Source organism: Peribacillus faecalis (assembly GCF_014712675.1).
Lineage (GTDB): Bacteria > Bacillota > Bacilli > Bacillales > DSM-1321 > Bacillus_AD > Bacillus_AD faecalis.
Map to the genome: position 1 here is coordinate 1 of NZ_JACXSI010000013.1, position 57,671 is coordinate 57,671.

56 protein-coding genes (1 of these 56 running past the window's edge) are annotated in these 57,671 nt (G+C 40.4%); 9 read left to right on the forward strand and 47 right to left on the reverse strand.

Going from position 1 to position 57,671, the window contains the following annotated elements; translation table 11 throughout:
- Positions 1-111 precede the first annotated feature (111 nt).
- The 6 genes from gndA to mce all read right to left on the reverse strand — a co-directional run bounded on the left by gndA (position 112) and on the right by mce (position 8,193).
- Complete coding sequence (gene gndA, locus IEO70_RS06755) at positions 112-1,482, reverse strand: NADP-dependent phosphogluconate dehydrogenase (RefSeq protein ID WP_235973523.1); 1,371 nt, start codon at positions 1,480-1,482, stop codon at positions 112-114.
- Between the two features lie 443 nt (positions 1,483-1,925).
- A complete protein-coding gene (locus tag IEO70_RS06760) occupies positions 1,926-3,188 on the reverse strand; it encodes a DNA polymerase IV (RefSeq protein ID WP_190997610.1) in 1,263 nt (420 codons plus the stop codon).
- 179 nt (positions 3,189-3,367) lie between these two features.
- On the reverse strand, positions 3,368-4,003 hold the full coding sequence (locus IEO70_RS06765) for a hypothetical protein (RefSeq protein ID WP_190997611.1): 636 nt from the start codon (positions 4,001-4,003) through the stop codon (positions 3,368-3,370).
- A 704-nt stretch (positions 4,004-4,707) separates the two neighbouring features.
- Complete coding sequence (locus IEO70_RS06770; RefSeq protein WP_190997612.1) at positions 4,708-5,826, reverse strand: M20/M25/M40 family metallo-hydrolase; 1,119 nt, start codon at positions 5,824-5,826, stop codon at positions 4,708-4,710.
- 406 nt (positions 5,827-6,232) lie between these two features.
- A complete protein-coding gene (locus IEO70_RS06775; RefSeq protein ID WP_190997613.1) occupies positions 6,233-7,783 on the reverse strand; it encodes an acyl-CoA carboxylase subunit beta in 1,551 nt (516 codons plus the stop codon).
- Positions 7,780-8,193, reverse strand: a complete 414-nt coding sequence (gene mce, locus IEO70_RS06780; RefSeq protein ID WP_190997614.1) for a methylmalonyl-CoA epimerase — start codon at positions 8,191-8,193, stop codon at positions 7,780-7,782. Before mce ends, IEO70_RS06775 begins: the two co-directional genes overlap by 4 nt.
- A 304-nt stretch (positions 8,194-8,497) precedes the next feature.
- Here mce and prli42 point away from each other — a divergent pair, with 304 nt between their 5' ends.
- The gene (prli42, locus tag IEO70_RS06785; RefSeq protein WP_190997615.1) at positions 8,498-8,593 is read left to right on the forward strand and encodes a stressosome-associated protein Prli42; all 96 of its coding nucleotides are present in this window, start codon (positions 8,498-8,500) and stop codon (positions 8,591-8,593) included.
- A gap of 81 nt (positions 8,594-8,674) precedes the next feature.
- Here prli42 and IEO70_RS06790 read toward each other — a convergent pair whose 3' ends face one another.
- The 10 genes from IEO70_RS06790 to lpdA form a co-directional block, all read right to left on the reverse strand.
- On the reverse strand, positions 8,675-9,181 hold the full coding sequence (locus IEO70_RS06790) for a L,D-transpeptidase (protein ID WP_190997616.1): 507 nt from the start codon (positions 9,179-9,181) through the stop codon (positions 8,675-8,677).
- Positions 9,182-9,212: 31 nt separating this feature from the next.
- Positions 9,213-10,199 (reverse strand): aromatic acid exporter family protein, encoded by a 987-nt coding sequence (locus IEO70_RS06795; RefSeq protein ID WP_190997617.1) that lies wholly within the window; start codon positions 10,197-10,199, stop codon positions 9,213-9,215.
- A 148-nt stretch (positions 10,200-10,347) separates the two neighbouring features.
- Positions 10,348-10,788: a BrxA/BrxB family bacilliredoxin gene (locus IEO70_RS06800; RefSeq protein WP_190997618.1), complete on the reverse strand. Its 441-nt coding sequence runs from the start codon at positions 10,786-10,788 to the stop codon at positions 10,348-10,350.
- A 312-nt stretch (positions 10,789-11,100) separates the two neighbouring features.
- Positions 11,101-12,141 carry a methylmalonyl Co-A mutase-associated GTPase MeaB gene (gene meaB, locus IEO70_RS06805; RefSeq protein WP_190997619.1) on the reverse strand — a complete coding sequence of 347 codons (1,041 nt, stop codon included), beginning with the start codon at positions 12,139-12,141 and terminating at the stop codon, positions 11,101-11,103.
- Positions 12,141-14,315: a methylmalonyl-CoA mutase gene (scpA, locus tag IEO70_RS06810; RefSeq protein WP_190997620.1), complete on the reverse strand. Its 2,175-nt coding sequence runs from the start codon at positions 14,313-14,315 to the stop codon at positions 12,141-12,143. Before scpA ends, meaB begins: the two co-directional genes overlap by 1 nt.
- Positions 14,316-16,187 carry a methylmalonyl-CoA mutase family protein gene (locus IEO70_RS06815; protein WP_190997621.1) on the reverse strand — a complete coding sequence of 624 codons (1,872 nt, stop codon included), beginning with the start codon at positions 16,185-16,187 and terminating at the stop codon, positions 14,316-14,318.
- Positions 16,188-16,559: 372 nt separating this feature from the next.
- Entirely contained in the window at positions 16,560-17,822 is a 1,263-nt protein-coding gene (locus IEO70_RS06820; RefSeq protein ID WP_190997622.1) for a dihydrolipoamide acetyltransferase family protein, read from the reverse strand.
- A gap of 25 nt (positions 17,823-17,847) precedes the next feature.
- Positions 17,848-18,831 (reverse strand): alpha-ketoacid dehydrogenase subunit beta, encoded by a 984-nt coding sequence (locus IEO70_RS06825; protein ID WP_190997623.1) that lies wholly within the window; start codon positions 18,829-18,831, stop codon positions 17,848-17,850.
- Between the two features lie 12 nt (positions 18,832-18,843).
- Complete coding sequence (locus tag IEO70_RS06830; RefSeq protein WP_190997624.1) at positions 18,844-19,833, reverse strand: thiamine pyrophosphate-dependent dehydrogenase E1 component subunit alpha; 990 nt, start codon at positions 19,831-19,833, stop codon at positions 18,844-18,846.
- Between the two features lie 22 nt (positions 19,834-19,855).
- Positions 19,856-21,280: a dihydrolipoyl dehydrogenase gene (lpdA, locus tag IEO70_RS06835; protein WP_190997625.1), complete on the reverse strand. Its 1,425-nt coding sequence runs from the start codon at positions 21,278-21,280 to the stop codon at positions 19,856-19,858.
- 250 nt (positions 21,281-21,530) lie between these two features.
- Here lpdA and IEO70_RS06840 point away from each other — a divergent pair, with 250 nt between their 5' ends.
- Complete coding sequence (locus IEO70_RS06840) at positions 21,531-21,761, forward strand: DUF2627 domain-containing protein (protein ID WP_190997626.1); 231 nt, start codon at positions 21,531-21,533, stop codon at positions 21,759-21,761.
- A gap of 73 nt (positions 21,762-21,834) precedes the next feature.
- Here IEO70_RS06840 and IEO70_RS06845 read toward each other — a convergent pair whose 3' ends face one another.
- The 15 genes from IEO70_RS06845 to accB form a co-directional block, all read right to left on the reverse strand.
- Positions 21,835-22,584 carry a glycerophosphodiester phosphodiesterase gene (locus tag IEO70_RS06845; RefSeq protein ID WP_268938721.1) on the reverse strand — a complete coding sequence of 250 codons (750 nt, stop codon included), beginning with the start codon at positions 22,582-22,584 and terminating at the stop codon, positions 21,835-21,837.
- Positions 22,585-22,764: 180 nt separating this feature from the next.
- Entirely contained in the window at positions 22,765-23,574 is an 810-nt protein-coding gene (spo0A, locus tag IEO70_RS06850) for a sporulation transcription factor Spo0A (RefSeq protein WP_190997627.1), read from the reverse strand.
- Positions 23,575-23,900: 326 nt separating this feature from the next.
- On the reverse strand, positions 23,901-25,196 hold the full coding sequence (gene spoIVB, locus IEO70_RS06855; RefSeq protein WP_190997628.1) for a SpoIVB peptidase: 1,296 nt from the start codon (positions 25,194-25,196) through the stop codon (positions 23,901-23,903).
- A 138-nt stretch (positions 25,197-25,334) separates the two neighbouring features.
- Positions 25,335-27,047, reverse strand: a complete 1,713-nt coding sequence (recN, locus tag IEO70_RS06860; protein WP_190997629.1) for a DNA repair protein RecN — start codon at positions 27,045-27,047, stop codon at positions 25,335-25,337.
- 17 nt (positions 27,048-27,064) lie between these two features.
- Entirely contained in the window at positions 27,065-27,514 is a 450-nt protein-coding gene (ahrC, locus tag IEO70_RS06865; protein ID WP_190997630.1) for a transcriptional regulator AhrC/ArgR, read from the reverse strand.
- A 289-nt stretch (positions 27,515-27,803) separates the two neighbouring features.
- On the reverse strand, positions 27,804-28,628 hold the full coding sequence (locus IEO70_RS06870; protein ID WP_190997631.1) for a TlyA family RNA methyltransferase: 825 nt from the start codon (positions 28,626-28,628) through the stop codon (positions 27,804-27,806).
- A 3-nt stretch (positions 28,629-28,631) separates the two neighbouring features.
- Positions 28,632-30,524 carry a 1-deoxy-D-xylulose-5-phosphate synthase gene (dxs, locus tag IEO70_RS06875; protein ID WP_190997632.1) on the reverse strand — a complete coding sequence of 631 codons (1,893 nt, stop codon included), beginning with the start codon at positions 30,522-30,524 and terminating at the stop codon, positions 28,632-28,634.
- Positions 30,525-30,723: 199 nt separating this feature from the next.
- On the reverse strand, positions 30,724-31,617 hold the full coding sequence (locus IEO70_RS06880; RefSeq protein ID WP_190997633.1) for a polyprenyl synthetase family protein: 894 nt from the start codon (positions 31,615-31,617) through the stop codon (positions 30,724-30,726).
- Positions 31,618-31,620: 3 nt separating this feature from the next.
- Entirely contained in the window at positions 31,621-31,854 is a 234-nt protein-coding gene (locus IEO70_RS06885; protein WP_190997634.1) for an exodeoxyribonuclease VII small subunit, read from the reverse strand.
- Positions 31,851-33,203 (reverse strand): exodeoxyribonuclease VII large subunit, encoded by a 1,353-nt coding sequence (gene xseA / locus IEO70_RS06890; RefSeq protein WP_190997635.1) that lies wholly within the window; start codon positions 33,201-33,203, stop codon positions 31,851-31,853. The genes IEO70_RS06885 and xseA overlap by 4 nt, the downstream gene beginning before the upstream one ends.
- A 116-nt stretch (positions 33,204-33,319) precedes the next feature.
- Positions 33,320-34,177, reverse strand: coding sequence for a bifunctional methylenetetrahydrofolate dehydrogenase/methenyltetrahydrofolate cyclohydrolase FolD (folD, locus tag IEO70_RS06895; protein ID WP_190997636.1), 858 nt, complete (start codon positions 34,175-34,177; stop codon positions 33,320-33,322).
- A gap of 37 nt (positions 34,178-34,214) precedes the next feature.
- Positions 34,215-34,607, reverse strand: coding sequence for a transcription antitermination factor NusB (gene nusB / locus IEO70_RS06900; protein ID WP_190997637.1), 393 nt, complete (start codon positions 34,605-34,607; stop codon positions 34,215-34,217).
- Between the two features lie 309 nt (positions 34,608-34,916).
- The gene (locus IEO70_RS06905) at positions 34,917-35,324 is read right to left on the reverse strand and encodes an Asp23/Gls24 family envelope stress response protein (RefSeq protein WP_190997638.1); all 408 of its coding nucleotides are present in this window, start codon (positions 35,322-35,324) and stop codon (positions 34,917-34,919) included.
- A 27-nt stretch (positions 35,325-35,351) separates the two neighbouring features.
- A complete protein-coding gene (accC, locus tag IEO70_RS06910; RefSeq protein WP_190997639.1) occupies positions 35,352-36,704 on the reverse strand; it encodes an acetyl-CoA carboxylase biotin carboxylase subunit in 1,353 nt (450 codons plus the stop codon).
- A gap of 14 nt (positions 36,705-36,718) precedes the next feature.
- Positions 36,719-37,240 (reverse strand): acetyl-CoA carboxylase biotin carboxyl carrier protein, encoded by a 522-nt coding sequence (gene accB / locus IEO70_RS06915; protein ID WP_190997640.1) that lies wholly within the window; start codon positions 37,238-37,240, stop codon positions 36,719-36,721.
- Positions 37,241-37,473: 233 nt separating this feature from the next.
- Between accB and IEO70_RS20190 the strand changes: the two genes are divergently transcribed.
- From IEO70_RS20190 to IEO70_RS06925, 3 genes are all read left to right on the forward strand, one after another.
- Positions 37,474-37,608 (forward strand): hypothetical protein, encoded by a 135-nt coding sequence (locus IEO70_RS20190; RefSeq protein WP_268938722.1) that lies wholly within the window; start codon positions 37,474-37,476, stop codon positions 37,606-37,608.
- A 280-nt stretch (positions 37,609-37,888) separates the two neighbouring features.
- On the forward strand, positions 37,889-38,494 hold the full coding sequence (locus IEO70_RS06920; protein ID WP_206711515.1) for a methyl-accepting chemotaxis protein: 606 nt from the start codon (positions 37,889-37,891) through the stop codon (positions 38,492-38,494).
- A gap of 54 nt (positions 38,495-38,548) precedes the next feature.
- A complete protein-coding gene (locus tag IEO70_RS06925; protein WP_190997641.1) occupies positions 38,549-38,722 on the forward strand; it encodes a hypothetical protein in 174 nt (57 codons plus the stop codon).
- Positions 38,723-38,871: 149 nt separating this feature from the next.
- Here the strand turns inward: IEO70_RS06925 and IEO70_RS06930 are convergent, their stop codons facing one another.
- The 8 genes from IEO70_RS06930 to spoIIIAA all read right to left on the reverse strand — a co-directional run bounded on the left by IEO70_RS06930 (position 38,872) and on the right by spoIIIAA (position 44,242).
- Entirely contained in the window at positions 38,872-39,471 is a 600-nt protein-coding gene (locus IEO70_RS06930; protein WP_190997642.1) for a SpoIIIAH-like family protein, read from the reverse strand.
- A 12-nt stretch (positions 39,472-39,483) separates the two neighbouring features.
- Complete coding sequence (spoIIIAG, locus tag IEO70_RS06935) at positions 39,484-40,152, reverse strand: stage III sporulation protein AG (RefSeq protein ID WP_235973519.1); 669 nt, start codon at positions 40,150-40,152, stop codon at positions 39,484-39,486.
- Positions 40,153-40,311: 159 nt separating this feature from the next.
- The gene (gene spoIIIAF, locus IEO70_RS06940; RefSeq protein WP_190997644.1) at positions 40,312-40,923 is read right to left on the reverse strand and encodes a stage III sporulation protein AF; all 612 of its coding nucleotides are present in this window, start codon (positions 40,921-40,923) and stop codon (positions 40,312-40,314) included.
- A 10-nt stretch (positions 40,924-40,933) separates the two neighbouring features.
- On the reverse strand, positions 40,934-42,145 hold the full coding sequence (gene spoIIIAE / locus IEO70_RS06945) for a stage III sporulation protein AE (protein WP_190997645.1): 1,212 nt from the start codon (positions 42,143-42,145) through the stop codon (positions 40,934-40,936).
- 24 nt (positions 42,146-42,169) lie between these two features.
- Positions 42,170-42,550, reverse strand: a complete 381-nt coding sequence (gene spoIIIAD, locus IEO70_RS06950) for a stage III sporulation protein AD (protein WP_190997679.1) — start codon at positions 42,548-42,550, stop codon at positions 42,170-42,172.
- 27 nt (positions 42,551-42,577) lie between these two features.
- The gene (gene spoIIIAC / locus IEO70_RS06955; RefSeq protein ID WP_190997646.1) at positions 42,578-42,781 is read right to left on the reverse strand and encodes a stage III sporulation protein AC; all 204 of its coding nucleotides are present in this window, start codon (positions 42,779-42,781) and stop codon (positions 42,578-42,580) included.
- Between the two features lie 22 nt (positions 42,782-42,803).
- On the reverse strand, positions 42,804-43,319 hold the full coding sequence (gene spoIIIAB, locus IEO70_RS06960) for a stage III sporulation protein SpoIIIAB (protein ID WP_190997680.1): 516 nt from the start codon (positions 43,317-43,319) through the stop codon (positions 42,804-42,806).
- Positions 43,319-44,242 (reverse strand): stage III sporulation protein AA, encoded by a 924-nt coding sequence (gene spoIIIAA, locus IEO70_RS06965; protein WP_190997647.1) that lies wholly within the window; start codon positions 44,240-44,242, stop codon positions 43,319-43,321. Before spoIIIAA ends, spoIIIAB begins: the two co-directional genes overlap by 1 nt.
- Positions 44,243-44,554: 312 nt before the next feature.
- Here spoIIIAA and IEO70_RS06970 point away from each other — a divergent pair, with 312 nt between their 5' ends.
- Positions 44,555-45,379, forward strand: coding sequence for an MBL fold metallo-hydrolase (locus IEO70_RS06970; protein WP_235973520.1), 825 nt, complete (start codon positions 44,555-44,557; stop codon positions 45,377-45,379).
- A gap of 379 nt (positions 45,380-45,758) precedes the next feature.
- Here the strand turns inward: IEO70_RS06970 and efp are convergent, their stop codons facing one another.
- From efp to IEO70_RS06985, 3 genes are all read right to left on the reverse strand, one after another.
- Positions 45,759-46,316, reverse strand: coding sequence for an elongation factor P (efp, locus tag IEO70_RS06975; RefSeq protein ID WP_190997648.1), 558 nt, complete (start codon positions 46,314-46,316; stop codon positions 45,759-45,761).
- Positions 46,317-46,334: 18 nt separating this feature from the next.
- The gene (locus tag IEO70_RS06980) at positions 46,335-47,396 is read right to left on the reverse strand and encodes a M24 family metallopeptidase (RefSeq protein ID WP_190997649.1); all 1,062 of its coding nucleotides are present in this window, start codon (positions 47,394-47,396) and stop codon (positions 46,335-46,337) included.
- 113 nt (positions 47,397-47,509) lie between these two features.
- Complete coding sequence (locus IEO70_RS06985; RefSeq protein ID WP_190997650.1) at positions 47,510-48,043, reverse strand: YqhR family membrane protein; 534 nt, start codon at positions 48,041-48,043, stop codon at positions 47,510-47,512.
- Positions 48,044-48,228: 185 nt separating this feature from the next.
- Between IEO70_RS06985 and IEO70_RS06990 the strand changes: the two genes are divergently transcribed.
- The gene (locus IEO70_RS06990) at positions 48,229-49,191 is read left to right on the forward strand and encodes a DUF1385 domain-containing protein (RefSeq protein WP_190997651.1); all 963 of its coding nucleotides are present in this window, start codon (positions 48,229-48,231) and stop codon (positions 49,189-49,191) included.
- A 96-nt stretch (positions 49,192-49,287) separates the two neighbouring features.
- On the forward strand, positions 49,288-49,689 hold the full coding sequence (locus IEO70_RS06995; protein ID WP_190997652.1) for an SA1362 family protein: 402 nt from the start codon (positions 49,288-49,290) through the stop codon (positions 49,687-49,689).
- 28 nt (positions 49,690-49,717) lie between these two features.
- Here IEO70_RS06995 and IEO70_RS07000 read toward each other — a convergent pair whose 3' ends face one another.
- The 3 genes from IEO70_RS07000 to IEO70_RS07010 all read right to left on the reverse strand — a co-directional run bounded on the left by IEO70_RS07000 (position 49,718) and on the right by IEO70_RS07010 (position 54,432).
- Positions 49,718-50,599 carry a patatin-like phospholipase family protein gene (locus IEO70_RS07000; protein ID WP_190997653.1) on the reverse strand — a complete coding sequence of 294 codons (882 nt, stop codon included), beginning with the start codon at positions 50,597-50,599 and terminating at the stop codon, positions 49,718-49,720.
- A 75-nt stretch (positions 50,600-50,674) separates the two neighbouring features.
- Complete coding sequence (gene splB, locus IEO70_RS07005) at positions 50,675-51,700, reverse strand: spore photoproduct lyase (protein ID WP_190997682.1); 1,026 nt, start codon at positions 51,698-51,700, stop codon at positions 50,675-50,677.
- Between the two features lie 170 nt (positions 51,701-51,870).
- Complete coding sequence (locus IEO70_RS07010; RefSeq protein WP_190997654.1) at positions 51,871-54,432, reverse strand: vitamin B12-dependent ribonucleotide reductase; 2,562 nt, start codon at positions 54,430-54,432, stop codon at positions 51,871-51,873.
- Positions 54,433-54,899: 467 nt separating this feature from the next.
- Between IEO70_RS07010 and IEO70_RS07015 the strand changes: the two genes are divergently transcribed.
- Positions 54,900-55,268, forward strand: a complete 369-nt coding sequence (locus tag IEO70_RS07015) for a rhodanese-like domain-containing protein (RefSeq protein WP_407948775.1) — start codon at positions 54,900-54,902, stop codon at positions 55,266-55,268.
- Positions 55,269-55,324: 56 nt separating this feature from the next.
- On the opposite strand, the gene gcvPB is transcribed toward IEO70_RS07015, so the two are convergent.
- Positions 55,325-56,806, reverse strand: coding sequence for an aminomethyl-transferring glycine dehydrogenase subunit GcvPB (gene gcvPB / locus IEO70_RS07020; RefSeq protein ID WP_190997656.1), 1,482 nt, complete (start codon positions 56,804-56,806; stop codon positions 55,325-55,327).
- On the reverse strand, positions 56,799-57,671 hold the 3' portion of the coding sequence (gene gcvPA, locus IEO70_RS07025) for an aminomethyl-transferring glycine dehydrogenase subunit GcvPA (protein WP_190997683.1). Its footprint extends 474 nt past the window's final position; the window shows 873 of its 1,347 coding nt (coding positions 475-1,347); its start codon lies off the right edge, out of view; it ends in the stop codon at positions 56,799-56,801. The genes gcvPB and gcvPA overlap by 8 nt, the downstream gene beginning before the upstream one ends.

Here is a 57,671-nt window from a genome sequence, read left to right on the forward strand (position 1 = left end):
ATAAGTTACACACCATAGCATTACCATTATGGGTATCTTGGTGGAAAACAAAACCCCGGGAATATATTTTCATCCCCGGGGTGTGAGTGTAAAATCATGAATGTTTCTTATTTATTTCAGCCATTCCGTATGGAAGCTTCCTTCCTTATCGACACGTTCATACGTGTGAGCACCGAAATAATCACGCTGTGCCTGCAATAGGTTAGCCGGTAATGTTTCTGTACGGTAGCTATCATAATACGCTAATGCCGCAGAGAAGCACGGAACAGGAATCCCTTGCATAACAGCCAAGGCAATTACTTCTCGTAAAGATGTTTGATACGTTTCTACAATCTTCTTAAAGTATGGATCTAATAACAGATTCTTTAATTGCGGATTTTGGTCATAGGCTTCTTTAATATTTTGCAAGAACCCTGCACGGATGATGCAGCCTCCACGGAAAATCATTGCGATGTCCCCGTACTGTAAATCCCAATTAAATTCTTCAGATGCTGCGCGCATTTGCGCAAATCCTTGTGCATACGAACAAATTTTACTCATATATAAAGCTTGGCGGACAGCTTCTATTAAAGCTTTCTTATCTCCATTAAATGAACCATTTTTTGGCCCCGATAAAACCTTGCTCGCCAAGACACGTTCTTCTTTGATAGCTGACAAAAATCTCGCAAATACAGATTCGGTAATAATCGGCAATGGAACACCTAGATCAAGCGCGCTTTGGCTTGTCCATTTACCTGTACCTTTTTGTCCAGCACGATCCAGGATAACATCGACCATCGGTTTTCCTGTTTCATTATCATACTTCGTGAAAATTTCCGCTGTAATTTCCATCAAATAGCTATCCAGCTCACCATTGTTCCATTCTGTAAATACATCATGCAATTCTTCGGCACTTAGGCCAAGAATATTTTTCAGCAAGAAATACGATTCGCAAATTAGTTGCATATCGCCATACTCAATGCCATTATGAACCATTTTCACATAATGTCCTGCACCATCAGGACCGATATACGTTGTGCAAGCATCTCCGTTTACTTTAGCGGCGATATCTTGGAAAATCGGAGCCACCAGTTCATACGCTTCCTTTTGTCCGCCCGGCATAAGTGAAGGACCGTTCAAAGCTCCTTCTTCTCCACCTGACACGCCTGCGCCAATGAAGTTAATGCCTTTTTCATTCAGCTCTTTGTTTCGACGGATAGTATCTTGGTAAAATGAATTACCACCATCAATGATAATATCTCCTTGCTCCAAATACGGTAGTAAAGAAGCAATCGTATCATCCGTTACCTCTCCCGCTTTAACCATCATTAAAATGCGGCGAGGTTTTTCCAAGCTATTCACAAACTCGTTTATGTGAGACGTTGCACTGATCATATTATTAGTTTCTGTTTTGGTGAACTTGTCTACCACTTCTGCCCAAGCATCATACGTAGCAACAGAATACCCTTTGCTGACCATATTCAACGCTAAATTTTTACCCATTACGCCTAAACCAATAACACCGATTTGTTTCAAAACGAAACACTCCCTCGCAAGAATATTCAATTGTATCAATCAATTTAACTGTAGCAATCATTAGAATATTCTTCAACTGAAACTACTTATATTATTTTTGGAAAATAAGAAAAACCTGCACCGGTCCTTTTTCATCATGAATAGGCTACTCAGATTAACCTCGATGAAAAAGGAGTCATGCGGCAGGACTAAGACGGGGCGGCAAGAAACCCGCCTTTGGTTTCTTGTTCGAAACGGCTTAGGACCGAGCATGGCAGGTGTGAGGTTAGACATCTATCTTGTTGCAAAAATATACACTTATATTTTGAGAAAAACCGGCACCAGTCCTTTTTCGTTTATGATTTCGCTTCTTGAATTGACTTCAATGAGAAGCAGAGCTGTAAAATTCTCACTTAGGAATTTACAGCTCTTCAGTTTTGAAAATGATCATCAAGAAAATCTTTGCTGAAACTCGTCTTGCTTATATCTTTTTTACTTTTCTGTTTAACGGTTGATGCCGCATGCTGAATAATATCCTTGCCGAACTTCTGCTTCAGCTGCTCAACGGTCTTCATTAAAGGCTCTTGTTTCGCATCCTGCTCAAAAGAAAAGAGATCTAATTGCTTCGTTGCTTCTTCCTTTTCAACTACATCATGAGCCGTTACACCGAGAAGTCGGACGGCATTACCATTCCAATGCTTTTGAAACAGCGGTTTAACCAATTCAAACATCGTCTCACTATCATCAAACGGATTAAGGACAGTATGGCCTCTCGTAATCGTCTTACGATTATGATAACGAATCGTAATTCCGATTTTTGTCCCTAAAAGGCGCTTTTGTTTCAAGCGTACCGACACTTTGGCACAAAGCATTTTCAAAATATCCAGCAACTCGCGCTGATTGCTGATATCCCTAGGCAAGGTTGTGGAATTGCCTACACTCTTAAAATCAAAAACAGATGTCGGATCGACAGGAGAATTATGATTTCCATTTGCTTTTTCTTTTAGCCGTAATCCATTAATCCCTAATAGAGCTTTCAATTGAAGTTCATTCGCTTTCGCAAGATCGCCAATCGTTTCAATGCCGATCGTCTTCAATTTTTCTGCTGTCTTTTCTCCGATTCCATGCATATCAGCCGTTTTTTTAGGCCACAAAATTGATGGAACATCACGCTTACGCAACACTGTTATACCCATCGGTTTTTTCATATCAGATGCAGTTTTCGCCAAAAATTTATTTGGCGCTATCCCGATGCTGCATGGCAAGTCCATCGTTTCCATAATCCGTTTTTGAATGCTGTTGGCGATATCAAGCGGAGACCCTAAATGGCTGCAATCTGTAATATCCATATACCCTTCATCAATCGAAACCGGCTCAACCATGCTCGTGTATGTGCGCAGCAAATCAAAGATTCCTAAAGAAGCTTTTCGATATTTCTCGAAATCGGGCTTCATGATAATAAGATCAGGACAAAGCTTCTTCGCTTCCCATAAAGGCATCGTTGTCCGCACACCTTTTTCACGTGCCGCATAGCTGCATGTGACGATAATGCCGCGCCGTTCTTCCGGATTGCCGGCAATCGCGAGCGGCTTGCCTTTTAAGCTAGCATCATAAGCCATCTCAACAGAAGCATAGAAGCTATTCATATCCACATGTAAAATGACCCGCCCTTTTGCTGGATACATACTTTTCATATTCATCACCACAAAGTTTCACTTATTAATTCTATTGTAGCAAAAGAACGTCCGTTCCCCAACTTCAAACGTTAATAATTACAAAGGAAAAACAATCAGTTCGGGTTTTACAAAAATATCGCCGATTTTAATCAGCGATAACCATACAACTTTTTAACTCATATTCTAAATACATATATTCAAGACCTAGAAAATACACTTTTCAACATATTTAGACGTTCTTTCCGTTGCTCTTTCTTTATCATTTTCTGATAAACATCTAATGATATCATATTGACTTCCATTTCTAACGCAATTCTTTCAATGTCAGCTTTTGCTTTTTTAATTGAACCATATTTAAAAAGCGCATCATTTTTAAAGACCCCTTCAAAAACATATCCATTCAACCAAGAACAGTTTTCTGAAAAAAGACAAAAAATGAATTTCATCTTATTTGCATTTTGGTCGTCATAGCAATTAAAAATGATTGTATCTATGTCGTGAACCGGAATTTTATAAACTGCTTTATGACCCTTTATTTCCACTACACCTTTTTCTTTATCTAAAGCGAAAACACCTAGATAATGAATCAATTCTTTTGATAATTTTTTTACCTCATTACCGTTCTTAAAATATTCACTGCACTCTTGAATAGTCTTAAAACAACAATCTTTGTATCTAAAAGTATCTCGCGTTGAAAATTCTCGTTCTTCTAGAAATTTTGGCATTATATCAATCGTACAGTCATAGCATAAATCACCATCAAGCAGTTTTGTTCCCATTAGTCCCTTCTTACCCCCACAAAACATACACTCTTTCTTTACAAATAAAACCATGTTTCTTTCCTCCTATGATGCTGAAAATTTTCTGTCACAACTTCATAGTAGCAATTCCTCTTTTATTCTATTAATATCATCTATACAAGGCACCAAAAACAACGCACAAAGTATAACTCCATTTACAACCAGACTAACAGTTTCATTCGGCACCCAACTAGAAATTAATTCCGGAATACCGACCAGTACGATAATGGGTAAAACTACTGCCCCAATAACTCGTATTATTAGTCCATATCCCTCCATATATCGAAAAATTAAGAATACCCATGATAATATTACATAGAATAGGACTGCTATAACGATCTGTTCAAAATTAAATTCCAATGACTCTAATAGTTCACGAGCTAGGACTATGCTTAGACATACCCTAACCAAAATACTTATTATTATTCTAATCATGTCCCTATTCCCCTTTCCATTACATACTCCCATTCGCAAAACTTCATATTCTTAAATTATTTAATTTCAAATATCTTAAATTGACTGTATATTATTTTTTTCCCCTTGTTTTTTCCGTAAAACCTTGTAATATTTCATACTTCCCCCTTCTTTCTTCCCATATTTAAAAATAGAAAAGCACTCTTGTTGATATTTTCACATCAACAAGAGTGCTTATTAATTCCGATGATTAATCAACAAAAACAGTATGAACGAATAAAGAAAGCATCGGCACTTACCCGATGCTTTCTTGTATTTCGAGATTATTCAGCTACTGTTTGAATAACACTTACAACCATCTCAGCAACTTTTTCAAGTTCTTCGATCGGCATTTTTTCGTTTGTTGTGTGGATTTCTTCATAACCTACAGCAAGGTTAACAGTCGGAATACCGAAGCCTGCGATTACGTTTGCATCGCTTCCGCCGCCGCTTGTTGTGATTGAAGGAGTACGGCCGATTTTCTCAGCTGCTTTCTTCGCCACTTCAACAACGTGATCACCATGGCCATATTTGAAGCCAGGGTACATTACTTCGATATTAACGATTGCTTCTCCGCCCATTTCTTTCGCAACAGATTCGAAAGCTTCTTTCATAGTGTTTGCTTGAGCTTCCATTTTCTCTGCTACTAAAGAACGTGCTTCAGCAAGAATTTCTACGTGGTCACAAACGATGTTTGTTTGCTTACCGCCCTCGAAACGTCCAATATTGGCAGTTGTTTCTTCGTCAATACGGCCCAGCGGCATTTTAGCGATTGCTTTCGCTGCGATTGTAATTGCGCTGACACCTTTTTCAGGTGCAACACCAGCGTGAGCTGTTTTACCTTTAATTGTTGCTGTGATTTTCGCTTGTGTTGGAGCAGCTACTACGATTTCCCCAACTTTGCCATCACTATCTAATGCATAGCCGTATTTCGCTGTTACAAGTGATGAATCAAGCGCTTTTGCACCAACTAGACCAGATTCTTCCCCGACAGTAATAATGAATTCAATTTTACCGTGCGCAATGTTTTGTTCTTTTAACACACGGATTGCTTCAAACATAGCAGAAAGACCTGTTTTGTCGTCCGCTCCAAGAATTGTCGTGCCGTCTGTTACAACATAGCCGTCAACAATAGAAGGTTTAACACCTTTACCAGGAACAACTGTATCCATATGTGATGTGAAATAAATTGTGTCTACGCCATCTTTAGTGGCAGGCAATGTACAAATTAAGTTGCCGGCACCGAAGCCAGTTTTTGCCGCAGCATCATCCTCAATTACTTCTAAACCAAGTGCTGTGAATTTTTCTTTTAGCACTTTAGCAATTTCTGTTTCAAATCTAGATTCTGAATCGATTTGCACCAATTCTAAAAATTCATCAAGTAAACGTTGTTTATTGATCATTACATTTCCCTCCATATATGTACTGCCCTTATAGTATACCCACTAAAAAAGCAAGGTGGCAAATCCATTTTTAACTGGATAGCGCTTTACTCCATTAACCGCAACAAAATCTTTCTGATTTGTGTTACAAATAAAAGAGGCTGTCCCAAATTTCATTGAGACAGCCTACTTTATTATTATTATCCAGCTATAGCAGCCAGCCAGTTTTCCTCGTTGTTATGCTTCCATGAATTTGACAGCTCGAGGTCATAAGCCAATCCGTCCGGAAGGTGAAAAGCAACCTTCCAGCCGGCTCATCTTATGCAGGTCGGAGGCTCTTTCGGATGAGAGTCACAGCGACGAAGATATGCGGACGTAGCGCCCTTAGTCGCTGTTCCTGACTTGCGGGCCGCTTCCGCTTTTCTTATTACAATGGAATATTTCCGTGTTTTTTAGAAGGTCTTGAATCCTTCTTGTTGCGAAGCATTTCAAGCGCTTGAATAATTTTAATACGCGTTTCGCGAGGGTCGATGACATCATCAATCATACCTTTGCTAGCTGCAACGTATGGATTCGCGAATTTATCACGGTATTCAGCAATTTTTCTTTGTCTTGTTTCTTCAGGATTGTCGCTGTTTGCGATTTCACGTGCAAAAATGATATTTGCAGCGCCCTCAGGGCCCATAACCGCAACTTCAGAATTCGGCCAAGCATAAACGATATCGGCACCGATTGATTTACTGTTCAGTGCAACATAAGCACCGCCGAATGCTTTACGAAGAATTACTGTTAGTTTCGGTACAGTCGCTTCAGAGTAAGCATATAGCATTTTAGCGCCGTGACGGATAATGCCGCCGTGTTCTTGCTTAATGCCCGGGAAGAAGCCTGTTACGTCTTCAAATGTAATTAACGGTATATTGAATGAATCACAGAAACGGATGAAACGAGCTGACTTATCGGAAGAGTCAATGTCTAATCCGCCAGCTAAGAATTTCGGCTGATTACAGATTAGTCCGACTACTTCACCTCTAATTCTCGCTAAACCGATTACAATATTACGTGCGAAATCTTTTTGTACTTCCATGAAGCTGTCTTGGTCGACAACTTGCTCAATTACTTTACGCACATCGTATGGACGTGTTGCTTCGATTGGAACGATTTCCGCTAATTCCGGACGGTAATCGTCTTTTTCGTTAAATTCAACGCGATTTGGCTTTTCATTATAATTTTGAGGCAAGTAGCTTAATAGTCTTCTGACTTCTTTCAGCACTTCTTCCTCAGTAGCTGCTTTAAAATGAGCGTTACCACTGATTGTATTGTGTACTTTCGCTCCGCCTAAATCTTCAGAGCTGATTTTTTCGCCTGTTACCGTTTCGATAACTTTCGGTCCGGTAATGAACATTTGGCTTGTTTTCTCAACCATGAATACGAAGTCTGTAATAGCTGGAGAATAAACGGCTCCGCCGGCACAAGGTCCCATAATAACGGAAATTTGCGGAATTACTCCAGAATAAATCGAGTTACGATAGAAAATTTGACCGTAACCATCCAGTGATCCGACACCTTCTTGAATACGTGCTCCACCGGAATCGTTCAAGCCGACAAAAGGTGCACCATTCTTCGCCGCTAAATCCATAACATTGGCAATTTTCTTAGCATGCATTTCCCCTAATGCACCGCCGAAAACTGTGAAGTCTTGAGAGAATAAGAAAATATCACGGCCGTTAACTTTACCATAGCCTGTTACAACACCATCTCCAGGTCCCTCTACTTGATCCAAACCGAAGTCTGTGCATCGGTGTGAAATAAATGGATTCAATTCGACGAAAGTACCTTCATCTACTAAAAGATCGATTCTTTCACGAGCTGTAAGTTTTCCCTTTTCATGTTGTTTAATAATTTTGTCATCGCCGCCACCCATTTCTACTTCACGGCGTTTATCATAAAGTTCGGTAATTTTTTCGTAAATGTCAATCATGCATGATCCTCCCCACGTTCGCATAGCTCATATAGTACACTGCCAGTTGATTTTGGATGAATAAAAGCCACTTTTGCACCATGAGCACCTTTTTTCGGCTCTTCATTAATCATCTTAATTCCATGTTCTTTAATTTCATTAATTCTGTCTTGAATATCTGTTACCCCTAAAGCGATATGGTGTATACCCTCACCACGTTTTTCGATAAACTTGGCAACCGGGCTTTCTGCAGAAAGCGGTTCAAGAAGCTCCAGTTTTGTGTTCCCTGCATTTAAAAAAGCAACAGTAACCCCTTGACTCTCAACAGTTTCAGTACCTTCAAGTTTCATCCCAAGTATGTCTTGATAATATTCAAGTGATTTTTGTATCGACTTTACAGCGATTCCGATGTGGTCGATTTTTTGGATCAATGTGCTCCCCCCATTCCCCTATCATTTGTACACAAAAAAAGCGTACAAATTTCTAAATTATCTTTCTATTTACCATTGTAATATTATTTGCGTAAAATATAAATGAAAATGTGTTATATATTATCTATTTTTTTAAAAACCAATTGTATAACACCTTCAACTTTATGACAAAATCTCAATCATAACTATAAAACAACTATTTTTTGTCATTTTTGAAAAGTTGAATGATAATCAAAACTTGTATTGCTGCGAAGAACTAGGTAGAATATAAATAATGAATCCGCTGAAAAGGAAGAAGTAACCAATGAAAGCAAAAAAGACGCAAAAAATTGTTGTATACATGATGATCATCATCATGCTTCTGTCCACATTATTGATGGGCGTAAGTGCTTTTATTTAAACAGCAAAAAACTGAGCTCGCATATGCAAGCTCAGTTTTTTGTCCAGGAAAACAATCTGATACTGTTAATTTGACGTCTGGCTATTGAATAAATCCATATTGCTTTGCTAATGTAACAAAGCTTTTGTCAGATAATGTAATTGCTATTGTGCTATTTAAAGGCACTTGCTCATATAACCATTCGACATCTTTGTTATTCATACGGATACAGCCGTTTGATATATACTTCCCGATGGACCAAGGAGCGTTCGTTCCATGGACCCCATACGTTCTTCCATCTGTCCCGTTGGCATCAAAACCAATCCATCTAGTACCCAACGGATTACGGGGATCTCCTCCAGGAATGTTCAACTTACGATAATACGGATTTTTCGCTTTTACTATAATCTTGAATGTTCCCTCCGGAGTCAGCTCATTGCTTCTTCCTGTCGCTACCGGCAAGATTTTGACTACTTTATTGTCCTGAATAAGCGCCAGTTTATTATTTGCTTTATTAACAATTAGATAGCTTTCAGCTCTTTCTGCTTCTAAATCAACGAATAGATGCGGAAAGACAAACAGCAATAACAATGACAGCAATATTTTCATTTTATCTTCATCCTAAGCATTTTTGCTTAGTTTAACTAGCAGTCTCCGTTTTCATTCCGCGTTTTTTTCGAGAAAAGCCTTTATACACATTTTTAAGCATTAAATATTTCTCAAGCTCCCTAATTAAATCAAATAGAGAAGATTGGACATTAAAATCTTCACGTGTTAACGGCAAATCCATTTTTTGCATTTCTTCTTTGATACCTTCAAGCTTGCTTAAATATATGTAGGAGGTGTTATACGGGTGAATATGTTCGCTCATTTCCTCTATCAAAGAAGCAATCATTTCACTGTAGGGATTGTGAGAAGGAATTTTTGCAACGAGAGTCAGCATATTTTCTAAAACTTCAAACTGCTTCTCGCGCATAATAAAATATTGATAAAAGACATCATCATGATATTTGACATGATTTTCAACATCCCGATAAGCCAATACCTTGCCTTTAGAGAGGTTATCTAAGACACTCATTAGTTCTTTGCCATCCCAATGGCTTTTCCCTGTGCGCAGATAAAGAACCATTTTTTGCATCATAACCCTGAAATCTTCTTCAATACTCTCTTGAAAATGTGTCATTTCCTTCTCTTTGCTTGGCATATACCAATTCATAAGTAAGGCGACTGATATACCGATTACAAGTAAACCTGTTTCGTTTAATAACAATTGTGGTGTTACATGACCGGATGAATAAATATGTAAGATGATAACACTGCTTGTAACAACACCTTCTTGAACATTCAGTTTAACGACGGTCGGAATAAAGAAGAGAAGCATTAAACCGATGACGACAGGGTGAAAAGCAATTCCTTCAAAAAAGATGGTTGAGTAAAGCATTGCTATAATACAAGCGATGAATCGGCAGAATGCTGCATGAATTGATTTTTTTTTCGTCACTTGAATACACAAAATCGTGATAATTCCGGCAGAAGGAAAACTTTTTAAGGCAAACATCTGCGCGAGACTGATTGCAAGTGTGACACCTATTGCTGTTTTCAGCGTACGATAACCAATTTTAAACATGACTTTACCAGCTCTCTATGTAAAATTACTACCACATTTTAGTATGTCATTTTAAGAATGGCTTTACAAGGAATTATGTGCATTTTTCACAAACAAATTTTGTCAAAAATAATAAAAAGACCCTATTTCCAGGGTCTTTCATCAATGATTAAATTTCATCGCAGTATTTGTCAAAATAGCTTTGAAGCTTGCTGATTACAGACATCGGGTCATGCCCTTCAATCTCATGACGCTCAACCATCGTTACTACTTCTCCATCTTTTATCAATGCAAATGAAGGAGAAGAAGGCGGATAGTCCGCTAAATAAGTGTTACGCAAATATGATGTAGCTTCTTTGTCCTGACCGGCGAAAACCGTTGCAAGGTGATCCGGTCTTCTGTCATAATACACAGCATTTGCCGCTGCAGGTCTGGCGATACCGCCGGCGCAGCCACACACTGAATTGATCATTACAAGCGTTGTGCCTTCTTTCGATAACGCTTCTGCCACATCTTCAGGCGTTTTTAATTCTGTATATCCGGCCGCTCTGATTTCATCGCGTGCTGTTTTCACTACATCATTCATGAAAAAATTAAAATCCATATTCATAATTGAACTCTCCTACTATTGTCAGACTTTAACACCATCATATCAATTGCCGATAAGGCTTTCAAGAAATTCCTCTTAGAAGTAAAAGTGCGTACTGTTGATTTCCGCTGCGGGCGGACGCTTTCTAGCTGAGGCAAGCACCAATCCTCTTCGTCGCCACCCTCCGCTGCAATCAACAAAATAAAAACCTGTTTAGGTTAAACTATCACTATTACCACCTTCAATTTGTCTACACTAAAAAGAACCTCTAAAAAAACAGCATTTCGCAAACCTTATCTCAAGCTGCGAAATGCTGTCTTATTAAATTATTCGTTAATGTTTATTCAAGCTGTTCTGAAAGACTTGCAAAGCTTCTACAACGGCTATGCTGACTGTTTTATCAGCGCGCATGACTTCTTGCTCGAGCTTCGGAATCAATGTTTTCATCTGCTCGTTATTAAAGAACATATTATGCAAATGGTGAGTTAGGGACTGTCTCATCCATTCTTTCGTTTGTTCTTTGCGCCGCGCTTCAAATACACCCATCGCTTTTCCTTGCTCGACAAAAGTTTGTATTGCTTCCCACAGTTCGACAATACCATCGCCTTCAATACTTGAGACAGTATAAGCTTGCGTTTGCCATCCGACTGTCGCCGGTTGCAGGAAGTGCAAAATACGATTATATTCTGACTTTGTCTTAATGGCATTACGCTTATTATCACCATCGGCTTTATTGACGACAATCGCATCCGCGAGTTCCATAATTCCTTTTTTCATCCCCTGAAGCTCATCACCGGCACCGGTAATCGCTAACAGCATAAAGAAATCTGTCATTCCGCGGACGATTGCTTCACTTTGTCCAACACCGACCGTTTCAACTAAAATGACATCATAGCCGGCTGCTTCGCATAGCAAAATACTTTCCCTCGTTTTCCGGTGCACACCGCCAAGGGTCCCCTCTGAAGGAGATGGACGGATAAATGCAGATTCATTAGCGGAAAGCTTCTCCATTCTCGTCTTATCTCCGAGAATGCTACCTCCGGTTATTGTTGAGCTGGGATCAATCGCCAACACAGCTACTTTATGACCGGCATTGCATAAGTCGGTTCCGAATTTTTCGATGAAAGTACTCTTCCCCGCACCGGGAACACCGGAAATGCCGATTCGGATTGATTTCTTTGTATACGGCAAGATTTTTTGCAAAAGTTCCTGAGCGCTGTCAAAGTGATGAGTGGCATTGCTTTCAATTAAAGTGATTCCTTTGGCCAGCATCGTTCGGTTGCCGGCCAGAATTCCTTCAGAAAGCTGATTGATATCAACCTTACTTCTATTTTTCTTTACGAATTTAGATGGAGATTGATGCTCGCCATTCATTATTGAGGCACTTCCTCATAACCTAGTGCTTTATAAATTTCCTTCATCAACGATTTAGCCGCTTCAGGAATAACCGTACCAGGTCCGAAAATCGCTTTCGCGCCATGCTCATATAAGTAGTCATAATCTTGCTGAGGAACAACTCCTCCGACAATGACAATAATGTCTTCACGGCCCAGCTTTTTCAGCTCTTCAATCAGTTGCGGAAGTAATGTTTTGTGACCAGCTGCAAGTGAACTCATGCCGACAACGTGTACATCATTTTCAACTGCTTGTCTTGCTGTTTCTGCCGGCGTTTGGAAAAGAGGTCCTATATCAACATCAAAACCTAAATCCGCAAATGCAGTAGATACTACCTTAACTCCTCGGTCATGACCGTCCTGACCCATTTTTGCCATTAAAATACGCGGTCTTCTTCCTTCATTTTCAAGGAATTCATCTGTCATTCTAATCATATCAGCAATGTCATCTCCTGCCCCGTAAGAAGAGCTGTAAACGCCGCTGACAGAACGAATCACCGCTGAATGTCTGCCGGATACTAGTTCGATAGCCATAGAGATTTCGCCTAGTGATGCTCTCAGTCTTGCAGCTTCAACAGCTAATGCCAATAAGTTTCCTTCTCCTGTTTCAGCCGCTTTTGTAATTGCATTTAACGCTTCGATTACTTTCTCTTCGTCACGCTCTTGGCGAAGCTGTTTTAATTTTGCCAATTGGCTTTCTCGAACCGCTGTGTTATCTACTTCAAGAATATCAAGTGCCTCTTCTTGAGCAAGACGGTATTTATTTACTCCGACGATTGTTTCAATTTTCGAATCGATTCTGGCTTGACGTTTCGCAGCTGCTTCTTCGATTTTCATTTTCGGTAAGCCTGTTTCAATCGCTTTCGCCATGCCGCCTAATGACTCGATTTCCTCAATATGCTTCCAAGCTTTTTCGATTAGTTCATTTGTTAATGCTTCGACATAATAAGAACCTGCCCACGGATCGATAACTTTTGTAATCGATGTTTCTTCTTGCAAGTATAGCTGTGTGTTACGAGCGATACGCGCAGAAAAATCTGTCGGTAAGGCAATCGCTTCATCCAACGCATTTGTATGCAGTGATTGAGTATGACCCATCGTTGCAGCATGTGCTTCAATCAATGTTCTCGTTACGTTATTGAACGGATCTTGCTCCGTTAAGCTCCAGCCGGAAGTTTGCGAGTGTGTACGCAACATAAGCGATTTCTCATTTTCCGGACCGAATTGCTTAATCAATTTTGCCCAAATAAAACGGGCTGCTCTCATTTTCGCTACTTCCATGAAATAATTCATGCCGATTGCCCAGAAGAATGATAGACGCGGCGCAAATTTATCAATTGGAATACCGGCTTGCAAACCTGTACGCACGTATTCGATACCATCAGCAAGTGTATAAGCCAACTCAATATCAGCAGGCGCTCCCGCTTCTTGCATATGATAGCCAGAAATCGAGATGCTGTTAAATTTCGGCATGTTTTTTGATGTATATTCAAAAATATCAGCAATGATCTTCATGCTCATTTTTGGCGGATAAATATACGTATTACGAACCATGTATTCTTTTAAAATATCGTTTTGAATCGTTCCTGATAGCTTCTCTTGAGATACGCCCTGTTCTTCAGCTGTAACGATATAGAATGCTAAAATCGGCAATACCGCACCGTTCATAGTCATTGAAACACTCATTTGATCCAACGGAATGCCGTCAAAAAGCTGTTTCATATCTAAAATGCTGTCAATAGCAACGCCTGCTTTACCAACGTCGCCTACTACACGTTCATGGTCAGAATCATAACCGCGGTGTGTCGCTAAGTCAAAGGCAACTGACAAACCTTTTTGTCCCATTGCCAAGTTACGGCGGTAAAAGGCATTTGATTCTTCTGCTGTGGAGAAACCGGCATACTGTCGGACTGTCCAAGGTTTATTCACATACATCGTTGGATAAGGTCCGCGCGTAAATGGAGCTACACCCGGAAAATGCTCCAATTGCTCCATCCCTTCGACATCATCCTTGCTGTATAGCGCCTTAATTTTAATTTCTTCGTTTGTCTCATAAAGCAATTCTTCCATCTCATGCTCATTTAGCTTAGGTGCTTGCTGAGACGTTTCCTCTTTACTAAGGGTAAGTTTCGAAAAATCTTTGCGTGTTGACAATTACAGCACCCCCAAATCTTCTAAAATGGCCGTTAATACTGTTACTACGTTGCTCTTTACAGATACAAAATCATTCATGCCCGCAGCAATCAATTGCTGCTCTAATTCAGCAGCTTGTTTACCTGCCATTAGGAGATTAATGTTTGTAAATGCAGCTGAAAGTTTTTCTGTCCAATCTACTGCGTATTCGCTGTAATCCGCATCGCTTCCGCATAATACATAGTGCTTTTGTTGCGACTGTTCGATGAATGCTTTCGCTTCTTCAACAGATAGACATTGTTGCTCGACAGTTTGAATACCGCCTGCAGCCAGGAAGCCTTTCATGAAATCAGCTCTCGGCTTGTAGTTTTTTAATTCGCCGATGCAAATCAATCCAACTGATGGGAATTTTCCTGTTTTCGCTTGGTGGTCCAGTGAAGCGATACGCAATGCTTCAATTTCTTCTGCAAGTCGAGCCCTACTTAACGGCGCGATTGCTTTCGTTTCATAAGGAAGCTCGATTTCTGCATCATCATGAACGATTAATTCGACACGATCTTCCAAGTTCGGATACACATTTGTTCCGATTAGGCTATCTTGACGAGTAGCAATTCGCTGTTTCTTTTGTTCAAGAGTTTCTGCAACATTTGCTTGGAATGAGCCTTCTCGCAATGCTTGAATAGCTCCGCCTTTTTCTTCGATTTCAAGGAACAGTTTCCATGCTGCATCTGCTACTTCATTCGTCAGCGTTTCAATATAGAAAGAGCCGCCTGCAGGATCGACCACTTGATCAATAAGCGTTTCCTCTTTTAAAACTAAATGAATATTGCGCGCAATTCTTTCTGAGAATGGCGTCACTTTATTGGTAACATGGTCAAATGGCGCAATTTGAATACTTTGCGCTCCGCCGATGACAGACGCAAACGCTTGGTTTCCGGTGCGCAACAAGTTCACGTACTGATCGAATAAAGTCTCAGTAAATGAAGAAGTTTCTGTATGAATATACATTTTGAAAATGGATTCATCCTCGGTAAAGGCTTGTCCTAACAGCGACCATAATTTACGGGCTGCTCTCAGCTTCGCCACATTCATGAAGAATGATGAGTCAACACTGAAAGAGAAAGCAAATTGCTTAGCAAGTTGTTCAATGCTAATGCCGCTCTTTGTGCCATTGTGCAAATATTCAGACGCCACTGCTAATGACATTGCCAATTCCTGAACATGGTTACCGCCTGCATTATGAACAGTCGTACCTTTTATCAAAATCGTTTTTAAGTTCGGGAAAACGCTTCCGATTTTATTTATATTCTTTAGCCAAGCATCGAAATACGCTTGCTCATTCTCCATTGCTTTTCCTTTACTTGCACCTTCCATAACAGGATCTTCAGCTAAAACACCGCTAAGTTTCTGTTTCAAGTCTTCCGGAAGCGATTCAAGTTTGGCGAATAATTCTTGCTGGGCGCCTTGTGTATCGACAAATAAAGGAAGCTCCTTACTTGCTGTCACTTCAATTACCTCAGAAAGTTCTTTTTCATTAAGGCTAAGGAGCTGACCTGCATGAAGCGATACTGCATTTTGTCCGCGATCAACAGCTTCATCAAGGTGTGCCAATATTTCCTGAGCGCTGTTGCCGGCTACCGGCTGTGCAAACAACCATGGCTGTTTCTTATAGCCTAATGCATTTATTCCCCTTGTATAAGGAGCTACACCGGGCATTTCTGCATTTTGTGCTGCTTGGTCAATTGTGTAAAGCGGTTTTAATACAATACCTTCTGGTGTTGCCGTGTTCAAAACGGACAGTGACTTTCCTTTTAAAGCTTGTTCAGCTTTTTGCTCCCAAGTTTCAAAGGAAGCCTTCGGAAATGTAACGGTCTTTATTTTTTGAATATCCATCACTTCTCTGCTTTTATGTGCAATATATTTAAACAATTGTTTAAATATATGCCTACAAAAGCTTCCACCTCCCAATTAAGTATCCCCATAGGCTATAATTTGAAAAAATTATGACTATTTATTATATTCTAGTATAGCACTTTAAATGTTGCAATTAACTAATTAAAAAAAATAGAAAAAGAGAGGCACACTCTACAATCATTGTACCTCTCTCCTTATTGAAATCGCTAGGAATAAACATCCTATTTAACAGCTATGTTCGTAAAAATTGTTACTATTGTGCAAGGGCTGATTTCCGCTGGGCATGCGGTGAGCCTGCTCGTCGGTAACGCTCCTGCCTTTAGAATAGTGCCTATTTAAACATCCAGAAACTTAATAAATAGCTGTTGTTTCTTTACTAATATTTTCTACTATTTCTTTTAATCTTGCCAAAAATCTGCCGCAAATTAAGCCGTCGAGCACACGATGATCCAAAGATAAACATAAATTCACCATGTCCCGCACTGCAATCATGTTGTCGATAATAACCGGCCGTTTTACAATCGATTCAATTTGCAATATGGCCGCCTGCGGATAATTAATAATGCCGTATGACTGTATCGAACCGAAAGATCCCGTATTATTAACCGTAAAGGTGCCTCCTTGCATATCTTCCGCTCTTAGCTTATTATTTCTCGCTTTTTCTGCAAACTCGGCAATTTCTCGCGCTATGCCCTTAATCGATTTTTCATCGGCATTTTTTATAACCGGGACAAACAATGAATCTTCCGCTGCCACAGCAATGCTTAAATGAATATCCTTCTTCAAAATAATCTTGTCACCGTTCCATGTCGCATTCAATTGTGGAAATTCTTTAAGTGCTTGGGCCACAGCTTTCACAAAGAAAGCAAAATATGTCAAATTAAAGCCCTCTTTTTTCAGAAAAGCCGTTTTTTCTTGATCTCGATAAACCACCAGATTCGTCACATCCGCTTCAATCATCATCCAAGCATGCGGCACCTCTTGCTTGCTTCTGACCATGTTGGCAGCAATTGTCTTTCTGACTGCTGTTACAGGTATTTCTTCATCGTTCGCACCCCGGCTTTGCTGTATGTCGTTCACCGTTTTATCGCGCATAACAGCAAGTTTCTTTATTGTTATTTCCTCTGCCGGCGGTGCAACCTCTGCTCTACTTTCTTTCTCAATAGGTCCGCTCTCAATGAATTTTAATAAATCTTTTCTCGTAATTCTGCCGCCTGCCCCGGTTCCTGTCACTTTCGACAGATCTATTTGGTGTTCTTGCGACAGCCGCAAAACAGCAGGCGAATAACGTGCCGGCACAGACAAACCGACATCGGCTGATAGGCTGCGGGCAGTTTCTTTCACACTTACATTTTCCTCTATCGGTTTACTGTCTTGCACTTCAATTCGGCAGATTGGCGCTCCGACTGATACTGTTTCATCTTCGGGAATCATTAACTCTTGAATTTTCCCGGAGAAAGAAGACGGTATTTCTGCACTCACTTTATCTGTCATGACTTCAGCAATCGGATCATATTTATTGACTGTATCACCAAGGTTTACAAGCCACTTGCTAATCGTACCCTCTGTGACGCTTTCGCCAAGTTGCGGCATAGTCATCGTTTCAATCTTCACTTTAACCGTTGCCTCCTTCCGACTATTAAAATGCTGCCAGTTCTCTCATAGCGCGCTCAATTTTTTCGCTATTCATCATAAAATATTTTTCCATCGTTGGCGCATAAGGCATTGCAGGTACATCCGGTCCCGCTAAACGCATAATCGGGGCATCCAAATCAAATAAGCAATGCTCTGCAATTATTGCGGCCACTTCACTCATAATGCTGCCCTCTTTATTATCCTCTGTCACAAGCAGAACTTTGCCTGTTTTAGAAGCTGCTTCAATAATAGCCGCCCGATCAAGCGGGTAAACTGTGCGCAAATCCAAAATATGCACTGAAATATTGTCTCCTGCGAGCTTTTCGGCTGCTTGCAAGGCAAAGTGAACACATAATCCGTACGTAATGACTGTCAAATCCTCGCCTCTTCGCTTTATATCTGCTTTCCCGATTGGCAAGACATAATCATCATCGGGGACTTCCCCCTTTATCAGTCTATAGGCTCGTTTATGTTCAAAAAACAGCACAGGATCATCTGAGCGGACAGCAGCCTTCAATAAACCTTTTACATCATAAGGAGTAGAAGGCATTATAATTTTCAGCCCGGGCTGGTTAGCAAATACTGCCTCGACTGATTGCGAATGATAAAGGGCTCCATGAATACCGCCGCCATATGGAGCCCGAATGACAATTGGACAGTTCCAATCATTATTTGATCGGTAACGGATTCTCGCTGCCTCCGAAATAATCTGGTTGACTGCCGGCATGATGAAATCAGCAAATTGCATCTCGGCAATCGGCCGCATCCCGTACATCGCCGCTCCTATTCCGACACCGGCAATGGCCGATTCCGCCAGTGGCGTATCGATGACGCGCCGCTCACCAAACTGCTCATATAAGCCTTGTGTCGCTTTAAAAACGCCGCCCTTTCTTCCTACATCCTCACCAAGAACAAAGACGCGCTCATCTCTCTCCATTTCTTCGCGAATTGCCATTGTGACCGCATTAATATACGAAATTACCGCCATATAAACTCCCCCTTATTCACCATATACGTAATCTAAAGCCGACTCAGGTGAGGCATAAGGTGCATTTTCTGCATAGTCTGTCGCTTCATTGACGATTGACATAATTTCTTCCTGGATTTCTTGTTCTAAATCATCCGTTAATATAGCGAACTCTTTTAAGTAGGCAGAAAAAGTAAGGAGCGGGTCGTTCGCTTTCGCTTCGACAATTTCATCTTGAGCGCGATATGCTCTGTCATCATCATCGCTTGAATGGGCGGTGAGTCGATAAGTCACCGTTTCAATCAAACTTGGACCTTCTCCATTCCTCGCCCGCCCGACAGCTGCCTTAACCGCACTGTACACCTCTATCGGATCGTTTCCATTAACAGTCACACCAGGCATACCATAGCCGATAGCCCGGTCGGATACCTTCTCGCATGCCAATTGCTTCTCAAGCGGTACAGAAATAGCATATTTATTATTTTCGCACATAAAGATAACCGGCAGTTTATGGACTCCCGCAAAATTAGCTCCTTCATGGAAATCACCCTGATTGCTTGATCCTTCTCCAAACGTTACAAAAGTGACCAAGTCTTTTCCCTCCATTTGGCCTGCAAGAGCAATTCCGACCGCATGAGGCACTTGAGTCGTAACCGGAGAGGACCCTGTTACAATCCTGCAGCTCTTCTTGCCAAAATGCCCCGGCATTTGCCGGCCCCCTGAATTCGGGTCTTCTGCCTTTGCAAAAGCAGACAGCATTAATTCTTTCGCCGACATCCCAAAAGTCAAAACGACGCCGACATCCCGATAATAAGGCAATACATAATCTTTTTGAACATCAAGTGCAAAAGCGGCGCCAACTTGAGCGGCTTCTTGCCCTTGACAGGAAATCACAAACGGTATTTTTCCGGAACGGTTCAATAGCCACATACGTTCGTCAATACGACGGGCAAGCAGCATCGTTTTATACATCTCCAACAGCTGTTCTGCCGAAAGCCCAATCTCATCGTGACGATTTCTCATGAACACTTCCTCCTTTTTTGTTTCAAAAATGAATTGCCTCTCCATCAATAGCGAGCGCAGCTTCGCCAAATATTTCCGATAAACTCGGGTGCGGATGAACGGCATAGGAAATTTCCCAAGGGACGGCATTTAACACCTTCGCCAAACCCGCTTCAGAAATTAAGTCGGTTACGTGAGGTCCGATCATATGGACACCTAATAAGTCATCCGATTTGCTATCGGCAATGATTTTGACAAATCCTTCAGACTCACCTAGTATGAGCGCTTTTCCTATAGCTTTAAAAGGAATCATGCCGATTTTGATTTCATACCCTGCTGCCCTGGCATCAGCTTCCGTTAACCCGACACTCGCTACTTCAGGGTTAGAATACACGCATTTTGGTACCATCGCAGGTGACATGTACTCTCTTTTTATTCCTTTTATATGCTCTACAGCCGCAATACCCTCATGCGAAGCTACATGAGCAAGCTGAAGACCGCCGATACAATCTCCAATGGCGTAAATATGCGATTCCTTCGTTTGAAAATGTTCATTCGTCTCGATGTAACCGCTGTTAATTTGAATTTCCGTATTCTCAAGGCCAATTCCTTCCACATTCGCCAGGCGTCCTATCGATATCAGCATCTTTTCGGCAACAAACGTTTTCTCATTACCATCTATATTCGCCTTAATGGCTATTTGCCCATCACTCTTTGTAAATGTTTCCGGGATCAGCTTCGTATTTGTTGATATCATTACATTTTTCTTTCGAAGCAACCGCTGCATCTCCTTAGCAATAGCTTCATCCTCAGTCGGCAAGATTGTAGAAGCGAATTCAACAACTGTTACCTCAACACCGAAGTCACTCATCATTGAAGCCCATTCAATGCCGATTACACCTCCGCCTACGATGAGCAAACTTTTCGGTAAGCTCTGCATCTGCAATGCTTCATCAGAAGTCAATACATACTCACCGTCAATATCTATTTCAGAAAATAACCGAGGTCTCGATCCTGTCGCTATGATGACATTTTTCGGCAGCAGCATCTCGTTTTCACTGCCGTCATTCATTTCTACAGAAACCGTTCCGGGAAGTGGAGAAAAGATGGAAGGCCCCATAATACGTCCAATCCCGTTATAGACATCAATTTTTCCTTTTTTCATCAATTGCTGTATTCCTTTGTATAAAGTATCAATTACCTTGTTTTTGCGCTCGTGCATTTTCGGAAAATTTAATGATACAGCTCCTGTATTGACTCCATATTCTTCACTTTTCTTCGCTAACTGGTATACCTCCGCGCTTCTTAAAAGTACTTTTGATGGTATACAGCCTTTATGTAGACAAGTTCCTCCTATTTCGCGCTTTTCGACTAATGCAGTCGATAGCCCAAGTTGGGATGCGCGAATGGCGGCAACATAACCTCCCGGGCCGCCCCCGATTATGACAACATCATATTCTTTCGCCAATTATATACCCCCTAGCCACACATTACTTTTACATAATATACCAAAAGAAGGGGTTTCAAACAAAACCCCTGAAATTAACAGGACCCTAAACCCTTGTACACCATAATAAAAATTCAGTTACTTCCGGATTTTATGCAAAATTCACTAAATATCAATTGACACTTTTTCCTTACTTATCATAATCTTGATATATATTCCAAATTTTTGTATTACTTTCGATTTATGTATTAATCATTAAGGGGATGTTAGCGTGAGATTTATTGCTTTTTTAATATTGTTTATACCCGGTCTGCTGGCAGCCTTAGGAATAAAGTATATGCGTGATATGTTATTTGGAGTACTTCAGTTTCCTTTTTCATCTCTCACATTGCAATTCATTGGAGGCTTGTTGTTAACGGTTGGCGGGATAGGTTTTATTGCCGGTTTCATCTTACATCGCGACCGCAAACGTAATAAAGTGCAAAAACGATTTATGAGGTAGCCTAAAGATGATTGACAGTTGGATTAGCAGTTAACCCCGCTTCTTGTTAAAGCAGGGATTAACTGCTGCATAACTATTTGGAGAAATTTTTATTTAGTTCATCTTTTAATTGAAGAGCTAATCCAGGGTAATCGGTGATAATGCCAGTGCAATTAATTTTGAATAGTCTTTTCATCACTTTTTCCTTATTAATCGTGTAAGGTCTGACTGCTATATTGTCCTTCATTGCAGCAGAAATAATGAAGTTAGGAGCTGCTTTGATATTCGGGTGGATTGCTTTTGCGCCAATCGCTTTCGCATACGCCCACGGTCTGAATAATCCGTCACGATAAAGAGGAGCTGTTTCAATTTCCGGATCCAACTGATAACAATGAACGAGGCTGTAATGGTTGAAGGATGAAATAATGACGCGGTCTTGCATATTATATTTTCTCACTAGTGAAATAACCTTTTCTTCCATTCCCGAATATAGGAATTTGGTGTTTTTCAGTTCAATATTGAGGAGCATGCAATTATGTCTGTACATATCCAATACTTCCGTTAAGGTCGGTATGCGCTGTACTTGTATTTCGCCCGTAAAATTGCAGCTTGCATCCAGTTCCTTTAATTGACTGAGCGTGTATTCTTGTACAAACCCGGATCCATTTGTTGTGCGGCTTAAATCTTCATCATGGATAACAACAATTTCTTCGTCTTTGGATAATTGGACATCCAACTCAATTCCGTCTGCGCCAACTCTTTCGGCTTCTCGAAAAGCTGCCATCGTATTCTCAGGATGCGTGCCTGCCGAACCGCGATGAGCAAATATTTGTGTTGTTATCAAAGTCCCTCGTCCCCTTTAATTATCATCAAGTATATAGTCAAAATAAAAAGACGCCATTTTCACTCATAAAGCTTTAAATGAAAATGATGCCTTAAGCATATGGATATCCAAATTTTCATAAATAGTTCCGAATATCTATATGCTTATCATCATACAGCTAAAAGAAACATTCTAACCTTTTCAGGACGCTTTGTGTTCAAGACGCAGTTTATCAGCGACCATCGCGATGAATTCTGAGTTTGTCGGCTTTGCCTTTGACATTGAAACCGTATAGCCGAACAAAGACGATATCGATTCAATATTACCTCTGCTCCATGCTACTTCAATTGCATGACGAATCGCTCGTTCCACTCTGCTTGCTGTTGTATTATATTTCTTAGCAATGTCAGGGTACAGCACTTTTGTAATTGAACCCAGTAATTCAATATCATTATAAACCATGGAAATAGCTTCCCGAAGATATAAGTAGCCTTTAATATGAGCAGGAACACCGATTTCATGGATGATGCTCGTAATGCTGGCATCCAGATTCTTCGGCTTATTCTCTAGTTGAACATTGCGGTATGCGTTTGAAAGTTGTGTCGAAGGTTTAATGATGTTTGCCAGTCCCGTGGTTTGACCGCTGACAAGTCTGATTGTGCTTCCAAGTTGATCCATATCAAACGGCTTCAAAATAAAGTAGCTTGCGCCCAGTTCTACAGCTTTCTTTGTAACTTCCTCTTGTCCGAAGGCAGTAAGCATAATGACATTCGGCATTGCCTTATTCGGGTTCTCGCGCAGTTTTTGCAACACAGCTAAACCGTCCAAGTGAGGCATAATAATATCTAGAATTAATACATCCGGTTCTAAATTTTGCAATAACTTCAAACAATCTTGGCCATTATATGCTACACCAATTACTTCCATATCAGGCTCAGAAGAAATATAATCATCTAATAAACGAACCAATTCTCTATTGTCGTCCGCAATACACACTTTGACTTTCTTCACTATAGATTTCCTCCTCATTACAATAGCAGTTTCATTTTATACCTTACTATGAAAATTTCGACAATTGGCATTAAATCCCTTTTAAAAATCTGCTTTAACTGCCAATTATAAAATTTATTTTATTTTATCTGTATATTCGACGAATTCCTCAATTATTCCAAGAAAGCATGAAAACTTTCTATATTTTTACATTATATCACAAAATATTCACGCTAATTACACATTTCTTGCACATAACTTCATTATAGACAATTTTCAGCATTTTGCACTAAAAGAAAACTTTAAAAAGCCTCAAGAAGCAAATTGCTTCTTGAGGCCTATTCAAATTAACTGGCTTGTTTTCTTTCGCCATTATTATTTTTGTAAATGTTAAGTCCGGCTTCGTTCAGCATCCACTCAATGTGAACACCATAGCCGCTTGTCGGATCATTGACGAAAACATGCGTAACAGCACCGATTAACTTTCCGTCTTGTATAATCGGGCTACCGCTCATCCCTTGGACAATGCCGCCTGTTTTCTTCAATAATTCTTCATCAGTTACTTTTAATACCATTCCTTTTATAGCGGGAAACTTTTGTGGCACAGAGCTGACAATTTCAATGTCAAACCTCTCCACCTTCGTGCCGTCAACAACCGTCAATATTTCTGCCGGCCCTTCCTTCACTTGATGCGATAAAGTGATTGGTATCGCTTCATCCATCAGTTCATTTTGAATATTTCCCTTTAATGATCCAAAAATTCCGAACGGACTGTTTCTTTTTATATTGCCGATCACTTCTTTATTCGGAGAGAATCGCGCCAATTTTTCTCCCGGATCGCCATTGCTGCCTTTTTCAATTGAAGTGACGGTAGATGACACAATTTGACCGTCTTTTACGATAATCGGTTTTTTTGTGTCAGCATCTGAAATAACGTGACCAAGGGCTCCATATTTTTTCGTGTCAGGATGGTAAAAAGTCATAGTACCAATACCTGCTGCGGAATCACGAATATACAGGCCCAACTTATACGAATCTTCTGCCTCATCCTTTTGTGGAGTCAGCTTCGCACGTATTGTTTTGTCTTCTCTTTGTAAAACTAAATCGAGTGATTCGTTACCTTCGCCTGCACTTTGAACAAGCTCTGAAACATCTGCCATCCTTTGGATTGATTTTCCGTTAATCTCTGTAATGATGTCTCCTACTTTAATACCTGCTTCTTCACCCGGCGAGCTTCTTCCTTGCTCCGTTGCAACAAGATGATGCCCGACAACGAGAACGCCAATCGTGTTTAATTTAACCCCGATTGATTGTCCCCCGGGAACAAGCTTAAAATCATCAATAATCTCTACATCAACTTTTTTAATCGGAAAACCGGCTATATCAAGTATTAGCTCATTTTTACCAGCAGTTTTGCCATCAATCGAGATGGCATCCTTTTTATCACTTAAAGTGATTGCCTGATCATTAGAGAGTCTTGCCGTGACCGGAAGTGACTTATCAATTTCATATGATTGACCTTCAAAAAGAATGATTTTCTTTGGAATGGTTAAAATGGATGTCAATGGCTTGAAATAACTTAAGCTAAAAACTGAAACAAGGAGAAATACACCGATAAAATGTTTTAACGTGATTTTTTTCAAACTTTTCTCTCCTCGCTTCCAACTCTCTTTTCTCTATGGCTACACTATTAATGTTGCCTTTTGCCGACTCATTTATAACAGTTAAAACAAATAAAGCCCTGTCTAAAAAGTCATAAATTGACTTTTAGACAGAGCTACTTATGCTTCTTTAATGTTCCCGGCCTGAACCAATAATTCTTCAGCATGTTTTTTCGTCAAGCTTGTGATTTCAACACCTGAAATCATTCTTGCTATTTCCTTTACCTTATCATCAAAATTAAGCGGACGGACACTTGTTTTTGTACGGCCATTCTTCGTTTCTTTTTCGATATATAAGTGTGTATCAGACATTGCTGCAACTTGAGGTAGATGGGAAATACATAGCACTTGCGAATCAACCGACACTTTATAGATCTTTTCAGCAATTGCTTGTGCAACACGACCGCTGACACCCGTATCGACCTCATCAAAAATAATGCTTGTAATGCCACTATGCTTAGAAAAAATATTTTTCAGCGCCAACATAATCCGTGACAGCTCTCCGCCTGAAGCTGTTTTTGCTAAAGGTTTCAACGGCTCTCCCGGGTTAGTGCTAATATAAAATTCAACCTCATCAAGGCCGTTCTTGGAAATATCACGATGTGACAGCACTTGATTCGGTTCAGGTTTCCGGATAAATACCACTTCAAATTTGGTTTTTTCCATATACAGTTCTTTCAGCTCTTGCAAAATTTGCGCAGTAAGAACTTTCGCCATATCTTTTCGCACGTTAGAGAGTTTGATGGCTGCTTTCAGCAGTTCCTGTTTCTTTTCAATTAACTGCTTTTCAAGCTTAGCTAAATGCGTTTCCCGATTTTGCAGCGTCTCAATTTCCTCTTCAATATCGGCATAATACGCTAATATTTCAGCAATTGTTTTGCCGTATTTACGCTTTAGATTATTCAGCTCATTCAAACGGCTCTCAATAATATTCAGCCTTTCTGAATCATATTCGAGCATTTCATAAGAATTACGAATGGATAGCGATATTTCCTCAAGCAAATAATAGCTGTTTGAAATGGATTCTGAAAGATTTCCGGCATTTTCGTCTATTGCAGCGATATCCTCCATATTGCTTTTGGCAATCGAAAGCCAATCCAGCGCTTTTTGGTCGCCTCTCAATGCCTCGTATGCGGAATGTAATCCTTCATAAATCTTCTCAAAATTATTGATACGCTTTCTTTCTTCAAAAAGCTCATCATCTTCATTTATGCGCAAGTTTGCTTTTTGGATTTCATTATATTGAAAGGTTAAAAAATCCAGTCTGTGAACCGTTTGTCTCTCATCTTGATTCAAGCGGTTATATTGTTCATGTATCAGGCAGTACTCCTCATAAACCTTTTCGTAATCCTCATACACAGATTTAATATCATCGCCGCCGAACTGATCCAATAACGGCAAATGAAAATGATAGTCCATTAGCTCTTGATGCTCATGCTGTCCATGCACATCAATTAGCGATTGTCCGATCTCCTTCAGCATTCCGGTTGTGACCATCTTGCCATTCACTCTGCATACGCTTTTGCCATTAAGTGCGATATCTCTTCTGAGAATAATTACGCCGTCTGTTACATCAATTCCCAATGTTTCCGCCTTACTGTATACAGGATGTTCATCTCCCTGTACCATGAACATTCCCTCGATTTCGGCTTTAGTTTCCCCGTGTCTTACAAATTCCGATGAGCCTCTTCCGCCGGCTAATAAATTGATTGCATCAATAATGATACTTTTACCAGCCCCGGTCTCCCCGGTAAGAACTGTTAATCCGCTTGTAAACGAGAGTGAAAGCTCTTCGATTATCGCGAAGTTTTTAATGGAAAGTTCAACTAACAATGACGATCTCCCTCACTTTATAACATATCCAGGAAACGTTGCGTAATAACTTCTGCATCCTCTGTCTGACGGCAAATAATGAGGATGGTGTCATCTCCGCAAATCGTCCCTAAAATTTCATTCCAATCTAATTTGTCAATTAATGCGCCAATCGCATGGGCATTGCCGGGCAATGTTTTCATCACTAATAAATGACTTGTAGAGTCGATGCTGACAAAGGCGTCCATCAATGCACGTTTCAGCTTTTGTAGCGGATTAAACCGTTGATCTGCAGGTAGGCTATATTTATATTTGCCATCCATTAAAGGTACTTTCACAAGATGAAGTTCTTTAATATCCCTTGAAATTGTAGCTTGTGTCACGTTATAGCCAGCTTTCTTCAATTCATCCACTAAATCATCCTGTGTTTCAATATCATTGTTGGCAATAATTTCACGAATTTTAATATGTCGTTGTCCTTTATTCATAATGCACCTCTTCGTTCATTCGTACTGTTCGAATTGAATTTTTTGACAAATAGCTTGTTTACCTTTATTTATACAGTTTTTTGCATCATTTATATATTTCAAATCATAGACTATTTTAGAAAGCTTGTACATATTTAATTAATAATTATGCATATTTATTATGTTTTTATGTATAAATCTTGCTTATGCAAACTGTTATTCGCCTAGTCCGCTACGGAATGAAGTGCAGATGTAAATAATAAAACCCCCTAAGAAAAGTTCATTTTCTTGAGGGGTTTTATCTATATCTTTACTTTTTCAGTTGTTCATGAGCTTCATTTACAACTGTTTCAGCAGTTGTTGCTAATTGGTTCTCACCTGTTTCCTTCGTTCCGCTCCAGTGAAGGTGAACTAGGAATTCAATATTGCCGTCTCCGCCTGTAATCGGAGAGAAAGTTAGATGCTGTACGTCAAAGCCGAGCGCAAGTGAAAAATCAATAATTTTGTTAATAACTTGCAAGTGGACTTTGCTGTCGCGAACAATTCCTTTTTTACCGACTTGCTCTTTTCCCGCTTCAAATTGCGGTTTAATTAACGCTGCAACATCGCTGCCTGAAACGAGCAATGTTTTTAAAACCGGCAAAATTAATGTTAAAGAAATGAAGGAAACATCTATGCTCGCAAAGTTCGGCATTTCCCCTTCCAAGTCAGCAGGCGTCACATAACGGAAGTTAGTACGTTCCATAACGACAACGCGCTCATCTTGACGAAGCTTCCAAGCCAGCTGATTGTAGCCTACGTCCAAAGCATAGGATAATTTCACGCCGTTCTGCAGTCCACAGTCGGTAAATCCGCCTGTGGACGAGCCGATATCAAGCATCACCTTATCCTTCAGGTCAAGATTAAATTCTTTAATCGCTTTTTCCAGCTTAAGCCCGCCTCTTGATACATACGGCATTACTTTGCCTTTAATAGTCAAAACCGTGTCAGACGGGATTTTCTCACCCGGTTTATCCAGTCTTTCTTCATTCGCATAAACGAGTCCTGCCATAATTGCCCGTTTTGCTTTCTCTCTAGTTTCTGCCAGTCCCTGTTCAACCAGCATTACATCAATTCGTTCTTTTTTTATTTTCATCTTTCATGCCCTTTTTTGTTTTTGCGGTGTCATGCTTACTATTTTTGTAATGACATCATCAGTTGTTAAATGTATTTCTTCAAGAAGCTTGTTCACACTGCCGTGCTCAATGAATTTGTCCGGAATACCCATACGATCAATAACTGCTGTCTGATAATTATGGTCGTGCGCGAATTCCAATACAGCACTTCCGAAACCACCTTCAAGCATCGTTTCTTCAATTGTAAGGATCGGTATTTTTTTCTGCAACAGACTGTGCAGCATATCTTCATCAAGCGGTTTGATGAAACGCGCATTGACTACTGCTACAGATATGCCTTGCTTTTCTAATGTTTTTGCTGCTTCCATCGCCATCGGTATTGTCGTGCCGAAAGTAAGGATGGCCGCATCGTTTCCGGCCTTCAGTTCTTCCCACGTACCAATTGGGATGATTTTCAACTCTTCATCCATCGGAACGCCATATCCATTGCCTCGCGGATAACGCATAGCAATTGGACCATCATTATAATGGATAGCTGTATTAACCATATGTTGCCCTTCGTTTTCGTCTTTAGGCATCATCAATACTATATTAGGGAGATTTCTTAAAAACGAAATATCAAATACGCCTTGGTGTGTTTCACCATCAGCTCCGACTAGTCCCGCTCGGTCTATTCCGATAAACACGTTCAAGTTCGGTCGGCAAATATCATGAAGAACTTGATCGTATGCTCTTTGAAGGAATGTAGAATAAATAGCCAAGAACGGTTTCATTTCTTGAGTAGCCAAGCCCGCTGCAACTGTCGCAGCATGCTGTTCTGCTATACCGACATCAAACATGCGGTCAGGGAATTCCGAGGCAAATCCTTCAAGCTTCGAGCCGACAGGCATGGCTGGTGTAATCGCCACAATTCGTTCGTCTTCCCGAGCCAGTTTTCGAACTGTTTCACTTACTAATGAACTCCAGGCCGGACCTGAGGCGGTCGTTTTCACAAAGGCTCCTGTTTCGATTTTGTACGGACCTGTACCGTGCCAATTACCAACTTTATCTTGTTCTGCAGGTTTGTAGCCCTTACCTTTTTTCGTAATGACATGCAAAAGTACCGGACCCGATGTTTTCTTCGCATAACGAATATTTTCAATTAAATCGTCAAAATTATGACCATCGATTGGACCAAGATACGTAAAGCCCATTTCTTCAAAAAACATACCTGATACAAGCAAATATTTCAGACTGTCTTTTACTCGTTCAGCCGTAGCTGCCAACTTACCGCCAACAGCAGGTATTTTCTTCAGTAAATATTCCAGCTCATCTTTTGCTTTATTATACTTACCGGCTGTACGGAGTTGAGACAGTACATTATGCAATGCACCGACATTCGGCGCAATCGACATTTCATTGTCGTTTAAGACAACCATAATATCTTTCTTCGCATGCCCGATATGATTTAGCGCTTCTAGCGCCATACCGCCGGTTAAGGCCCCGTCTCCGATAATCGGGACAATATGGCTTTTTTCTTTCTTCAAATCTCGTGCTATCGCCATTCCCATTGCAGCAGATAAGGAAGTGGAACTATGACCTGTTTCCCACACATCGTGTTCGCTCTCGCTCATTTTAGGGAATCCGCATAATCCTTTATACTGTCGCAACGTATCAAACTGACCGGCTCTGCCGGTTAAAATTTTATGGACATATGACTGATGACCAACATCCCATAAAAACTTATCTTCCGGGCTGTTCAGCTCCCGGTGAAGCGCAATCGTTAATTCAACTACTCCTAGATTCGGACCTATATGCCCTCCGGTAACAGAAAGCTTTTGAATTAGAAATTCACGAATATCCTGACTTAATGCTTCTAATTCTTGTTTATTCATATTTTTTAAAAATGAAGGGTCCTTTATTGTTAGAAGATCCAACAGGATCACTCACTTTCTACAATTTCTATCTCTACACAAATGCTGTCTTTTTTCCAAAAAGACCGTTAACACTCAGTGTGATAACGGTCACGCAATTCGTTAATTCATACTATATGGTTGTTTTTAATAGCTTATTCTAGGTCAATATACCATAAAACCTATGTAATCACAAATTAATAACTGCCAATCATTGACTGCGTTACATGTTTCTTTCCGCTACAAGTTTGGTTAAATCCATTAAATAGCTATTTTCAAACCGAATACTTTCTAATGCATGAATTGCTTGATTAATTTCTGCCGCCAACTTTTCTTTAGCCCCATTAAGCGTCAATAAAGCAGGATATGTGCTTTTATTGTTATCAACATCACTTCCAACCGGTTTTCCGATCAGTTCTTCGTTTCCTTCAACATCTAATATATCGTCGCGGATTTGAAAGGCCAGTCCCAAATGTTTCGAGAATTTACGTAAAGCATCCAGCTGATCATTGTCGGCCCCCCCTAAAATTGCCCCGGTTATAATACTGGCGGAAAGGAGTTTTCCGGTTTTATGCTCATGAATATACTCTAACTCTTCTAAACTGATAGTCTTGCCTTCTGAAGCCATATCGACTGTTTGACCGCCGATCATTCCTTCAGCTCCCGCGCATTGTGCTATTACTTGCATAATGGCAATCTGCTGTTCTGCCGTCACTTCTGTCTGATTCATTTCCGAGAGGACACCGAAGCTTAGTGTCAGCAAAGCATCACCGGCTAAAATGGCATTTGCCTCTCCAAATACAATGTGATTGGTCGGTTTTCCCCGGCGCAGACTGTCATTGTCCATTCCCGGCAAATCATCGTGAATCAACGAATACGTATGGATCATTTCAATACTGCACGCGACCGGTAAGCCGATTGATGTGTCTTTTCCTAGCGCATCAAGAACGGAAAAGACGAGCATCGGACGAATCCTTTTACCGCCGGCCTGCAGCGAGTAATCCATCGCTTCCTTTAAGACTGCAGGCGCATTAAGTTGTTCAATATATTTCTTTAATTCCTGTTCAATCAGTTCTTTATGCGTTTGTAAAAATTGGCGAAAAGACAAAGAAGACATTGACTAGTCCTCCTCTTTCACTTGAAACGGTTTTAATTCTCCGTTTTCATCCAATATTTGCACAAGCTGTTCCTGCGCAGCCGCTAACTTGCCATGGCAAATCTTTGATAAGTCCATTCCTTTTTTATAAATCGTAATCGCTTCCTCCAATGGAACATCCCCTTCTTCAAGCAATTCTACGATATGCTCCAGCTGCTCCATTGCTTCTTCAAATGTCAATTCGTTTTCTTTACTCATTTAAATGCACTCTCCTTACTTTCCTTCACTTCGCAAAGAAGTTGGCCATCCTTTAATACAACAGAAATTTCATCGCCCTTTTGCACTTGACTCCTGCTCTTGATCAATTGTTCATTGCGATCAAACGTTATGCTGTATCCTCGTTCCATAATATTTAATGGGTTGAGCAATGATAATTTGCTTACGACCGCGGAAAACTTTTGTTCATGTGTCTGAACAGAAGTGTTCATCGCTCTCGTGATTTGTTTTCTGTATCTGAGCAGCAACTCAGAATTCATATCAATGCGCGCTTTCGGATTGTGCTTATTTAAAGCATTGTATACATTTTGCAAAATATCTGTCTTTTTTGCATAAAAGCGCTGACTTTCCTTTTGAAGTCTTTCGACCGTGCGATCAAGCTGTTCAACCTTTTGCTGATACAGCTTTTCCGGATAACGGAATGCATACGATTTGTCCAGCCTTTCAAGAGCCACTGTTCGCTGCTTAACTTCATTTGTTATGAATGTCGTCATTTTAGTTGTATAGCCTGTTATTGTCTTTTTTAGCTCCAAATAATGAGGAACGGCCAATTCAGCTGCAGCCGTTGGTGTTGCAGCGCGAATATCCCCGACGAAATCTGCAATTGTCGTGTCCGTCTCGTGTCCGACTGCGGAAATGACCGGGATTTTCGAAGCAAAAATGGCTCGCGCTACTTTCTCCTCATTGAAAGCCCATAATTCTTCTATAGAACCTCCGCCGCGCCCTACAATTAAGACATCGATGTCCCCTTTGTCATTCGCGGTTTGGATTGCCTGCACGATAGAGTTCGGAGCCTGCGGACCTTGAACGAGCGCCGGAAAAAGCACTACATTTCCCATTGGATACCGTCTTTTCAGCGTCGTTATAATATCCCTTACTGCTGCTCCTGTCGGTGAAGTAATGACACCGATTTTCGAAGGATATAACGGAATAGCCTTTTTATGCTGCGGGTCAAATAATCCTTCTGCCTGCAGACGTTCCTTCATTTGCTGAAAGGCCACAAAAAGATCACCAACACCATCCGGATGCATCTCACGCACATAAACTTGATAATTCCCGCTCTGTTCAAAGACAGATAGCTCTCCTCTCGCAAGAACCTTCATGCCGTTCTCAGGCTTGAAGATGAGCCCATGGCTTTGTTTCGCAAACATAACGGCTGAAAGACGCGCCTTTTCGTCCTTTAGAGTGAAATACATATGACCGCTAGAATGCTGCTTAAAATTCGAAATTTCGCCTTTTATGTAAATATCACGCAAATTGGGATCATAGTCGAATTTTCTTTTAATGTATTTTGTTAAGGCACTGACTGTAACATACTGTTCAATGCTCATCCGCAGTACCTCCTTTAATTTTTTTTAAAACTATTGCTTTTTAAAACGGGATAAAAAAAACTGCCCTCTTGCTATTATAAACAAAAGGACAGATTTATTTAAACAATTTCAACGACTTATTTCAAAGAGAGTGTTTTACGTGCTGATTTCAGCGTATTATGCATAAGCATCGTAATTGTCATCGGGCCGACACCCTTCGGAACAGGCGTAATGTAAGAAGCAATTTCTTTCACTTCGTCAAAAGCAACGTCTCCGCATAGCTTTCCTTCTTCATCACGGTTCATGCCGACGTCGATTACGACAGCTCCCGGCTTTACATGCTCAGCAGTGATAACATTTCTTTTGCCAACAGCTACAACCAGAATATCAGCTTCTTTTGTATATTTCGCCATATCAGTTGTTTTCGAATGACAATACGTAACAGTCGCATTTTTATTCAGCAAAAGCTGACCTTGCGGCTTGCCGACGATATTACTTCGCCCGACAACTACTGCATGCTTGCCGGCAGGGTCGCAGCCGATGTGTTCAAGCATAACCATAACGCCATATGGCGTACAAGGATAATACGTATCTTGTCCAATCATCATTTTCCCGACATTAACCGGATGGAAGCCATCTACATCCTTCTCAGGGGAAATCGCCTCAATGACGGCATCCTCATCAATATGTTTTGGTAAAGGCAATTGAACTAAAATGCCATGAATTTTTTCATCATTGTTAAGCTCATCAATTTTTGCAAGCAGCTCTGCTTGTGATGCCGTTTCAGGAAGCCTAATTAAAACGGAATGCATTCCTAATTGTTGACAGGCTTTTTCTTTCATGGAAACATATGTTTTTGAAGCTTGATTATCTCCTACTAAAATAACAGCCAGACCAGGTGTTACACCTTTTTCCTTTAATTCTGCCACTTGCAGGGCGATATCTTCTCGCACTTTTTTCGCAATTTCTACCCCATCAATGATGATTGCTGCCATTCCAATCTCCCTCTCTTTGCCATTTATAATCTATATTTTATAAATGTAAGTGCAGCTTCACTTTAGAAAGTACTGCATTTACAAATTTACTTGATTGGTCGTCTCCATATGCTTTAGCAATTTCAATGCTTTCATCAATAACAACGTTCACTGGTACATCCGTGCTTTTCAACATTTCAAATGTAGCGATACGAAGGATATTGCGGTCAATATTGCCTAATCTTTCGATTGTCCAATTTTCTAAATTTGCTTTTAAAATTTCGTCGATCTGTTCAAGATTGTCTACAGCGCCAACTACAAGAAACTCTAAGTAAGCATCTTTTGGTTGATCTTCTAATACATTAAGAATCGCATCCTGCACATCCGTTTTGGCAAGATCGATTTGGAATAAGGCCTGTAGAGCCTTTTCACGGGCTGTTCTGCGTTTCATATAGTAACTCCTTTTAATCACTTTCTGTAGCTCGTCGCTTTTTCACCTAGTAAAAACTATAGCATAAACGAACATTGAAAGGTAGTATTTCGAATAATATTAAGATATTGAAAAAATTCATAGAAAATTCATCTCGATACTGATATCTATCGCTCTAATATCTTCAGTATAGCCTTGAAAGTATAGTCTATTCTATACGTTAATGCAAGTAGAAACAGCGCCTCGAAATGTCTTTCCAACCTAAAAAAGTCTAACCTTTTAGTTGCGATAAACGCAACATAAAAAGTTAGACTATTTTTAGGAAGTACATTACGCTTCTTGTGTTACCTCGTCAGCTTTCGCTGATTCAAATGTAACACCGACAACATGAATGTTCACTTCATCTGCTTCTAGAGCTGTCATGTTCATTAACGCTTGACGAATATTGTCTTGAACCTCTTGGGCAACTTTAGGAATAGAAAGACCGAATTTCACCATGCAATAGATGTCAATTTTGAAACTTTCCTCAGAAAGCTCAACCTTTACACCTTTCCCATGATTTTTTTTGCCTAGCTTTTCAACTACACCTGTAGCGAAATTACCTCTCATTTGTGCAATTCCTTCTACTTCGTTAGCAGCGATTCCTGCAATTACTTCAATAACTTCAGGCGCGATTTCTACCTTACCTAAGCTATTATTTCCTTGAGTCATTTCAAGCATATTGTTCTGCTCTGCCATAATAACACCTCCAGCTTTACTCAATCATTAAGAGCCCATTACATCATGGTTTTCCAAGAACTTCGTGTTGAATTCTCCATCAACAAAAGTCTCGTGCTGAAGCAACTTCAAGTGGAACGGAATTGTCGTATGAATGCCTTCAATTACAAATTCACTTAAAGCACGTTTCATTCGATCAATCGCTTCTTGACGTGTTTTACCGTGAGTAATGACTTTAGCAATCATACTATCATAAAATGGCGGAATTGTATAACCCGGATAAGCGGCAGAATCTACCCTTACGCCATAACCGCCCGGCGGAAGATACATTTCGATTTTCCCGGCTGAAGGCATAAAGTTCTTGCTTGGGTTTTCCGCATTGATTCGGCATTCAATAGACCAGCCGTTAAAAGTTACCTCATCTTGAGTTAAACAAAGTTTCTCTCCGTTTGCAACACGAATTTGCTCTTTGATTAAATCAACACCAGTTACCATCTCAGTAACGGGATGCTCAACTTGAATACGCGTATTCATTTCCATGAAGTAAAACTTTTTATTTCTATAATCATAAATAAATTCTACTGTGCCGGCACCTGAGTAATCAACCGCTAAAGCAGCTTTTACAGCAGCTTCTCCCATTGCAGCACGAATTTCTTCGGTAATAGCAGGAGATGGTGTTTCTTCCAGCAATTTTTGTAATCGTCTTTGAATTGTGCAATCACGTTCACCCAAGTGAATCGCGTTTCCGTGATTGTCAGCCAATACTTGAATTTCTACGTGACGGAAATCTTCAATATATTTTTCTAAATATACACCAGGGTTGCCGAATGCAGTAGCAGCTTCCTGTTGTGTGATGTTGATGCCTTTTACAAGCTCATCTTCATCTCTTGCAACACGAATTCCTTTACCGCCTCCGCCTGCTGTTGCTTTAATGATGACAGGGTAACCAATTTTATTGGCTGTTTCCTTACCATGTTCAATATCTTGGATGATGCCGTCAGATCCCGGAACAATCGGAACTCCTGCAGCTTCCATCGTATCTCTCGCAACGTCTTTCGTACCCATTTTGGAAATCGCTTCCGGAGAAGGGCCTACCCAAATGATATCGCACTCTCTACACAATTCAGCAAAGCTTGCATTTTCCGCTAAGAAGCCATAACCCGGATGGATCGCATCACAGTTTGTCTTTTTAGCAACACTTATAATATTCACAGTATTCAAATAACTATCTTTAGAAAGAATCGGTCCGATGCAATATGCCTCATCTGCAAGCTGAACATGCAACGCTTCACGGTCACCTTCAGAGTAAACCGCTACAGACTCTATACCTAATTCTTTACATGCACGGATAACACGAACAGCAATTTCTCCTCTATTTGCAATCAATAGTTTCTTTATCATCTTGTTACAGCTCCTTATTCAGCTCTTACTAAGAATAATGGTTGGCCATATTCTACAAGCTGTCCATCTTTTACAAGAATTTCGACAATTTCCCCTTTTACTTCTGCTGTAATTTCATTGAAAAGCTTCATAGCTTCAACGATACATACAACATCGTCATCAGAAACTTTTGAACCGACTTTTACATATGCTTCTGCATCCGGTGATGGAGATTGATAGAAAGTTCCTACCATAGGAGAAGTAACTTTATGAAGATTTTCATCAACTGTCTTCACTTCTTCTTTTGCAGCTGGTTCTGCTTGAACTGCCGGAGTTGCTTTCTCTGCTGCCGGAGCTGCCGGTTTAACTTCAGTAGCAGCCGTCGGAGCTGCCGGAGTCGGAATTGAAACTTGAGGAACAACTACACTTCCACCTGACTTTTTCATTTCAATTTTAGTCCCGCTTTGCTCATATACAAATTCCTGAATGCTTGAACTATCCACTAATTTAATTAATTCTCTGATTTCTTGTACTTTTAACAACGTACTGCACCCCATTCCCTATTATTAAAAAACCACTATTGATATCATAATATAATTCCTGTACTAATACAATCTTTGAATGCGATTTATCTGAAGATTTCTAAAAAAACCTAATAATCTTATCTTTTTCTGCCTTTTTATGTAAACTAATGGTTTAATTTTTCATTATATGTCATTTTTATTCCAAATATGTAAGTGCTGTTATACAATATCAATAAAATGGATTTTTGTGGAAATGAAAGTTTCGAATGGATAAAATAGAGCAAATTAAAACAGATGATCTCAACAGCAAGAATGGTTTGGTTATTAAAGCTACCTTTGTATCTGTCATCTTAGCCGCCATGGTGGATACTTTTTTACAAAAAGAATTAGCAATCATCTAATCTATAATAATCGCAGGCGGAATCAGAGTCGGAATTGTCGCACTTATGCACACAATGAAAAAAGGCACCCATTTTATTCCTCACATAGCTTCCTTCCTTGTAGCCATTGTCTTGTACATCATTATGTAAAACAGCATTTCGCCTACAGCCTTCACGCTAGTATATTTTGTCCTGGCAACGTGCGCTATGTATATGTCCCCTATCATCCTTCGTTTAGGATTTCTTTTAGGCTTGCTGATGAACTCTACGTTTATAGTTCGTTATCACGAAGAACTTAATCTTGAATTTGCTAATTTTGCAATTGTATTCTTGCTGTAACCAATCCAATACAATTACTGATATTAGAAATTCGCTTATAGATACAAGATCAATGGTCGAGAAATCCACTTCATTGTCCGAACAATTATTAGAAAAAGCCCAATTCGCTGAGACAAATGCCGTTGACGGTAACTCTTATATGACCAACCTGGAAAAAGATTTTAAAGAATTCGCTATGCAAATGGATGTTATAGCAGCGAAAATGTCTGTGCTTTTTAATGAAGTGACCGAAGCATCTGTCTATGTGAAGGATATCCAGAACATTGCCCAACAAACAAATTTGCTCGCACTAAATGCTTCCATTGAAGCTGCGAGTGTAGGGGACAATGGAAAAGGATTTGCCGTTGTCGCTGAGGAAGTACGCAAGCCCGCAGAAACATCGAGAATAACAGCAGAGCATATATCACAAAATCTTGCAGCACTTCATACCGAGACAACCGATGCAAATGAACGCATCCAATCTGCAGCAAAAATCAGCACAAAAAATACCGATATTGCCATAAAAGCTAAACAACGTTTTACCACAATCGTTGATAATGTCTCAGACTTAAAGAACCACATTACATAGTCTTATACGTTCATGACAGGTATTGAAGACTCCGCTAAAAGGGTGGACGATGCGATGGATGATTTCAGCGCAATTATTGAGCAAGCCAATGCAAAACTGCAGCAACTAGCATCGCCTACCACTCTCCAAACAACCCAAACAACTGAATACAGAAAATTAATAGCTTTAATAAAGGAAACCGATCAGTCTTTGCAAAACTTAACTAATTTGCATGAAACCCAACTTTAAATTATCACGGAATAATAGTTAAATTATAAAGAAAAACCGTTACCGGACCTTTTTCATTTTTGCATATGTCTCTTGAGTTTACTTCAATGAAAAACAGGGCATTTGACAGTCATTACAGACTGTCGAATGCCCTGTCCTTATTTTTAGTTTCAGTTACTGGATTTAGCTTGCTTGACCTCAACAGTCACATTTTCTACATCCGGGATCTCATCAAATACTAACCTGATAATATCATTCGTTTGCCCTTTCGTCAGTTCATCTGACTTAACAGTCACTTTCACTTGTTCTCCATCCGCCTGCACAAACGCTGCATCAAAATTCATATCGACTATGAAAGTTTCAAGAATTGTTTCTTTTTGATTGATTGTTCGGAGTTGCTTAATCATTTCATTGGCTTCATCTCTTTCTGCCGCTGTCAACTCTGTATTTGATAGTCTGATTGTCAGTTCCTCAATTAAACGATTTCGCTCATCTGTCACTTCCATGCGCATTGTTTCGAAAGTTTGGTCACTTCCTGTCGGTGATACCTCTTTTGTGCTACTTTTCTCACCAGTTTCCGCATCATTTTCTCCTGCATCCTGCTGTTTTTCACCATCCGCCCCCTGCTCTTCCGCTTCATTGCTCTCATTGTTTACAGTTGTCGCCATATTTGTACCTTGATTAGGGTCAAGCGTTACATAGTAGACTGATAATACAATTACTAAACTCAGCATCGTTAAAAGCCAAACCGTTTGTTTCTTTAATAACATTCCAATTCCTCCTTATTTTTTCGGCATTACTGCAACCTTATGGGTCGGTATATCCAATACACGTGTTACAGCTTCAACAATCCATTTTTTTATAGTCACGTCATCGGCTCCTTTGGCAACAACAAGAACTCCTCTTACTTCCGGCTTTTGTGTTTCCTGCACAACCGGTACCTCTTGATCGCCATTTCGAACAATGACCACTTGTTCATCATCTGATATATCTTCCACCGTGCGCTTGCCGCCTTCACGGTCAGTTTCATCCGTCACTTGCTTTTGGTTCACCCGATTCTTCTGGTAAACTTTCTTTTCAGTAGCCTCCACATTGACGACAATCGTCACATCTGAGACGCCGTTAATTGCCTCTAGAGCTTCTTTTACCGCATGCTCAAAACTTTCCTCATAATCAGCGATTGTTTTGTCAGAGCTCGTTCCTTTATTGCCGAACGTCTCTACATCTTCTGTTTTTTCCTGTTCAAACACCGGAACAGCTTCATTCGATGCGAAGTTCTGAGACTGTGATGAAAAGAAATCGCTGACCATCATAAGCATGACTCCTAATACCAGTAACGCCAACAAATAAAAGTATAAAGTCGGCTTCTTTTTTTGCGCTTTATCTGCCGGGTGTTGATCTTGCTTCCATAATTTCTTGATCCATTTGAGAAACCTATGATCCTCTTTCAAAATAAAGTGCCCTCCTTTCAACATTTCTATAGAGTGTCTCCACCCCATATACCGACAGGGTATAGATAGAAAGGTTCATTTCCCCCAACTGAAATGTTGAAGCATGCTTGGTCCAACAAAAGATTTCACGAGATAAAATTTGGTCTTGGACTTGCCGCTTCAATTCGCCGAGCCGAATTGAAAATCGACTTCAATTTGTTCTGCATCTATACCCCATTGAGTTGCCAGGAACTGTGTAATATCATCAGATTGTTCACTTTGCTCGGTTAAAGATTTTTTCGTATCAATATCTACTACGCGGACTGTTTCAATCGCATTATCATTTTCATGCTCGGCAAGTATGACTGATATGACTGCTATGTCGTCTGGAATGACAGGATTGTCAAGGGTCTTTAAGGACACTTCTATATGTTCAAAGGCATAATTATATCGATTGATCAACTCCTCTTCTCCATCCGTTTTTAATTGGACAGCCACTTCTTCTAAAATATATGCGGAAGTAACAGCTTGTATTTCTTTTTTCTTGCTGTCTATTAAAATTTCCATATTTTCACCCTGCTCATTATTGATAGACATCGCCGTTTCTACTATTTCATCGATATCCGTTGACAGCAGTTTGAAAATCGGCGAAAGCATAATCGTGATCAGCAATAATCCAATGACCATCTTGGCATATTTGCGCATCGCTGTATTCGGCAAGAGCATGTCCATAATGGTTGCAAGAATAATGAAAATGATAATATTAGTGACCCAGCCAGTCAGATAACTCATCCACTTTCACCTACCTCACCATTAAAGTAACGTTTCCGGCTGCGATTATGATTGTCATACTTAAAAAGAACATGATTGAAACAATAGCTAAGGCAGCGAATATATACATGATGCTTTTACTGATGACATCGAGGCATTGAATGACGGGACCGCCGCCAAGCGGTTGAAGTATGGCAGCTGCAAATTTGTAAATGAAGGCAATCATTAATATTTTCAGAGCCGGAAAAATCGCAATTAGCAGCAAGATAACGACGCCGGCGACTCCAACTGTATTTTTCAGTAAGACCGAAGCGCTGATTACTGTGTCTGCCGCGTCGGTGAACATTCTCCCAACAACCGGAATAAAATTGCCGGTAATGAATTTTGCCGTTCGGATCGAGACGCCATCTGCCACTGCCGAGGACGCTCCTTGCACAGAAATGACCCCTAAAAAAGCAGTCATGAAAATCCCGAGCAGACCGATGCTCCAATTCCTTAAAAGCGATGCCAGCTGCGATACTTTATAATGCTCGGTCAATGTGCTGACAATGCTTAAAACTGTTGCGATAAATAACAGCGGCAATATGACGCTGCCGATTAATAACCCGCTCGTGTTCATCAAAAACAGTAAAATCGGATGAAAAAAAGCTGCTGATACAATGCCTCCGGAAGCTACAATCAGCGCCAACAGGAGCGGCACTAAAGCTAAAAAGAAAGAAATCATTGTATCGATTGTTTCTTGGGCATAGTTGACCACAACGTAAAAACTATTGAGCGCAATTATGATTAAGACAATGAAAACAATGCTATAAGCAATCTTACTGACCGAGCTGTTCTCAAAAGCATTTTGGAGCGACTGAAGAAACATGCTGAAAATCGTCAGCAAAATTAGCATTCCGAGAAGTTTTCCGTTAGCCAGCAGTTCATGAAAAGCAAACTTCAAGAATCCTGACAGCCAGCCTTTCAGGGAAAAACTTTCATCGCCCTTGATAAAATCAATCAATGAACCCTTTTGTCCTTCAGGCAAAAATCCGCCATACTCGTCCATAATCTGATTCCAAAACTGCTTCATTTCATCCAAATTAATTCGCTCCAAGCTGCTGTCTATTAGTTCATCTGTCGTTTCATTTTCTTCTAAGTTGCTATTTACATTGTTATTCACATCTGGTGAAGCGCGGGCAAAGTCTGGTTGGAGGAATAAAATAATAAACAAAGATGACAGTAAAAGGAGATATTGCTTCATTTCTTCACCTCAATATTCGCAATTCTAGCTTGGTATCAGATTCAATATAGTTTCGATTAAAACTGTCAAAATCGGAATTGCCATTGCCAAAATGATGATCTTCCCCGCCAGCTCTATTTTTGATGCCAATGTTCCTTGTCCGGCATCCTTCGTTATTTGCGACGCAAATTCCGCCAAGTATGCAATTCCGATAATCTTCAAAATCGTCTCGACATACGCTGTATTCACACTGGATTTTTGGGCGATCAGCTGAAGCATAGATATGATGTTATAAATTTGATCAACCAGGAGAAGAAAAATGGTACAACCGACAAATATGACAAGCAAAAACGCAAAATTCGGTTTTTGCTCCTTCAGTATCGTGGCTAGGAAGGTAGCCAATAAAGCGATTCCTATGATTTTCAGAATTTCAATTGTCGTTCCCTCCCCACATTACTGGAACAAAAATACAGACTTTATTTTCGTGAATAATTGATCCAATATTTGAGCAACCATAAATAAAATATAAATAAAGCCGAACAATGTGACCCACTGGGAGTATTCCTTTTTATTAATTTGTTCGAGAAGTGTATTGATGAACGCGATTACAATCCCGACTCCTGCAATTTTAAAAATTAAACCGACTTCTATACCCATATTGGTTTCCCCCTACAGCTGGTTAAACAAGCAAAATAATTAGCAACAGACCGACTAAAACTCCTAAGCTTTTAATCATTTTTTCATACTTGCTTTGCGCGAGCAGTGCTTCATTTTCTTCTCGCTCTAGATGCGTCATCGTTAAAGCGATTTGTTTCTGTTGCTGAAAACGGTCATGCTTGCCGAGCGTTTCTCCAAACTGCTCTAAAATCTCCAAATCCTTCGTCTGTAACGCCAACATTGAACTGATACTCTTTAAACTCTCTGTCCACGCACGCTTTACGGTTGCTCCTTCCGTTTGCAGGTTCGCTGAAAACCTATTAAAGAATAGATTGACCGGTTTTGGCATTTGTTTCGATAAGCGGACCGATGCTTCTTGCAAAGGAATATGACCAAACATGATCTCAGCCTCTAATGCTTGCAGTGCTGTTTTGAAATAGCGCAATTGCTTCGGACGTTCACTTAAATGACGGGAAAATTGAAATCCTAGTATAGTACAGGCCGCAAAAATAAGAGCTGCTCCCACTATTTTGATCATCATTTCACCCCTCGTTCCAGCCGCAATGCATCACCCTTGTTATCAATCACTTTATAATGAAATCCTCTTTTGCTATCCCTGCTGAGCACAACGAAGCGTTCAAATGCCCGGTAATTCATTAGTTTCTGTATACTGGGCCGCTTCATCACATCGTCGAACGAATAGCCGTGTGTTGTAGTCATAAGCTTTATGCCTGCATGTATTGCTTCAATAACTGCCTCCGCATCTTCCATTCTGCCGATTTCATCCGCTACAATAACATCCGGGCTCATCGAACGAATAAGCATCATCATTCCTTCCGCCTTCGGACAAGCGTCCAGCACATCAATGCGGGGGCCGAATTGCAATTGTGGAACACCTTGCACACAACCGGCAATTTCCGAACGTTCATCTACAATACCGACTTTTAATGCACGCTTTATCGGATTTTCACCCCCAATAGAGACGATTCTTGCTAAGTCGCGTAATATCGTTGTTTTTCCGGATTGCGGTGGACCGATAATCATCGTATTTCTCCAATCATCGTCATATAAATATGGAATCAGGCTCTCAGCGCATCCTGTCTTCTCCCTGGCAATTCTTATGTTATATGATGAAATATGAATAATTGCTTTTACATGACCACCGTCCAAAATAACCTTTCCGGCAATCCCTACCCGGTGTCCTCCTTCGATTGTAATGTAGCCCCGTTTCAGCTCCTCCTCCATCGTGTACATTGAAAATTGGGTGATGCGGTTCAACAGTTGAGTTGCCTCTTCTTCCGTTACAATAAAAGGCAAAAATTCATATGAGCCTCCTGCCGATATTTCAATTGGTCTGCCAATTCGTATTCGAATTTCTTCAATTTTGTCTAATACACTTGGAGGCATATGTTGCAGCTGTTCAGCGATTTTTTTCGGCAAAAAAGAAAAGATTGATTGCACGGAAGCCTCCCCTCCTTTAGTGTTGATACTTATTGTCTAACCTTACACCTGCCATGCTTGGTCCTAAGCCATCCACTCTGTGAAACCAAGTGCGGGTTTCACTAAGCGGCTGTCTTAGTCCTCCCGCATGTCTCCTTTTTCATTGAAGCCAATTCAAGTGACAGACTCAAAAATGAAAAAGGACCGGTGACGGTTTTTCTCTACAATGTATGGTTGGCCTGTACACTTTATGACAAATAGTTAAAAATCAAATTTGAATGATTATTCATTCATTTTATGGTAAGATAACGGAAATAGTTGGGGGTGATGTGATTGCTATTGCGAAGATATATTGAAAGCGGAGTAAATGAAGATGTTGCTTTTATTAATGGAATCATTCAATTCCAGGCAATGAAGCTGAATGTTTATAGTTACGTCATTGATGGCATCGCAATTGATGCCGGTTCGTACTCCTTAAGAAAAGCCTTTTCATCCTTTTATGAGCAGCAGCAGATTGAGGCCCTATATTGCACCCATATTCACGAAGATCATACAGGTTGCGCGGATTGGTTTCAGCGCAAAAATATACCGATATTTATACATTCAAGCTCAATTGAAGAAGCAAATAAAGCAGGAAGTTATCCTTTATACAGGCGTCTGTTTTGGGGTAAACGAATGGCCTTTAAAGCGGGAATAGCGCCCGACACTTTCCATTCGCAAAAATATCAATGGATAAGTATTTTCACTCCGGGTCACTCTAAGGATCATTTGAGCTATTTAAATACATCGACAGGACAGTTATTTTCAGGGGATTTGTTTGTTCAAGTTAAGACGAAGGTTATTATGGACAGTGAATCTGTTCCGCAAATTATCGGTTCAATTCAAAAGGTTTTATCATATGATTTTGAAGACATTTATTGCAATCATGCCGGTTTTATTGCAAATGGCAAATTGAAGCTTCAAGAAAAGCTCGACTACTTGCTGCAAATCCAAGGAGAAGTGCAGCTGCTCCATAAAATGGGCTTCACCGTAAAAGAAATCCAGCAGCGCCTGTTTCCGCGTAAATATCCGATTACAATGGCATCCTTCGGGCAATGGGACTCCAAACATATTGTGACCTCGATATTAGCGGAGCAGAACAATAAGCGATCCGCATAAAGTAAGCCGTTGTGAAAACGGGAATGCTAAGGCCCGGTAAACAAAAAAAGCAGAAGGAATATCTTCTGCTTTTTGTAGTGACACCTTGCTCAGCGCTTAGTACAAAAGTGCATCCGCTTTGGACTTAGTATGGTGTCTCACCTTACACCTGCCATGCTCGGTCCTAAGCCACATAGCTCCTTTTTCATTGAAGTGAATACAAGTGGCGGATTCAAAAGTGAAAAAGGACCGTTGACCTTTTTTCTACACTATAGAAAAGTATATAAATTGGCAACGTGGTTGAAGATTCGACGTAGTCACCAATTTTAAGTCTATAGTATAAGTGCAACTAGACCTTTACCTGCGCCTTATCAGGCTTGCTAAAGGCAAGTTTTCTTTATTAACCGCGAGATACGTATGATCCGTCAGTTGTGTTAATTACTAATAGGTCACCTTGGTTTACGAAGAAAGGAACTTGAACAACAAGACCTGTTTCAACAGTTGCAGGTTTAGTTCCGCCTGAAGCCGTATCACCTTTAATACCTGGTTCAGTATCAGTAACTTCTAAAGTAACTGTGTTCGGAAGTTCAACACCGATTGTTTCTGTTTGGTAAGTCATGATGTAAACTTCCATGTTTTCTTTCAAGAATTTAAGCTCACGATCGATTTGAACTGCAGGCAATTCAATTTGATCGTATGTTTCCTGATCCATGAATACATGTTGGTCGCCGTTTGCATATAGATATTGCATTTTGCGGTTTTCAATGTGTGCTTTCGCTACTTTTTCACCGGCACGGAAAGTTTTTTCTTGGATAGCGCCTGTACGAAGGTTACGAAGCTTAGAACGTACGAAAGCAGCTCCTTTACCTGGTTTTACGTGTTGGAAGTCGATTACTTGCCAAATTCCGTTGTCTACTTCAATTGTTAAACCTGTTCTGAAATCATTTACAGAGATCATTTAAGTTCCTCCTAAAAATTACAATATGATGAGTTCTTTCGGTGAATGCGTCAGAGCTTCATTACCGTCATTCGTTATAATTGTATCATCTTCAATACGTACTCCACCAAGACCGGCTACGTATATACCTGGTTCACATGTTACAACCATCCCCGGCTCTAAAATGATATCACTCTTCATGGAAAGCCCTGGACCTTCATGCACTTCAAGCCCGATTCCGTGTCCTGTGGAGTGACCGAAATTAGGTCCATAGCCTTTTTCCGTTATATAATCGCGTGTCAGTGCATCTGCTTCTTTACCTGTCAAGCCCGGCTTAATGCCTGCCATTCCGCGCAGCTGTGCCTCTAATACGATATTATAAATGTTAATCAATTCATCACTTGGTTGGCCGACTGCAACTGTTCTTGTAATATCAGACACATAGCCGTTATAATATGCGCCAAAATCAAGCGTTACAAAATCGCCTGATTCAATGACCTTATCACTGGCAACGCCATGAGGCAATGCTGATCGGTGGCCAGAGGCTACTATTATATCGAAGGAAGAAGAAGTTGCTCCTTGTTTTCTCATAAAGAACTCTAATTCATTGGAAACATCCAATTCAGTTCTACCTGGGCGAATATACCCAAGAATGTGTTCAAATGCCGCGTCAGCTATCTTTGCAGCATCCTTTAATATCTTAATCTCTGAGTTAGTCTTTATCAAGCGTAATTTCTCAATGACGCCAGAAATCGGAACTAATTCTCCGTCAACTGCCTCCTTATATTGTACGTAAGTGGCATATGATAGCGTATCTTGCTCAAAACCAAGCTTAGTGATGCCTAGCTGTTTCGCAGCCGCCGCCACCTCTTCATGGATAGGTCCAGTATGTTTTACGATTTCATAATTTGGACATTGGCTTGTAGCCTGTTCAATGTAGCGGAAATCCGTAATAAATAATGCTTTTGAATTAGAAATAAGCGCTACGCCAGCTGTTCCGGTAAATCCTGTCATATATCTTCTATTAAAAGGATTCGTAATCAGCATTCCATCAATTTGCAGTTGCTCAAATGACTCTCGCAGTTTTTCGATTTTACTCACTCGAATACTCCCCCACTCTTCTTATCATTTGCTGATAGATATGTATTACATCAGTAACATTATTCTAACATACTCAGAGTTCACACATATATAAATGTTTCGCATATTCTATCTTATGACTGCGCTTTTCCCGCTTCTTGCTGTTCAACTTCTCTTTGCCTTTGCCTCTCAATTTCATCAAATGATACGCTGACTCCGACAAATACACCAAATAGAATGTACAAGCATACCGTTGTCACAACCGTATTAAAATCCAAATCCGCAAACTCCGGCATAGCGGGGAAAAACCGAGCAAAACCGAAATGCACAATCGCCCACAATACGACTCCATAAATGATGCTGACCAAAAGGTGATCTTGCTTGCGCAAAAACCAATAATAAAGATATGAAGCCACTATACCAGCAAGACCGCAAACAAAAATCCCTAAAATAATTCCGATAAATCCATCTGACCACGTAGCCCCACTCCAAGCACTGAACACAACGGTCGGCCCGATTTCCGTAAAGTTAAAATAGTGGGATAGTTGACCTAGTGTACTCCAAAACAAACCTCCGATAAAACCGATTAACACTACGTTCTTTGCTTGTGATATAGGTTTCTCTTGTTTTTCTTGTCTATTATTTTGTTGATTTTGACTATTCGCCATTGTTTTTTCACCTCCAATCTAGTATGTCCTTAATTGACAAAAAGCTTTCTTCCCATTGAAAATCCCTCAGCTTTTTTAAAGTTTCCGTACTCCTTCCTCGTTGATATTATTGTGAATAAAGGATATAGTTAACATATAATGTTCACAAAATTTTTTTGAAATTTTCAGCATAGGTTGGTGAAAGAATGTCTCAAGAAAAACCGGTATACGGTGGTCAAGCCGTTGTTGAAGGTGTTATGTTCGGCGGAAAAAAACACACCGTAACCGCAATCAGAAGAAAAGATGGCTCTATTGATTATTATCATGTGCCAAGAAAACCACATCCTCTCTTGACATCCATAAAAAAAATTCCATTTCTTCGCGGAATTGCTGCCATTATAGATGCCAGCGCAAATGGATCAAAACACTTAAACTTCTCTACTGAAAGATACGATCTCGATCCTTCAGATGACGCTCAGCTTGAAGAAGAAAAGCCGACTTCAACTTTTGGTATCGTATTAAGCGTTGCCGCAATCGGTGTACTTTCTTTTCTTTTCAGCAAATTTATCTTTACATTAGTCCCAGTATTTTTGGCTAACTTAACAAAACCTGTCTTCTCATCAGATCTCGGACAAATTTTTATTGAATCCGTATTTAAATTATTGTTGTTGCTTCTATATATTTACTTTGTCTCTATGACGCCGATTATAAAACGGGTTTTCCAATATCACGGCGCAGAGCATAAAGTAATCAACGCCTACGAAAACAATAAAGAACTGACAGTAGAAAATGTACAAGCTCAATCACGCCTCCACTATCGATGCGGAAGCAGCTTTATTCTATTTACAGTCATTGTCGGTTTCTTCGTCTACATGCTTGTACCGACTGATCCGCTATGGGCACGTGTATTAAACAGATTGGCATTGATACCGGTTGTCCTTGGCATTTCATTCGAAGTTCTGCAACTGACGAACAAAGTCCGCAATATACCTGTACTCCGCTTCTTAGGTTATCCAGGTCTTTGGCTGCAGCTGTTAACAACAAAAGAGCCAAAAGATGACCAAGTTGAAGTAGCAATTTTATCATTTAAACGGTTATTGGAATTAGAGAACGGACAAGATCCAAAAAGAAATGAGAAAAGTGGTTTAGAGAAAGAAAGTATAGTGTAAAATATAAATATATGTATATTTTTTAAATATTTGAGCGAAAGTCAATTAACATATCAATTATAGTCTCCCAAGTTATATTAAGAGGAGGTGGCCAAGTTGAATCGTTCCATGTTTATTGTAGCTCTATCTGTCATCGGATTAGCTGTAATCGGTCTTGGAAGCAGGCTTATTACAGATCCATCAGGATTACTGACCAGTATTCTTATTTTTGCGGCAATCGGGGTAGTGATTTGGCTGATTTTCACAAAAGCTTCAGCTCCTTCTAACCAAAGCAAATACAAAAAGGCCGTGAAACAGTCCAAGAAATATCATGAAAGCAAATTCACAAACAAAGCAACAAACAAAGCGAAACCTGCTGCTAGAAGCGGTAGAGTAATGGACTATTCAATCGGCCGTTCACGCACCCAAACTAACAAAACATCAAGCCGACGTAAAAAATCAGATGTACATTTAACGGTAATTGAAGGTAAGAAGGGCAAGAAGAAAAATCAGGCATAATAAGTGCTTGATTTTTTCTTTTTGCCCTTCAATATGTCCACTTTCTTAAAAATTGATTTGCATATTCTTTTCCTAGCGAAATCAGCTCATTTTTTTGTTCTCCGGTAATATCGAATTCTGAGCTTGAGACCCTTGTAATCGGTATAAAAATGATATTCTTTGCATGTTTCCTTGATATATAGCGATTATCATGAGCTTCCTTCATCGTTGAAAACAATGCAGAAAACATCTCCAGCGCGTTTTGTATTCGTTTTGGAGGCTTATGTCCGCTTTCTCCCGTCAAAGTAATGCCGATAACCGGGCGCACCTTTTTAATGTTTTCCCCGTCGAACAGCCATAACGGAAAATTACTTAAAACACCACCGTCCACTATATATGAAGTTTTTTTATTACATCTTAATTTGACCGGTTCAAAGAAGAAAGGAATGCTGCAGCTCATCCTCACCGCTTTCGCTATCGAGAAGGTAGCGATATCACATTGATATTTCGGCAAGTCATCCGGCAACACAACAATTTCCCCATTGCTGATATCCGATACGACTATCCGCAATGAATCTTTCGGTATGTCCGAAAACGTCACAATCCCTTTCGCTGCTAATTTCTCTGCGAGCCATAACTGCAATTGATCTCCTTTATAAAGGCCTAATTTCTTATACAATAACAGCCATTTTACGATAGGGAGATTGGCGCCAAAGCGTTCGTCCATAAATTTCTCAATATCGATGTCCATCAGCAGCTGCTCAATTTCTTTGCTCGTATAGCCGGCTATAAGCAAAGCCGCAATTATCGAACCGGCGCTCGTTCCGGCTAATCGCTTAAACGTATATCCTTTTTCCTCAAGTACTTGACAGGCGCCAATAAGCGAATAGCCTTTTATTCCGCCACCGGAAAAAACCGCATCTATGTTCATCTATACTCACTCCCGCTTACCCATATACTACATGTGTAAGCAGGGAGTTTGGCTATTGTTCTTACATTTTAAAACTTAAGTGAAATATTGGATATTGGCGTGAGGGAAGAATTGATGAATATAGTCAGAAATTGTTTCTTCAAGATCTTTTGCTTCATCCGTCGGGTAAACATATTTTCCTATTCCGTATTTTCCCCATTTGTATTTACGCTTCGTTTCATCCAAATCGAGCTTCGTTTTCGGATAATGCTTCTCAATCATCTTTTTGGCCGGTTTCGTGAATCGATGCTGGATTAATTCAAAGGTCAAGTCAGGGATATAGACATCCTTTAAAGATTGAGCCAGTCTTTCAAATAATTCGAAGTATCCTCCTTGCCAGTCTTCGTGCATATAAATAGGGGCAACGATGAATCCAAGCGGATAACCGGCATTCGCTACCTTTTTCGCTGCTTCAAGCCGTTCATCAAAACTGGATGTGCCGGGCTCAAAGTTCTTTATGACATAGCGGGAATTAATGCTAAAGCGAAACCGGGTTTTCCCATTATGCTTGGCATCTAATAAGTGATCGACATAGTGAAACTTTGTCACGAAACGAAGCCGTCCATATTCGGTCGTACCGATGAATTCAATTGCTTTTTTTAAAGAATGTGTCAAATGGTCAATACCGACAATGTCCGACGTACAAGCTGCTTCAAAACGGGTGATTTCCGGCTTCCTTTCATCGATATATTTTTGCGCTTGTTCAAAAATCTCATCAAGGTTAACATATGTGCGTATATACGGTTTACTGCCGAGTGTAGTCTGCAAATAACAATAGTGGCAATGCCCCATGCAGCCGGTCGCTAACGGAATCGCATATTCCGCTGAGGGCTTCGATGTATCGAACTTCAACGTACGACGGATACCGACAACAAGGGTAGATTTTGCCACGCGATACTTCTGCAATTCTGTATCACCCGGCAAATCGCGAATTTGGTTATGCGAGGTCGTCTCTCTAATCTCGACTCCCATTCTTTCAAATTTCTCTTTCAATTCCTTTCCAAGCGGATATTCCAACGCTTTTGGCTCAATATAAACAAGCTGTGGAACAAACGGTTTCAACATCATCACTCCTATGCGTTCATACGTTGACTTATTGTCTCCGTGCAAATAAGCATAAATGCATGAAACGCCTAGGGAATATGTGGGTTAAAGTAACTCCTCTTTCACACAAAAAAGACCTTTAAAAAACGCCAAATGACGCTTTCCAAAGATCCTTTGCTGCTTTTAAATTATAGTCCGCATTTCAACTGAGCGCCGCAGTTTGTACATGTGTTGCATCCGCCCAATTCCTGCACTTCGCCTTTACGGCATACAGGACAAGTGTTTCCAACTTCTGATCCAATCGTTACTTTCGTCGAACGAAGCTCATTGATTGTATCAACAAGTACTACTTTCTTTTTCTCTTCTTCCTCTAAATGCAGTGATTGCTGCTCAAAGTGATTCTCTTCCGCTTTCAGCGTTAACACTTGCGAGTCGCGGCTACCGTCTACGTATACCGTTCCGCCCTTCGCACCACCTCTGTACAGGCGCTCATATACTTTCTCGACCTGCTCAACCGTGTATCCTCTTGGAGCATTAACTGTCTTGGAAATCGAGCTGTCAATCCATTTTTGTATGATGCATTGCACATCCGCATGTGCTTCAGGGGAAAGTTCCATCGCTGAAACAAACCAGCTCGGAAGCTGCTCAGGATCTGCTTCCGGATGACGATCCAAATACTCCTGCACGATGTCTGCTTTCACTTCTATAAATTTACCAAGACGGCCACTGCGATAGTACGTAAATGAGAAGTATGGCTCAAGTCCTGTAGAGACACCAACCATTGTTCCTGTACTGCCTGTAGGAGCAACAGTCAATAAATGTGAGTTTCGAATACCTGATTCGACAATGCTTTGACGGATATCTTCCGGCATTTTCTTCATAAATCCGGATTGGATAAATTGTTCGCGCAAGTCCTTTGTCTCTTCAAGCGTTTTGCCTTCCAGGAACGGAAAGCTGCCTTTTTCTTTCGCAAGCTCGACTGAAGTCCGGTAGGCTGTCACAGCAATTGTCTCGAATACTTGTTCTACAAGTAGGTTGCCTTCCGGAGAACCGTATTCCGATTCGCAATATATAAGTAGATCATGCAAGCCCATAACTCCAAGACCGACCCGGCGTTCACCAAGCGCCTGCTTTTTATTTTCCTCAAGGAAGTAAGGTGTCGCATCAATTACGTTATCCTGCATTCTGACGCCGACTTCGACTGTTCGTCTTAATTTGTCGAAATCAACTGTCTTTGTTCCCTTATTGGCCATTTCAGCAAGGTTGACCGCTGCTAAGTTACAAACAGAATATGGCGCGAGCGGCTGTTCGCCGCAAGGATTTGTTGCTACAACCTGCTGTCCGTACGCTTTAGCATTTGTCATTTCATTGGCGTTATCAATGAAGAAAATACCCGGCTCTGCAGAATATGTGGCGCAAATGTTGATTAAATTCCAAAGCTCTTTCGCTTTGATTGTACGATAAGTGCGGATTTTATAGCCCATCTTCTCCCATTCACGCACATCTCCAACTTCATGCCACTTCTGATTGTAAGCTTCCATATCTTCAGCGCTGTAGCTCTCAATATCTGGGAATCTAAGCTCATAATCTTCGTCATTCTCAACAGCATCCATAAATTCTTTCGTTAAGCAGACAGAAATGTTTGCTCCAGTCAAAAAGTCGGGATTATGGACACTGTAATTCCCTCCAGCCTGCAGCTTCAATTCTGCTTCTCGCAACACTTTTTCACTGAATCCGCCTGTACCAGGAATCATCTTATAATTTAAGATGCCTTGATACATATCTCTTTCATTCTCAGTAAGCGGTGTGAAATTCAGCTTTTCACTTGCATACTTCTTAATATATTCGTCGCTCGTATTCTCCATTAAATAGCGAAGGATACGCGGGTTTTGCATTTTAGAAATAATGAATTCAACAATGTCAGGATGCCAATCAGCAAGCATGATCATTTGTGCGCCTCTTCGGCTGCCGCCCTGCTCGACTAAGTGCGTCAGCTTCGCAATATCATCCAACCATGATACTGAACCGGATGATTTCCCGTTTACCCCTCTAGCAAGCGTATTGCGGGGGCGTAAAGTTGAACCATTCGTTCCGACACCACCGCCGCGGCTCATAATTTCCATCACTTGTTTACGGTGCTCGGAAATTCCTTCACGTGAATCTTGTACGAACGGCATGACATAACAGTTAAAATATGTGACGTCTGTATTGGAGCCGGCTCCATATAATACCCTTCCTGCCGGAACAAAATTCAAGCTCGCCAATTCATGATAAAACTTCTCAAACCATTCTTGACGTTTTTCTTCTGTTTGCTCAACCGATGCCATCCCTGTGGCATTTCGTTTCGCAATTTGTTCATAAAAGATTTCTAAAGGCTTTTCAATGACATCTAGTGAACGGACTACTAAACCGCTCTCTGTTTCCTCTGGATGATCAAGTGCCGAGCGAAATTCTTCTTCGACAAGCACAGTCGCCTTTTTATTCTCCCAGTCAATTGCTGTAATATATCCTAAGCCGCGAGCCGGGAACTTCGGATCTTCTTTTATTGTTAAAACGACAAAATCTCCCTCTGATAATGTCAGCTTTGCTGTATCTTTAAAAGCATAACGGTCAATCATGACAAGTCGTGAAACTCCCTTATGCGTCAGCTTCATGTCCGGTGTGATCGGATGAACTTGAGGAAAGAGCGCAATGTCTTTATTCAACCTCTCAATCGTATTAGCCATTAATTGTTTTTGTGCAACAGCCATTGCTACATCTCCTTTATTTGTACTCCATGTCGATCATTTATCAAGTAATATTAATTTAACACAGCTATAAATCAAATACAATATATAGTCGGAATCTAAAATGCGAACCACTACATATTGTGTTATTTTTTATATTTATTATTTTTTGTCAAGTACAGGAAAATGCAAGAAATGACGAAAAAACAAGAAAAAGGCGTTTTTATCCGTCATTTCAGTGATTTCCATATTAATTTCAGACTTGATTTATTCGAAGCTTCAATTAGAATTTCCTTTCTTCTTTGATACAATTCCCTACATCATTTTCTTATTTATTTCTGCATTAAGGATAGCAAAACTATGAATTACAAACAAAGAAAAGGATTATGAACAAGCTTTTATGAAATTCCTTTGAAATATTATATAGGCGATATTATAATGTAATAAGTGATTGTATTGTTTTTAGTTTGAGAGGAGTTTTAACTTTGCTAATTTCTGTAATTGTAATACTGGCAGCAATCATCCTGTATTCCGTTTATACATGGTGGCAGCAAAAAAGAATTGTGAAGACGCTATCACAAGAACAATTCATTGAAGGATATCGCAAAGCGCAACTCATCGATGTTCGCGAGCCTAATGAGTTCGAAGCGGGTCATATTCTTGGAGCCAGAAACATTCCTATGTCTCAGCTTAAAAATCGCCTGAAGGAGATTCGTCCTGATAAGCCTGTTTATTTGTATTGCCAAAGCGGTATGCGCAGTGGACGCGCTGCCCAAATGCTGTACAAAAAAGGCTACAGAGATCTTTATCAATTAGATAAAGGCTTTAAGCAATGGACTGGCAAAATCAAGAAAAAATAATAATTAAAATAAAGACTAACGCAATTTCGCTGCGTTAGTCTTTTATATTTAAAGATTTATACAGTGCCTACCGGGGCGCTTTCTCTTTTGTATCGTAAAACCGGTTTTCTTGCCGCTAACGTTTCATCAAGTCGCTTAATGACGGTTGTGTGCGGAGCTTCCTGTACGATTTCCGGCGTTTCCTCCGCCTCTTTCGCAATTTGGATAAGTGTGTCGATAAAGCCGTCCAATGTTTCCTTGCTTTCTGTTTCTGTCGGCTCAATCATCATGCCTTCCTCTACGTTAAGCGGGAAGTAAATTGTTGGCGGATGATAGCCGAAATCCAATAATCTTTTGGCGATATCTAATGTACGGACGCCCAATTTCTTTTGTCTGCGTCCGCTTAGAACGAATTCATGTTTGCAATGACGGTCATACGGCAGGTCATAGTATGGAGCCAGCTTGCGCATCATATAATTTGCATTCAATACCGCATACTCTGTCACAGCTTTCAAGCCGTCAGGACCCATTGAACGGATATACGTATAGGCACGTACGTTGATGCCAAAGTTTCCGTAAAAAGGTTTCACCCGGCCAATTGTTAATGGGCGATTATAATCAAGCTTAATTTTGTCTTCTTCCTTCACGATGACCGGAGATGGAAGGAATGGAATCAAATCAGATTTTACACCAACAGGTCCTGAACCGGGACCGCCGCCTCCGTGAGGTCCAGTAAATGTTTTATGAAGATTTAAGTGAACGACGTCAAATCCCATATCCCCAGGTCGCGCTTTTGATAAAACGGCATTTAAATTTGCTCCATCATAGTAAAGCTTTCCGCCTGCATTATGAATAATTTCGGCCATTTCTAAAATTTGCTCTTCAAACAGACCTAATGTATTCGGATTAGTCAGCATCAATGCTGCTGTATCATCACCCACTACCCGTCTTAAATCTTCAAGGTCAACTAAACCTTGCTCATTTGATTTAACCGTAATTGTTTCCAATCCAGCAACTGTTGCAGAAGCCGGATTTGTTCCATGCGCTGAATCGGGAACGATAACTTTAGTACGACCGAAGTCACCATTATTTTCATGATAGGCACGAATCATCATTAATCCGGTCCATTCGCCATGAGCACCGGCAGCCGGCTGCAACGTCACTTCATCCATACCGGTAATCTCCTTCAATGATTCTTGCAAATCAAATAAAAGCTCCAATGCCCCTTGAACTGTGCTTTCATCCTGCAAAGGGTGGATGTTTGCGAAACCGTTGAAACGGGCAACATTTTCGTTAATTTTCGGATTATATTTCATTGTGCAAGAGCCAAGCGGATAAAATCCGGAGTCAACGCCATGGTTTCTTTTCGAAAGCGCTGTGTAATGTCTCATAATATCCAGTTCAGACGCTTCCGGCAATTGTGCCTCTGTTTGGCGAATATAAGCAGAAGGAATCAGCTCTTCAATTTGGACTTGTTCCACGTCCATTTCCGGCAAACTGTATCCGATTCGTCCTTCTGTACTGCTTTCAAAGATTAAAGGTTGATTTTGCTTATTCATGGCGATCCCCCAATTCTTGTGCAAATGCATCAATTTCCTCTTTTGTTCGTAGTTCTGTTACGGCCACCAGCATATGATTTTTCAATTCAGGATAAGTCAAACCTAAGTGATAGCCTCCGATTATCCCTTTTTTCAATAATGCCGCATTGCACATTTCATAGGAATCCGGCAGCTTAATGACAAATTCATTGAAAGAAGGACCCTCATAAACGATTTCAATTCCTTTTGCTTGAAGCGCTTTTTTTGCATAATGCGCTTTTTGAATATTTTGAGCTGCCATTTCACGGACGCCCTTTTTCCCTAAAGCTGTCATAGCAACAGACGCTGCCAAGGCGTTTAATGCTTGGTTAGAACAGATGTTAGAAGTCGCTTTGTCACGGCGGATATGCTGCTCACGGGCTTGCAATGTCAAAACGAAGCCGCGCTTTCCGTCTTCATCGACTGTTTCACCGACTAAACGGCCCGGCACTTTACGCATAAGCTTTTGATTGACAGCGAAGTACCCGCAATGAGGACCGCCAAATGCTGCTGGAATACCGAATGGCTGTGCATCTCCAGCAACGATATCTGCCCCGAATTCTCCCGGTGGTGTCAACACGCCTAACGCTAATGGATTGCTAGATACAATAAACATAGCTTTATTTTGATGAACAATTTTCTCAATCTCATCCAGTTCTTCTATTCTGCCAAAAAAGTTTGGATATTGAACGATGACACCAGCTACTTCATCACTCATGTGCCCCTTCAATACATCAAGATTTGTCAAGCCGTCCGTTTGCGGGATTTCAATGACTTCAATATATTGACCTTTCGCATATGACTTTACAACGTCACGATACTCCGGATGCACTGCAGCAGAAATCAA

What these genes read in the sequence shown, in the direction of transcription:
- spoIIIAC (WP_190997646.1), bottom strand. Translation starts at nt 42,781, where the DNA reads ATGGGTATAGAAGTCGGTTTAATTTTTAAAATTGCAGGAGTCGGGATT.
- IEO70_RS06790 (WP_190997616.1), bottom strand. Translation starts at nt 9,181, where the DNA reads ATGAAAATATTGCTGTCATTGTTATTGCTGTTTGTCTTTCCGCATCTA.
- IEO70_RS06770 (WP_190997612.1), bottom strand. Translation starts at nt 5,826, where the DNA reads ATGATCAATAAACAACGTTTACTTGATGAATTTTTAGAATTGGTGCAA.
- IEO70_RS06990 (WP_190997651.1), top strand. Translation starts at nt 48,229, where the DNA reads ATGTCTCAAGAAAAACCGGTATACGGTGGTCAAGCCGTTGTTGAAGGT.
- spoIIIAE (WP_190997645.1), bottom strand. Translation starts at nt 42,145, where the DNA reads ATGAAGCAATATCTCCTTTTACTGTCATCTTTGTTTATTATTTTATTC.
- IEO70_RS06830 (WP_190997624.1), bottom strand. Translation starts at nt 19,833, where the DNA reads ATGAGAAATCGTCACGATGAGATTGGGCTTTCGGCAGAACAGCTGTTG.
- IEO70_RS06925 (WP_190997641.1), top strand. Translation starts at nt 38,549, where the DNA reads ATGGATGATTTCAGCGCAATTATTGAGCAAGCCAATGCAAAACTGCAG.
- efp (WP_190997648.1), bottom strand. Translation starts at nt 46,316, where the DNA reads ATGATCTCTGTAAATGATTTCAGAACAGGTTTAACAATTGAAGTAGAC.
- IEO70_RS06880 (WP_190997633.1), bottom strand. Translation starts at nt 31,617, where the DNA reads ATGTCTTCTTTGTCTTTTCGCCAATTTTTACAAACGCATAAAGAACTG.
- ahrC (WP_190997630.1), bottom strand. Translation starts at nt 27,514, where the DNA reads ATGAATAAAGGACAACGACATATTAAAATTCGTGAAATTATTGCCAAC.
- IEO70_RS06775 (WP_190997613.1), bottom strand. Translation starts at nt 7,783, where the DNA reads ATGATTGACATTTACGAAAAAATTACCGAACTTTATGATAAACGCCGT.
- folD (WP_190997636.1), bottom strand. Translation starts at nt 34,177, where the DNA reads ATGGCAGCAATCATCATTGATGGGGTAGAAATTGCGAAAAAAGTGCGA.
- IEO70_RS06760 (WP_190997610.1), bottom strand. Translation starts at nt 3,188, where the DNA reads ATGAAAAGTATGTATCCAGCAAAAGGGCGGGTCATTTTACATGTGGAT.
- accC (WP_190997639.1), bottom strand. Translation starts at nt 36,704, where the DNA reads ATGATAAAGAAACTATTGATTGCAAATAGAGGAGAAATTGCTGTTCGT.
- IEO70_RS07000 (WP_190997653.1), bottom strand. Translation starts at nt 50,599, where the DNA reads ATGAACATAGATGCGGTTTTTTCCGGTGGCGGAATAAAAGGCTATTCG.
- IEO70_RS06985 (WP_190997650.1), bottom strand. Translation starts at nt 48,043, where the DNA reads ATGGCGAATAGTCAAAATCAACAAAATAATAGACAAGAAAAACAAGAG.
- IEO70_RS06825 (WP_190997623.1), bottom strand. Translation starts at nt 18,831, where the DNA reads ATGGCGGTAATTTCGTATATTAATGCGGTCACAATGGCAATTCGCGAA.
- prli42 (WP_190997615.1), top strand. Translation starts at nt 8,498, where the DNA reads ATGAAAGCAAAAAAGACGCAAAAAATTGTTGTATACATGATGATCATC.
- spoIIIAB (WP_190997680.1), bottom strand. Translation starts at nt 43,319, where the DNA reads ATGATCAAAATAGTGGGAGCAGCTCTTATTTTTGCGGCCTGTACTATA.
- IEO70_RS06870 (WP_190997631.1), bottom strand. Translation starts at nt 28,628, where the DNA reads ATGAAAATAAAAAAAGAACGAATTGATGTAATGCTGGTTGAACAGGGA.
- IEO70_RS06905 (WP_190997638.1), bottom strand. Translation starts at nt 35,324, where the DNA reads ATGGCAGAGCAGAACAATATGCTTGAAATGACTCAAGGAAATAATAGC.
- accB (WP_190997640.1), bottom strand. Translation starts at nt 37,240, where the DNA reads ATGGGGTGCAGTACGTTGTTAAAAGTACAAGAAATCAGAGAATTAATT.
- IEO70_RS07010 (WP_190997654.1), bottom strand. Translation starts at nt 54,432, where the DNA reads ATGGCTGTTGCACAAAAACAATTAATGGCTAATACGATTGAGAGGTTG.
- IEO70_RS06885 (WP_190997634.1), bottom strand. Translation starts at nt 31,854, where the DNA reads ATGAGTAAAGAAAACGAATTGACATTTGAAGAAGCAATGGAGCAGCTG.
- spoIIIAF (WP_190997644.1), bottom strand. Translation starts at nt 40,923, where the DNA reads ATGAGTTATCTGACTGGCTGGGTCACTAATATTATCATTTTCATTATT.
- IEO70_RS06800 (WP_190997618.1), bottom strand. Translation starts at nt 10,788, where the DNA reads ATGAATATGGATTTTAATTTTTTCATGAATGATGTAGTGAAAACAGCA.
- IEO70_RS20190 (WP_268938722.1), top strand. Translation starts at nt 37,474, where the DNA reads ATGGATAAAATAGAGCAAATTAAAACAGATGATCTCAACAGCAAGAAT.
- IEO70_RS06815 (WP_190997621.1), bottom strand. Translation starts at nt 16,187, where the DNA reads ATGGATATTCAAAAAATAAAGACCGTTACATTTCCGAAGGCTTCCTTT.
- IEO70_RS06930 (WP_190997642.1), bottom strand. Translation starts at nt 39,471, where the DNA reads ATGTTATTAAAGAAACAAACGGTTTGGCTTTTAACGATGCTGAGTTTA.
- meaB (WP_190997619.1), bottom strand. Translation starts at nt 12,141, where the DNA reads ATGAATGGCGAGCATCAATCTCCATCTAAATTCGTAAAGAAAAATAGA.
- gcvPB (WP_190997656.1), bottom strand. Translation starts at nt 56,806, where the DNA reads ATGAATAAGCAAAATCAACCTTTAATCTTTGAAAGCAGTACAGAAGGA.
- IEO70_RS06765 (WP_190997611.1), bottom strand. Translation starts at nt 4,003, where the DNA reads ATGGTTTTATTTGTAAAGAAAGAGTGTATGTTTTGTGGGGGTAAGAAG.
- IEO70_RS06795 (WP_190997617.1), bottom strand. Translation starts at nt 10,199, where the DNA reads ATGTTTAAAATTGGTTATCGTACGCTGAAAACAGCAATAGGTGTCACA.
- xseA (WP_190997635.1), bottom strand. Translation starts at nt 33,203, where the DNA reads ATGAGCATTGAACAGTATGTTACAGTCAGTGCCTTAACAAAATACATT.
- nusB (WP_190997637.1), bottom strand. Translation starts at nt 34,607, where the DNA reads ATGAAACGCAGAACAGCCCGTGAAAAGGCTCTACAGGCCTTATTCCAA.
- gndA (WP_235973523.1), bottom strand. Translation starts at nt 1,482, where the DNA reads ATGGGTAAAAATTTAGCGTTGAATATGGTCAGCAAAGGGTATTCTGTT.